The sequence below is a fragment of the Qipengyuania profundimaris genome (assembly GCF_030717945.1).
Taxonomy (GTDB): Bacteria; Pseudomonadota; Alphaproteobacteria; order Sphingomonadales; family Sphingomonadaceae; genus Qipengyuania; species Qipengyuania profundimaris.
This window is the reverse complement of record NZ_JAVAIM010000001.1, coordinates 283692-339014: the sequence shown is the minus strand read 5'-3', so window position 1 is coordinate 339014 and position 55323 is coordinate 283692. Positions and strand designations below refer to the sequence as shown.

59 protein-coding genes, 1 tRNA gene and 1 pseudogene (1 of these 61 cut by a window edge) are annotated in these 55323 nt (G+C 62.4%); 34 read left to right on the top strand and 27 right to left on the bottom strand.

The genetic code is table 11. From position 1 onward, the window contains the following. From Q9K02_RS01735 to Q9K02_RS01715, 5 genes are all read right to left on the bottom strand, one after another. Positions 1-1615, bottom strand: the 5' portion of a protein-coding gene (locus tag Q9K02_RS01735) for a MobA/MobL family protein (protein WP_305931323.1). Its footprint begins 740 nt before the window's first position; the window shows 1615 of its 2355 coding nt (coding positions 1-1615); it begins with the start codon at positions 1613-1615; its stop codon lies off the left edge, out of view. A gap of 1097 nt (positions 1616-2712) precedes the next feature. Further along, positions 2713-3216 (bottom strand): hypothetical protein, encoded by a 504-nt coding sequence (locus tag Q9K02_RS01730; RefSeq protein WP_305931322.1) that lies wholly within the window; start codon positions 3214-3216, stop codon positions 2713-2715. After that, the gene (locus tag Q9K02_RS01725) at positions 3213-3836 is read right to left on the bottom strand and encodes a hypothetical protein (protein ID WP_305931321.1); all 624 of its coding nucleotides are present in this window, start codon (positions 3834-3836) and stop codon (positions 3213-3215) included. Before Q9K02_RS01725 ends, Q9K02_RS01730 begins: the two co-directional genes overlap by 4 nt. A 2-nt stretch (positions 3837-3838) precedes the next feature. Continuing rightward, positions 3839-4363, bottom strand: coding sequence for a hypothetical protein (locus tag Q9K02_RS01720; protein WP_305931320.1), 525 nt, complete (start codon positions 4361-4363; stop codon positions 3839-3841). A gap of 104 nt (positions 4364-4467) precedes the next feature. Further along, the gene (locus tag Q9K02_RS01715; RefSeq protein WP_305931319.1) at positions 4468-4992 is read right to left on the bottom strand and encodes a hypothetical protein; all 525 of its coding nucleotides are present in this window, start codon (positions 4990-4992) and stop codon (positions 4468-4470) included. Positions 4993-5145: 153 nt separating this feature from the next. On the opposite strand from Q9K02_RS01715, the gene Q9K02_RS01710 reads away from it, so the two are divergent. From Q9K02_RS01710 to Q9K02_RS01675, 8 genes are all read left to right on the top strand, one after another. Continuing rightward, positions 5146-5760 carry a restriction endonuclease subunit S gene (locus Q9K02_RS01710; protein ID WP_305931318.1) on the top strand — a complete coding sequence of 205 codons (615 nt, stop codon included), beginning with the start codon at positions 5146-5148 and terminating at the stop codon, positions 5758-5760. Beyond that, on the top strand, positions 5757-7265 hold the full coding sequence (locus Q9K02_RS01705; protein WP_305931317.1) for a type I restriction-modification system subunit M: 1509 nt from the start codon (positions 5757-5759) through the stop codon (positions 7263-7265). The genes Q9K02_RS01710 and Q9K02_RS01705 overlap by 4 nt, the downstream gene beginning before the upstream one ends. After that, entirely contained in the window at positions 7265-7405 is a 141-nt protein-coding gene (locus tag Q9K02_RS01700; protein WP_305931316.1) for a hypothetical protein, read from the top strand. Before Q9K02_RS01705 ends, Q9K02_RS01700 begins: the two co-directional genes overlap by 1 nt. Then, on the top strand, positions 7402-8625 hold the full coding sequence (locus Q9K02_RS01695; RefSeq protein ID WP_305931315.1) for a restriction endonuclease subunit S: 1224 nt from the start codon (positions 7402-7404) through the stop codon (positions 8623-8625). The genes Q9K02_RS01700 and Q9K02_RS01695 overlap by 4 nt, the downstream gene beginning before the upstream one ends. Further along, on the top strand, positions 8625-8993 hold the full coding sequence (locus tag Q9K02_RS01690) for a hypothetical protein (protein ID WP_305931314.1): 369 nt from the start codon (positions 8625-8627) through the stop codon (positions 8991-8993). The genes Q9K02_RS01695 and Q9K02_RS01690 overlap by 1 nt, the downstream gene beginning before the upstream one ends. Before the next feature lie 208 nt (positions 8994-9201). Beyond that, positions 9202-10140, top strand: a complete 939-nt coding sequence (locus Q9K02_RS01685; protein WP_305931313.1) for an Abi family protein — start codon at positions 9202-9204, stop codon at positions 10138-10140. Continuing rightward, a complete protein-coding gene (locus Q9K02_RS01680; RefSeq protein WP_305933424.1) occupies positions 10137-13421 on the top strand; it encodes a type I restriction endonuclease subunit R in 3285 nt (1094 codons plus the stop codon). The genes Q9K02_RS01685 and Q9K02_RS01680 overlap by 4 nt, the downstream gene beginning before the upstream one ends. After that, complete coding sequence (locus Q9K02_RS01675) at positions 13418-14143, top strand: M48 family metallopeptidase (protein ID WP_305931312.1); 726 nt, start codon at positions 13418-13420, stop codon at positions 14141-14143. The genes Q9K02_RS01680 and Q9K02_RS01675 overlap by 4 nt, the downstream gene beginning before the upstream one ends. 81 nt (positions 14144-14224) lie before the next feature. Here the strand turns inward: Q9K02_RS01675 and Q9K02_RS01670 are convergent, their stop codons facing one another. Together Q9K02_RS01670 and Q9K02_RS01665 are read right to left on the bottom strand one after the other, a co-directional pair. Then, on the bottom strand, positions 14225-14506 hold the full coding sequence (locus Q9K02_RS01670) for a hypothetical protein (RefSeq protein WP_305931311.1): 282 nt from the start codon (positions 14504-14506) through the stop codon (positions 14225-14227). Between the two features lie 208 nt (positions 14507-14714). After that, positions 14715-14791 (bottom strand) — tRNA-Arg (locus tag Q9K02_RS01665). Between the two features lie 136 nt (positions 14792-14927). On the opposite strand from Q9K02_RS01665, the gene Q9K02_RS01660 reads away from it, so the two are divergent. The 9 genes and pseudogenes from Q9K02_RS01660 (at position 14928) to Q9K02_RS01620 (ending at position 23410) form a co-directional block, all read left to right on the top strand. Next, positions 14928-15326, top strand: a complete 399-nt coding sequence (locus tag Q9K02_RS01660; RefSeq protein WP_305931310.1) for a hypothetical protein — start codon at positions 14928-14930, stop codon at positions 15324-15326. Positions 15327-15392: 66 nt separating this feature from the next. Further along, positions 15393-15875: an MmcB family DNA repair protein gene (locus tag Q9K02_RS01655; RefSeq protein WP_305931309.1), complete on the top strand. Its 483-nt coding sequence runs from the start codon at positions 15393-15395 to the stop codon at positions 15873-15875. A gap of 49 nt (positions 15876-15924) precedes the next feature. Then, positions 15925-16641, top strand: a complete 717-nt coding sequence (locus Q9K02_RS01650; RefSeq protein WP_305931308.1) for a sterol desaturase family protein — start codon at positions 15925-15927, stop codon at positions 16639-16641. Then, the gene (locus Q9K02_RS01645; protein WP_305931307.1) at positions 16638-17102 is read left to right on the top strand and encodes a DUF2141 domain-containing protein; all 465 of its coding nucleotides are present in this window, start codon (positions 16638-16640) and stop codon (positions 17100-17102) included. The genes Q9K02_RS01650 and Q9K02_RS01645 overlap by 4 nt, the downstream gene beginning before the upstream one ends. Before the next feature lie 114 nt (positions 17103-17216). Beyond that, a pseudogene (locus Q9K02_RS14575) lies at positions 17217-17804 on the top strand (PAS domain-containing protein); the annotation flags it as partial. Positions 17805-19294: 1490 nt separating this feature from the next. Further along, positions 19295-20398 carry an App1 family protein gene (locus Q9K02_RS01635; protein WP_305931306.1) on the top strand — a complete coding sequence of 368 codons (1104 nt, stop codon included), beginning with the start codon at positions 19295-19297 and terminating at the stop codon, positions 20396-20398. A gap of 5 nt (positions 20399-20403) precedes the next feature. Further along, a complete protein-coding gene (locus Q9K02_RS01630) occupies positions 20404-21318 on the top strand; it encodes an alpha/beta hydrolase (protein ID WP_305931305.1) in 915 nt (304 codons plus the stop codon). A 9-nt stretch (positions 21319-21327) separates the two neighbouring features. After that, positions 21328-22710: a M48 family metalloprotease gene (locus Q9K02_RS01625; protein ID WP_305931304.1), complete on the top strand. Its 1383-nt coding sequence runs from the start codon at positions 21328-21330 to the stop codon at positions 22708-22710. Positions 22711-22723: 13 nt separating this feature from the next. Continuing rightward, positions 22724-23410 carry a DsbA family protein gene (locus Q9K02_RS01620; protein WP_305931303.1) on the top strand — a complete coding sequence of 229 codons (687 nt, stop codon included), beginning with the start codon at positions 22724-22726 and terminating at the stop codon, positions 23408-23410. Between the two features lie 3 nt (positions 23411-23413). Here Q9K02_RS01620 and Q9K02_RS01615 read toward each other — a convergent pair whose 3' ends face one another. After that, complete coding sequence (locus tag Q9K02_RS01615) at positions 23414-24022, bottom strand: HD domain-containing protein (protein ID WP_305931302.1); 609 nt, start codon at positions 24020-24022, stop codon at positions 23414-23416. A gap of 81 nt (positions 24023-24103) precedes the next feature. On the opposite strand from Q9K02_RS01615, the gene Q9K02_RS01610 reads away from it, so the two are divergent. The 6 genes from Q9K02_RS01610 (at position 24104) to Q9K02_RS01585 (ending at position 28804) form a co-directional block, all read left to right on the top strand. After that, positions 24104-25336 (top strand): sensor histidine kinase, encoded by a 1233-nt coding sequence (locus Q9K02_RS01610; protein WP_305931301.1) that lies wholly within the window; start codon positions 24104-24106, stop codon positions 25334-25336. Continuing rightward, the gene (locus tag Q9K02_RS01605; RefSeq protein WP_305931300.1) at positions 25333-26133 is read left to right on the top strand and encodes a LytR/AlgR family response regulator transcription factor; all 801 of its coding nucleotides are present in this window, start codon (positions 25333-25335) and stop codon (positions 26131-26133) included. Before Q9K02_RS01610 ends, Q9K02_RS01605 begins: the two co-directional genes overlap by 4 nt. A 117-nt stretch (positions 26134-26250) precedes the next feature. Beyond that, positions 26251-27108 (top strand): carboxylating nicotinate-nucleotide diphosphorylase, encoded by an 858-nt coding sequence (gene nadC / locus Q9K02_RS01600; protein ID WP_305931299.1) that lies wholly within the window; start codon positions 26251-26253, stop codon positions 27106-27108. Positions 27109-27157: 49 nt separating this feature from the next. Then, the gene (locus tag Q9K02_RS01595) at positions 27158-27571 is read left to right on the top strand and encodes a hypothetical protein (protein WP_305931298.1); all 414 of its coding nucleotides are present in this window, start codon (positions 27158-27160) and stop codon (positions 27569-27571) included. Between the two features lie 92 nt (positions 27572-27663). Beyond that, the gene (locus Q9K02_RS01590) at positions 27664-28101 is read left to right on the top strand and encodes a hypothetical protein (protein WP_305931297.1); all 438 of its coding nucleotides are present in this window, start codon (positions 27664-27666) and stop codon (positions 28099-28101) included. Further along, positions 28073-28804 (top strand): ribonuclease T2 family protein, encoded by a 732-nt coding sequence (locus Q9K02_RS01585; RefSeq protein ID WP_305931296.1) that lies wholly within the window; start codon positions 28073-28075, stop codon positions 28802-28804. Before Q9K02_RS01590 ends, Q9K02_RS01585 begins: the two co-directional genes overlap by 29 nt. A gap of 268 nt (positions 28805-29072) precedes the next feature. Here Q9K02_RS01585 and Q9K02_RS01580 read toward each other — a convergent pair whose 3' ends face one another. Next, on the bottom strand, positions 29073-29528 hold the full coding sequence (locus Q9K02_RS01580; RefSeq protein WP_305931295.1) for a nucleoside deaminase: 456 nt from the start codon (positions 29526-29528) through the stop codon (positions 29073-29075). Positions 29529-29689: 161 nt separating this feature from the next. Between Q9K02_RS01580 and rpmB the strand changes: the two genes are divergently transcribed. Further along, positions 29690-29980 (top strand): 50S ribosomal protein L28, encoded by a 291-nt coding sequence (rpmB, locus tag Q9K02_RS01575; RefSeq protein WP_278329355.1) that lies wholly within the window; start codon positions 29690-29692, stop codon positions 29978-29980. Between the two features lie 52 nt (positions 29981-30032). Here the strand turns inward: rpmB and Q9K02_RS01570 are convergent, their stop codons facing one another. Genes Q9K02_RS01570 through xseA form a run of 4 tightly spaced genes read right to left on the bottom strand, consistent with a single transcriptional unit; the run spans position 30033 to position 33641 of the window. Continuing rightward, positions 30033-31034, bottom strand: a complete 1002-nt coding sequence (locus tag Q9K02_RS01570; protein WP_305931294.1) for an esterase-like activity of phytase family protein — start codon at positions 31032-31034, stop codon at positions 30033-30035. A 4-nt stretch (positions 31035-31038) separates the two neighbouring features. Further along, a complete protein-coding gene (locus Q9K02_RS01565) occupies positions 31039-31956 on the bottom strand; it encodes a M23 family metallopeptidase (protein WP_305931293.1) in 918 nt (305 codons plus the stop codon). Further along, positions 31953-32156, bottom strand: coding sequence for a DUF2093 domain-containing protein (locus Q9K02_RS01560; RefSeq protein WP_422785400.1), 204 nt, complete (start codon positions 32154-32156; stop codon positions 31953-31955). The genes Q9K02_RS01565 and Q9K02_RS01560 overlap by 4 nt, the downstream gene beginning before the upstream one ends. A gap of 30 nt (positions 32157-32186) precedes the next feature. Then, on the bottom strand, positions 32187-33641 hold the full coding sequence (gene xseA / locus Q9K02_RS01555; protein WP_305931291.1) for an exodeoxyribonuclease VII large subunit: 1455 nt from the start codon (positions 33639-33641) through the stop codon (positions 32187-32189). Between xseA and purD the strand changes: the two genes are divergently transcribed. After that, positions 33640-34914 carry a phosphoribosylamine--glycine ligase gene (gene purD / locus Q9K02_RS01550; RefSeq protein WP_305931290.1) on the top strand — a complete coding sequence of 425 codons (1275 nt, stop codon included), beginning with the start codon at positions 33640-33642 and terminating at the stop codon, positions 34912-34914. The two genes, xseA and purD, sit on opposite strands and share 2 nt — an antisense overlap. A 20-nt stretch (positions 34915-34934) precedes the next feature. Beyond that, complete coding sequence (locus tag Q9K02_RS01545) at positions 34935-35513, top strand: hypothetical protein (protein WP_305931289.1); 579 nt, start codon at positions 34935-34937, stop codon at positions 35511-35513. Positions 35514-35525: 12 nt separating this feature from the next. On the opposite strand, the gene Q9K02_RS01540 is transcribed toward Q9K02_RS01545, so the two are convergent. Next, positions 35526-36521, bottom strand: coding sequence for an adenosine kinase (locus Q9K02_RS01540; protein ID WP_305931288.1), 996 nt, complete (start codon positions 36519-36521; stop codon positions 35526-35528). A 112-nt stretch (positions 36522-36633) separates the two neighbouring features. Between Q9K02_RS01540 and Q9K02_RS01535 the strand changes: the two genes are divergently transcribed. The 3 genes from Q9K02_RS01535 (at position 36634) to Q9K02_RS01525 (ending at position 38726) form a co-directional block, all read left to right on the top strand. Further along, complete coding sequence (locus Q9K02_RS01535) at positions 36634-37329, top strand: EI24 domain-containing protein (RefSeq protein WP_305931287.1); 696 nt, start codon at positions 36634-36636, stop codon at positions 37327-37329. After that, positions 37319-37732, top strand: coding sequence for a hypothetical protein (locus Q9K02_RS01530; protein ID WP_305931286.1), 414 nt, complete (start codon positions 37319-37321; stop codon positions 37730-37732). The genes Q9K02_RS01535 and Q9K02_RS01530 overlap by 11 nt, the downstream gene beginning before the upstream one ends. A 64-nt stretch (positions 37733-37796) precedes the next feature. After that, on the top strand, positions 37797-38726 hold the full coding sequence (locus Q9K02_RS01525) for a hypothetical protein (RefSeq protein WP_305931285.1): 930 nt from the start codon (positions 37797-37799) through the stop codon (positions 38724-38726). 46 nt (positions 38727-38772) lie between these two features. On the opposite strand, the gene Q9K02_RS01520 is transcribed toward Q9K02_RS01525, so the two are convergent. From Q9K02_RS01520 to Q9K02_RS01475, 10 genes are all read right to left on the bottom strand, one after another. Then, positions 38773-39132 carry a HesB/IscA family protein gene (locus Q9K02_RS01520; RefSeq protein WP_278329365.1) on the bottom strand — a complete coding sequence of 120 codons (360 nt, stop codon included), beginning with the start codon at positions 39130-39132 and terminating at the stop codon, positions 38773-38775. Further along, positions 39132-39650 carry an SUF system Fe-S cluster assembly protein gene (locus tag Q9K02_RS01515; protein ID WP_278329366.1) on the bottom strand — a complete coding sequence of 173 codons (519 nt, stop codon included), beginning with the start codon at positions 39648-39650 and terminating at the stop codon, positions 39132-39134. The genes Q9K02_RS01520 and Q9K02_RS01515 overlap by 1 nt, the downstream gene beginning before the upstream one ends. Next, positions 39647-40864 carry a cysteine desulfurase gene (locus tag Q9K02_RS01510; protein WP_305931284.1) on the bottom strand — a complete coding sequence of 406 codons (1218 nt, stop codon included), beginning with the start codon at positions 40862-40864 and terminating at the stop codon, positions 39647-39649. Before Q9K02_RS01510 ends, Q9K02_RS01515 begins: the two co-directional genes overlap by 4 nt. After that, positions 40861-41619 (bottom strand): SufD family Fe-S cluster assembly protein, encoded by a 759-nt coding sequence (locus Q9K02_RS01505; protein ID WP_305931283.1) that lies wholly within the window; start codon positions 41617-41619, stop codon positions 40861-40863. Before Q9K02_RS01505 ends, Q9K02_RS01510 begins: the two co-directional genes overlap by 4 nt. Then, positions 41616-42017, bottom strand: a complete 402-nt coding sequence (locus Q9K02_RS01500; protein WP_305931282.1) for a hypothetical protein — start codon at positions 42015-42017, stop codon at positions 41616-41618. Before Q9K02_RS01500 ends, Q9K02_RS01505 begins: the two co-directional genes overlap by 4 nt. Continuing rightward, a complete protein-coding gene (gene sufC, locus Q9K02_RS01495) occupies positions 42014-42760 on the bottom strand; it encodes a Fe-S cluster assembly ATPase SufC (protein WP_305931281.1) in 747 nt (248 codons plus the stop codon). The genes Q9K02_RS01500 and sufC overlap by 4 nt, the downstream gene beginning before the upstream one ends. Continuing rightward, positions 42761-43300 (bottom strand): endonuclease domain-containing protein, encoded by a 540-nt coding sequence (locus tag Q9K02_RS01490; RefSeq protein WP_305931280.1) that lies wholly within the window; start codon positions 43298-43300, stop codon positions 42761-42763. After that, positions 43297-44778, bottom strand: coding sequence for a Fe-S cluster assembly protein SufB (sufB, locus tag Q9K02_RS01485; RefSeq protein ID WP_305931279.1), 1482 nt, complete (start codon positions 44776-44778; stop codon positions 43297-43299). Before sufB ends, Q9K02_RS01490 begins: the two co-directional genes overlap by 4 nt. Further along, positions 44775-45185 (bottom strand): SUF system Fe-S cluster assembly regulator, encoded by a 411-nt coding sequence (locus Q9K02_RS01480; RefSeq protein WP_305931278.1) that lies wholly within the window; start codon positions 45183-45185, stop codon positions 44775-44777. Before Q9K02_RS01480 ends, sufB begins: the two co-directional genes overlap by 4 nt. A 101-nt stretch (positions 45186-45286) precedes the next feature. After that, positions 45287-46201, bottom strand: a complete 915-nt coding sequence (locus Q9K02_RS01475) for a helix-turn-helix transcriptional regulator (protein WP_305931277.1) — start codon at positions 46199-46201, stop codon at positions 45287-45289. Positions 46202-46540: 339 nt separating this feature from the next. Between Q9K02_RS01475 and Q9K02_RS01470 the strand changes: the two genes are divergently transcribed. From Q9K02_RS01470 to Q9K02_RS01460, 3 genes are all read left to right on the top strand, one after another. After that, complete coding sequence (locus tag Q9K02_RS01470; protein WP_305931276.1) at positions 46541-47578, top strand: quinone-dependent dihydroorotate dehydrogenase; 1038 nt, start codon at positions 46541-46543, stop codon at positions 47576-47578. Positions 47579-47589: 11 nt separating this feature from the next. Beyond that, the gene (ggt, locus tag Q9K02_RS01465) at positions 47590-49308 is read left to right on the top strand and encodes a gamma-glutamyltransferase (RefSeq protein WP_305931275.1); all 1719 of its coding nucleotides are present in this window, start codon (positions 47590-47592) and stop codon (positions 49306-49308) included. An 89-nt stretch (positions 49309-49397) separates the two neighbouring features. Beyond that, positions 49398-51200 carry an AMP-dependent synthetase/ligase gene (locus Q9K02_RS01460; RefSeq protein ID WP_305931274.1) on the top strand — a complete coding sequence of 601 codons (1803 nt, stop codon included), beginning with the start codon at positions 49398-49400 and terminating at the stop codon, positions 51198-51200. Between the two features lie 525 nt (positions 51201-51725). Here Q9K02_RS01460 and Q9K02_RS01455 read toward each other — a convergent pair. The 3 genes from Q9K02_RS01455 to Q9K02_RS01445 all read right to left on the bottom strand — a co-directional run bounded on the left by Q9K02_RS01455 (position 51726) and on the right by Q9K02_RS01445 (position 53707). Continuing rightward, positions 51726-52253 carry a hypothetical protein gene (locus tag Q9K02_RS01455; protein WP_305931273.1) on the bottom strand — a complete coding sequence of 176 codons (528 nt, stop codon included), beginning with the start codon at positions 52251-52253 and terminating at the stop codon, positions 51726-51728. Between the two features lie 64 nt (positions 52254-52317). Then, positions 52318-53292, bottom strand: a complete 975-nt coding sequence (thiS, locus tag Q9K02_RS01450) for a sulfur carrier protein ThiS (protein ID WP_305931272.1) — start codon at positions 53290-53292, stop codon at positions 52318-52320. A gap of 10 nt (positions 53293-53302) precedes the next feature. Then, positions 53303-53707, bottom strand: a complete 405-nt coding sequence (locus Q9K02_RS01445; protein ID WP_305931271.1) for a MerC domain-containing protein — start codon at positions 53705-53707, stop codon at positions 53303-53305. A gap of 143 nt (positions 53708-53850) precedes the next feature. Between Q9K02_RS01445 and Q9K02_RS01440 the strand changes: the two genes are divergently transcribed. Together Q9K02_RS01440 and cutA are read left to right on the top strand one after the other, a co-directional pair. Next, on the top strand, positions 53851-54876 hold the full coding sequence (locus Q9K02_RS01440) for a COX15/CtaA family protein (protein WP_305931270.1): 1026 nt from the start codon (positions 53851-53853) through the stop codon (positions 54874-54876). Beyond that, the gene (gene cutA, locus Q9K02_RS01435) at positions 54873-55193 is read left to right on the top strand and encodes a divalent-cation tolerance protein CutA (RefSeq protein WP_305931269.1); all 321 of its coding nucleotides are present in this window, start codon (positions 54873-54875) and stop codon (positions 55191-55193) included. Before Q9K02_RS01440 ends, cutA begins: the two co-directional genes overlap by 4 nt. Positions 55194-55323 lie beyond the last annotated feature (130 nt).

Sequence of the window (55323 nt, the reverse complement as noted above, 5' to 3'; positions counted from 1 at the left end):
TCGGCTCTTGCATGCTCGCGCATGACCGTTTGAGAAGCGGATGATCCGCATAAACCTTCAAATGCAGCAAAGCGCGCCGGGCATTCGACTCTGTTTCGGCCAGATCCGCTAGGGTCTGGTGACCGTGCTCTTCAAGCAATCGAATGGCCTGGGCGACGCGCTCATGCTGAATCGATGCGATCTTCTTCAGCCGCGCCTGAGCGAGGGGTGCGAAGCCTGATGAGCTCAGCATCAGATATTCGTCTTTGCTGATACCCCGCACGGTAAAGTGCTTCTGACTCTCAGTGGGGGGCAGAACCACGAGTTCCCTAAGAATGCGATCCATGAGATTGTCGAACTTGGCCCGGGATTGGTCTTCACCTTTGGGCCCAATATCCATCGCCGAGGATATCGGCTGATCCTGCATAATCATTTTTTTCGCAACCGAACTGTCAGCTATGAGGTAGGGCTCTACCTCAGTGCTGAGCGCACGAATTTTCTTCCGGGCGGTATGCACTTGATCGACGATTGGATTGATTTCGCCGAGGCTTCGCTCCTGAATGGCGAGGATCTGGTCGAAAAAGCCATCCGCTTCTTCCAATCGAGCCTCGATAAGGGCTCGGTCCTTCCGGTCCCTCGCTGATCCCTTGCCCGCATCCAGTGTTGCCAGAATTCTTGAGCAGGTGTCGGAAACCTTCTCAGGTCTTGCATATGCCATTTCGAGAATGGTTCGAAAAAACGCAATCTCATGCTCGTTATCGTCGAGGACCTTACTCGCTTCTGCCAGTTCGCGCTCAAACTTCAGCAAAGCACTTTTCTCGTTACTCGGTTCGAGAGGAGCGGCGGCGCTCGCAATTTTTTTACGAAGGTTCTGCCTTTCGCACCGCGACGCCTCACATTCCTTCCGCTCTTGCTCTAATCGAAATGACCACAGGATTTCAGCGTTGCTCATGCCAACAGTTGTGGCGATGCCGGCAGCTTCGAGCGGGGCAGCTCTCGGGCCCAATGGCTGCGTAGGTTCCTGTTCGATTCCCATCTGCGTATATCGACCAGGGTCAAACTGCCGCTGGACGCCGACCTTCGTCAGTTCTGCATTGCAGATGTCGGCGAAGTGCTCCCGCATTCGGGTGACGACCAGTGCGCGGTGATCGCGGTAATTTGCCGCTCCATCGGTACGCGCCAATTCGGAAATCTTGGGCTGGCGATGCGGGTAACGATAACGGTTGTGCTGGCCCTCGACCTTCTCTCGCACCTCGAAGTCCCAGCGGCCGTCGGGCAGTTGCGAACACGGACGATCATAATAGGTGATGTGGAGGTGATGATTCCTCTCATCATTGTGTTCGTCGGGCGCGTGAATCGCTGCCGTGTACATAACCCCGAACTCTGCGAGGTACTGGCAATATGCCTGCGTAATTCTCACCCGGGCCGCTGCGTCAATTCCGTCAGGAAATTCTGCCGTCAGCCGGAACTGGGTTCGACCGCCACGCCCCTTTGATAGACGGATAGGCAGCCGCTTACGGTCCCAGGGACCGACTATTGATGCAGCAGCTTTCTTAACCCTGGCACCTTCGACTAGGTCGACCTCCAAGATCGCATCGCCTTTAACCTTCGAGGTTCCGGCAGGGATTTCAGCCATGCGAGCCGCAATGTCCCGCACTTCAGCCCCGAGGCCTTCCGAGCTGGCCAATCTTCGCCAGTCAGATGGCTTGAGGAAGTTCGCTTTAAAGACCAGACGGTCCGGGTTGGCTTCTCTCTCATGCAGATGAGCCTTTAGCCATAAATCTCGCCGTTTTTCTGGATCGTCCGAAATATTGCTGAAGATTGCTGCGGTTCGGCCATCTAGCCCTCCGACTGCGCAAGGACCTGCGGCATATTCTTCAAAGTCGGCAGCAGAGATTGTGGGTACGGCCTCCGGTCTCGTTATGTATGCCTCGTGTTCAGCTGCGGCTCCGGCAGCGAGGTAACGCCGCCTTGACCCGGAACTGAGGATAGAGACTCCGCCTGGTCCCTTTGTGACTGTCTCGTGTGAGAAATGGAATGACACTTTCCCATCTGCGGAAACCGGTCGACTGCTGAAGGGACCAGGCACTCCGAGGCTGGCTGGCAGCAACCATCGCCGCCCTGAACTATGTTGGTTTCTCTCTGGGGCAATGATTTTGACTCTCCATTGAAGAGCCATCTCTTCCTCGATCTCGAGTAAGCGCCGCAGCCGTGCCGAGCATCTGCCAATCGGACTTTTTGGGTTCAGCACCATAGCGACCTCTGTTCTTGCTATGTGCTTATTCTGAGGCACACGAGACTCATGCCGCAAGACATGAACGCGATTTATTTTCTTAGGTCTTCCCGATCCGAGACATCGGCGAACGGGCCCATGCTTGCATGCCAAAAAGGATGAGGTAGACCCCGACCTCATGTTCTGCCAAGCCATTGGCAGGCCTACGCAACTAAACTGAGTTTGCTGCTGAAAATCAGTTTAGCGCTATTGCGCCTCCCTTTCCTCAACCCAACGCAAAATTATTCCCGTGTGCGTGATCAGCAACAAGTTTCTGCTCTCAACGTGATCGCATTCAGTATTGAGCCAAGGCCGACGGGGGAGGCTTTGATCGCCAACGAGAGGGCTGGCTCGGTGGATCATTGACAAGGCTCCCCTGCCTTAATGCACAGGGTCTATTCTCCACGGCTAGCTGGCTCATGAGATTACGATCGCCAGCGCCTACGATAGGAAACAACTCGTTAGGATCGGTTCTCATGCCACCGGGCGAGGTAGAGAAACCCGGCGGGAGCATCCTCTCCGCCGTCGAACCTTTGCAGCGTCTCACGCACCGGTTGAGAAATGAAGGTTTGGGAAAAAGGAAACTCTCCCAAGCCTTTGTTTACCTCGGCGCCATTGGCGAGAGTATGCCCAATGCGAGCAGTTAACTGCCTCCGAAATTCATCTTCGTCCCTCGCCAGGCCGGCAGCGAACCAGACCGTGTGTCCCTGACCCGTGGCCAGATCACTCACCGTCCCAAGGAAGATGCGCCGCGGAGCATCGGCGAGTGGCTTGCTCGTCTCCCACGGATAGGGAGCTAGTTCGAACGGGTTGTCCCCCTCCGCGTATGGCCGGGCTTTCCCGCCCGCCAATAGCTGGCGGGCGAGATTCAGGGTTGCCTGTACTTTTTCGAGTTCACCGGGGCCCTTTTTAGCCCAGTGCTCTGCTAGGGCATGGATGGGCTCATTGTTCTCTTCTCCACTCATGTCGTGACGTCCCAGGTATCCTTGTGCTCCTGCCAAGCAGCGACCGCTGCGTGATAGCCGCGATCGCTGCACAGGCTCGTACAGGCGCCGCCAAAGCCGTTGATGTTGATAGTCCTGGAGAGAACGACACAGTGGATGTGATTGCCCTGGCCCTTCAGGCCGGCCGTCCCCGGGATATGCGCGATCATTATGACCACGTACCGGTGAGCGAAGTGGGACCGAGCGAAGCTGCGAACCCGCTCATAGCCGATGTGCCAGGCCTCATCGTCGTCTAGCAAGAACTTGGCTTGGACCAGCGCATGCTTCTCAAAGGGAGGCAAAGTTTGATCGAACCGCTTGGTCAGGAACTCGAGGTTCGTGTAATCAGCCGGCGCACTGGGCGGCAGCAGGACCTCGATACGCGCTGCCCGACCGAACTTCGGATCGTCTCCGGGTGAGCACTTCTTCGCGATCCAGTCGGTCACGGTCGGCCGGTCAAACTCGGTCTCGTACCAATAGCGAAACCAGCCTAGGTCAGGATGTTCGTCGCACGGATCGTGCGTGAAGACCTTCAACTTCACCTTGGACAGCGCTGCCGTCGCTTCATCGAGTTCAGCTTTCTTGGATTTTGCCTTCGCCACAATCAGAACCTCCCTTCGAACGAGGGGGCTTCGACAGCACGAATAATGCCGGCGTAGCGCTGATAGCCGTTTTCGTAAGGAGCGCCCTGAAAGGTCTCGAGCCCATTCTCGCTCAGCCGGAAGAAGGGACCTTCGGTGTGTGCGGGAACGAGCCAGAGATCGTCACCTTCGCGGCGCCAGGCGAGATAGTTGCACTGCCAGGCCTGGCCACCTTCGAGGAGGACGTCGAAGGTAACCCCTTCGAGCGGATCGAAGCGCAGCAGGATGAGATCCTTCCGGGAGAACCGTGCGAGAACTTCACACTCGTGATAGAGCAGCGGACGATCGCAGCTGGTAGCGGTCACCACCACTCCGGCCTCTTCGCTCTCGAACAAGCCGCCGCCGATACGTTCGTCGAACCGGGCGGTCTCAACGGTGACAAGACCGCAAGACATCAGCAGCGAGGCGAAGCGGCTACCTGTGCGATGGGTAATAGGCCGCAGCATAGGTTCGCCCTCGAGAGGGCGTTGCAAAGAAATAGCGTTCATTGAAATTTTCCTTTGAGGGAGGCCGCTCTGGCCGAGCTCGCCCTCCCCCATCTATTTTCATAACTCACTCGGCCTACGCGCCGAGCCTTCACTTCATTCCGGGATCAGTCGGCCCGGCTATCAGGCCCTTCAGCCAGGAGCAGGGCCATCGCTTCTGCGAGACCGCGTTGCCGGTCGGCCTCGTCAGCCCAAGGTTGATCGACCTTTCGAAGTCCCCGATCGAACTTGAAGGATGCCCCTCCCGCTTCGTCCTCGTCCTCGTCGGGTATGAGGTAGAGGCTGCGATCTTGATCGACCCATGCGAGCATTGCTGCAAAGCGCTCGGCGCCGCCGTTCTCTGCAAACAGCACGGTGAAGTCGCCGATGCGTCCGCCGTCAGGATAATGCAGGCATCTCACGCCAAGGGCACTCGTCCCCAGCATCGCGATGCCTCTTGCCATCTCGGTGGAGGCCAGCCTCACCCCAGGCATGAGGATCAGCGATTGCGAGATGTCGGATGGACTACCGATACCGTCGGGGATCAGGAACTGGTCACCTGCGACTTCGTAGGCGGTCAGTTCGGCGAGGTTCTGGCACATGAGCAGAGCGCCTTCATAGGACGCTGTGCCCTTCACTAGTTTCTTTGTCATGCGAGTCTCTAGGCGGCGCGCAGCTGGCTGCAGTCTGCGCACCTGTGGTGGAATTTTCACCTTTCGGCGTCAGCCACCAATCCCTATTTGCATGAAAGTCTTTCACGCAATATTTCCCTTGACCGCCCCGTCATTCGCCGCTATCCGGTTTGCATGAAGCTCATTGATGCAAAAATTTTGTCCAATGTGGCATTGATCTCGGCGGGCTACCCTTTCCGCGGGAAGATCGATGATCTGGCTGCTGGCGAAGTCTCAGTCATTCAAATGCGGAACGTAGACCCAAATACCGGCATCGATTGGAGTGAACTTTCGCGCGTCGAATTGCCGAGAGCTTCCACCAAGGCGATGCTTCAACGTCGTGACGTAATCTTGTCGACAAGGGGTGGACGCTTCTACCCGTATCATATTGGGGGATTTGAGGGCGAAGCTGTGTGCTCCCCGCATTTCTTTGTCCTTCGCGTAACGACGGACGCGATCCTGCCCCAGTTCCTGGCTTGGCAGATGAGGCAGAAGCCAGCTCAAGATTATTTCGCAGCGGGTGCTACTGGTTCCTACATCCTCAATCTGAAGCGCGAGGTAGTGGAGAACTTGCCGATCGCTCTGCCCCCGTTGGAGCAGCAGCGAAAAATCGTCGAGTTGGATGCCGCGATGCAAAACGAGCGCGCCATCCTGACCCAGCTTATTAACAACAGATCCACCGAAATGTCGGCTATTGCCCGGCAGTTACTTGCAACTGCCTTTGAGAGTTCGGAACAGAGAGCATCATGAACGACCAAATCAAACAGGACGAAGTGAACAAGGCCGTCTGGGCCGCTTGCGACACTTTTCGCGGGACAGTCTCCGCAGATGTTTACAAGGACTACGTCCTCACCATGCTGTTCCTGAAGTACCTGTCGGACGTGTGGCAGGACCATTACGATAAATACAAGGCGCAGTATGGCGACACGCCCGAGCTGATTGCGGAGTTGATGACGAATGAGCGCTTCGTCCTGCCGGACTCCGCCAACTTCACCACGCTCTACAAGGCGCGGCACGAGCCGGGCAATGGCGAGCGGATCGATAAGGCGCTGCACGCCATTGAAGAGGCCAATGTCGGCAAACTCCGCGATGTATTCCAAGACATCAGCTTCAACTCCAATAAGCTCGGGGAGGAAAAGCAGAAGAACGACATCCTGCGTCATCTGCTGGAGGATTTCTCGCGCCCCGAGCTGAATATGCGGCCCTCACGCATCGGCAATCTTGACGTTATCGGCAACGCCTACGAGTTCCTGATCAAGAACTTCGCAGCTGATGCAGGCCGCAAGGCAGGAGAATTCTACACCCCGCCCGAAGTGTCCGAACTGATGGCCGAGATCATGGACATGGCCGAGGGGGAGGAAGCCTGCGATCCCACCTGTGGTTCCGGCTCGCTGCTGATGAAGTGCGGTCGCCGGGTGCAGGCCAAGTTTGGCGGATCGAAGAAATACGCGCTCTACGGCCAGGAATCGATTGGTAGCACCTGGGCGCTCGCAAAGATGAACATGTTCCTCCACGGCGAGGACAATCACCGGATTGAATGGGGCGACACCATTCGCAACCCAAAGCTGCTCGACGCGGAGGACCGGCTAAAGCACTTCGATGTCGTAGTCGCCAACCCGCCCTTCAGCCTCGATAAGTGGGGCGTCGATACGGCGGAAAACGACCGGTTCGGTCGGTTCCGGCGTGGCGTGCCTCCCAAGACCAAGGGCGACTACGCCTTCATCCTCCACATGATTGAGACGATGAAGCCGAAGACCGGGCGCATGGCCGTGGTCGCGCCGCACGGCGTACTGTTCCGGGGATCGAGCGAGGGCAAGATCAGGCAGAAGCTGATCGAGGAGAACCTGCTCGAGGCGGTGATCGGCCTGCCTGAAAAGCTGTTTTACGGCACCGGCATTCCGGCCTGCATCCTGATCTTCCGCAAGACCAAAGCGGACGACAAGGTGCTGTTCATCGACGCCAGCCGCGAATTCAAATCGGGCAAGAACCAGAACCAGCTCGAAGAAGGCCACATCGCGAAGATCGTCGAGACCTACCGAGCGCGCGAGACGGTCGACAAATACGCCTTTCTCGCCACGCCCGAGGAGCTGGCCGAGAACGACTACAACCTCAACATCCCGCGCTACGTCGATACCTTTGAGGAAGAGGACGAGATCGACCTGGTCGCTGTCCGCGCCGAGCGGCTGAAGCTCAAGGCCGAGTTGGCCGCGCTGGAGGACAAGATGGACGGCTATTTCAAGGAGCTTGGCTACTGATGTCCGGCGAGATCATCCTTTGTCACACCCGCACGATCAAAGCGCAGAGCGCGGTCGAGCAGCATTTCATCGAGTCTACTACCAAGCTGACGAAGCTCGCTGCTGACAAGTCCGCCAAGAGCAAGGGCGATGCGAAATGATTCCCGAGGGATGGGAGCACACAGACCTCGGATCGCTGAGTTCGGCACCGATCACTTATGGCGTGGTTAAGCCCGGTCCAAGTGATGACGAGGATGGCGTACTCTTCGTTCGTGGCGGAGATTTTCCGGACGGCAGGATCAATCCGGCGAGACTGCGAACCATCACCAAAGAGGTTTCAGACCAATATCGTAGGACCAAACTCAAGGGTGGTGAGGTTCTAATCAGCCTTGTAGGTTACCCTGGAGCTTGCGCCGTGGTGCCGTCCGAGCTGGCTGGCGCAAACATCGCACGACAGACAGCGATCATTCGCCCGAAGAAAGATGTCTCGACAAGCTTTCTAGTTACCTATCTGCGCTCGCCACTTGGGCAGGCGAAGCTGCTGTCGAATGTTATCGGGTCAGCGCAGCAGGTCATAAACCTCAAAGACCTGCGGAATGTTAGCGTACCACTTCCCCCAGTGGGCGAACGGAGAGCGATCGCCGACGTCTCCGAAACATGGGACGGCGCTATCGAGACGGTCGAGGCGCTGATCGCCAACGCCCGCGCGCAGAAGCAAGCGTTGATGCAGCAACTGCTCTGCGGGAAACACCGGTTGCCTGGGTTCAGTGGTGAGTGGCAGCGTAAGTCGATCGACGAAATCTCTACCCGCGTAACGCGACGCAATGATGGCACGGAGCTACCAATCCTGACGATATCTTCTATGTCGGGCTTCGTCAGGCAAGACGAGAAGTACAGTCGCTACATGGCCGGAAAGAGCGTCGAGACCTACATCATGCTGAATGAGGGCGAATTTGCCTACAACAAGGGCAACTCGAAGACCTACGAATTCGGCTGCATCTTTGATCTTGAGGGGTACGCACGTGCACTCGTTCCGCACGTATATGTCTGCTTTAAGCTTAAGAAGGGGTATAGCCACCGCTTCTACAAGGCCTTGTTTGAGGCGGACTATCTCGCTCCGCAGCTGGGTCGCCTCGTTAACACCGGCGTGCGCAACAACGGCTTGTTGAACATCAAACCCAGCGAATTTCTCGGCACAAAGGTTCCCGTCCCGCCGATCGACGAACAAGATGCAATCGCAGCCGTCATGGAGGCGGCTTCCCGCACGGTGGTCGAGCACGAAACCCAACTGGCGGCCCTCCGCCAGGAAAAGGCCGCGCTCATGCAGCAACTGCTCACCGGCAAACGGCGGGTCAAACTTCCGGAAAACGAGGTGGCCTGATGGCAATCGCACCCTACGGTTACGCGCATGAAAAGCTGGTCGGGGCCATGGACATCATGGTGACGGGCAAGGGCTCCCGCCGCCAACGCCTAGCCCGCGCGGGACGAGATTATCTTTTTCGCCTCAGCAATCCCAGACAGCACCGGCTTCCATCTGATCTCGCAGACTCACTGGCAAGTTTGCTCGCCGAATTAACCAGTACTAGGCCCCAAACACGTTGGGACGACACATTCGAAGCAACGGCGCGGAATATGTCATGGCAAAAGGCCGAGCGCCTCGCCCAACAACTGTTCAGCCTGTTCCTCGCGGTCGTCGAACTGCGGAGGCAAGCGGCTGCCAAATTGGATTATGAGAGGCAGACATGCTAAGCACAATTTTACTGGGCAAATTGGCATGTGATCCAGCGCACGACAAAGCGCTGGAGCGCTTTGTCGTGCGCTGGACCAAAAGTCAAGTTTCGATTGACATTATGGAGTCTAGCGCTTACCTAGATATCAACAGAGCCCGCCACGCCTCTCAACGATGCGCACCTGGCGGGACTTTTTTTGCCCAAAATCCTTGCGAGGCGGTGCGGTCATGAGCTTGCCGCCTGTCCCCGCCAACAAGGCCCCCTACACCAAGCCAGCGCTGACCATCCCCCAGCAGATTGCCAGGCTGCAAGGCGAAGGCATGGCGATTGCCGATCAGGCGCTAGCGCAGCACTGCCTCCAGCATATCAGCTATTACCGCCTGAGTGCATACTGGCTTTTTTTCGAACATCCCAAAGGCCACGCAGGTCCACGCTTCAAGCCCGGTACAACCTTCGAAGAGGTTCTGGCACTTTATGAGTTCGACCGAACCTTGCGGTTGCTTGTACTCGATGCGGTTGAACGTATCGAGGTCGCGTTTCGGGGGAGTTGGGCGTATGTGCTCGCTCACAAAGGTAGTGGGCACGGTTACCTTGATTGGCAGCTATATACCGAACCGCAAAAATACAGTGAGAACGTCGGCGCGCTCAATCGCGAAGTCAGCCGCTCAAAAGACACGTTTATCAAGCACTACTGGTTCAAATACGCTGGACCGCCTCAGCCACCCGTCTGGATGGCATCCGAACTTATGTCCTTCGGTTTGCTGTCGCGCTGGTACGCGTTGCTAAAAGATAGGGCCGACCGTCAGGCGGTTTCAGCGCCTTTTACGCTTGATGAAAAAATCTTCGTGCCAATGGTCCAGCACATATCGACCGTTCGCAACATCTGCGCGCATCATAGCCGGCTGTGGAATCGGAAGCTGAAAGCAACACTCAAACTGCCGAAGAGCAATCCATCCGAACTAGCGAATGCGCTGAACCGGACGGCGAACGACAAGCTCTACAACACGCTCGCCTTTCTCAAGTACCTGCTCGACCAGTGCGATCCCACAAACTCTTGGGGCCAGCGCCTGATTACCCACATGGGAACACTGGCTGCAGGACGCGAAACGGCCATGGGCTTCCCGGCCGATTGGAAGGACTACAAACTTTGGGGGGGCACAAAATGACTATAACCCCCAACACTGCCGAGCTCTACAGTTCCCATATTCCGGCCCTCGCAACGCTGGTTTCGCTAGGCTGGGATTATCTCCCGCCAGAGGATTGCCTCATTGCCCGCGGCGGCAATCAAGGAGTGGTGTTGCGCGATGTGCTGGTCGAGCAGCTACGGCGGCGGACGTTCGACTACAAGGGGCGGACCTATCCGCTCTCGACCAACGCGATCGACCAGATCGTCCGCGAGCTGACTTCGCCCGCGCTCAACGAAGGGCTGATCACCGCCAACGAGAAGCTCTACAATGCCATCACGCTGGGCATCACCGTCACCGAGTTCGTCGAGGGCAAGAAGCACAGCGTCACCGTGGCCATCATTGACTGGGCGCATCCGCTGGCGAACAGCTTTGTCGCAAGCGAAGAAATGGAAGTGCTCGCTGTGCCGGGCACCCATACCCGGCGGCCCGATATCGTCGGCTTCGTCAACGGAATTCCGCTGCTGGTGATCGAAGCCAAGCGGCCTGACAGTGGCAATCCCAACAAGTCGATGGTGGACGAAGGGGTCAGCCAGACGATCCGCAATCAGGGGCAGGAGGAAATTCCACACCTGTTCGCCTATGCCCATCTGCTGCTGTCCATCGGCATGACCGATGGCCGCTATGGCACCACCAAGACCCCCCGCAAGTTCTGGGCGCAATGGCGCGAGGAGGAGTTTTCCGAAGACCACTTCCGCCAGATCAAGAACGCCGCAAAGGAAATTGATCCGCGGGCGGCGATCCTGAAGAACCATGTGCGCGAGGTGCGCGACCACTTCCAGCACCTGTGGAGCGACGAGCAAGCGGTGACCGCGCAGGACCGCCTGCTGATCGGCCTGTGCACGCCCGAGCGCCTGTTGGAATTCATCCGCTCCTACGTCCTGTTTGACCGCAAGGTGGACAAGATCGTCGCGCGCCATCAGCAATTCTTTGGCATCCGCGCGCTGCTCGACCAGATCAGCCGGATCAAGCCCGATGGCGCGCGCGAAGGCGGGGTGATCTGGCACACCACCGGTTCGGGCAAGAGCTTCACGATGGTGATGCTGTGCAAGGCGCTGCTGCTGCATGAGAAGCTGAAGGCCTGCCGCCTGGTCGTCGTGACCGACCGGCGCGACCTGGAGAAACAACTGGCAGGCAACTTCCTGACCGGCGGCGCTTTCGGCTCGGACATCGGCTCCAAGGATGCAGGAAAGGCCAAGGCGCAATCGGGCCGCGATCTTGCCAAGCGCATCGGCAAGGGCACCGAGCGGATCATCTTCACGATCATCAACAAGTTCGGCAGCGCAGCGCGTCATGCTGAATGCCGTAACGACAGCGCGGACATGATCGTGCTGGTCGATGAAGGCCACCGCAGCCAGGGCGGCGAAAACCACGAGCGAATGCGCAAGGCGCTGCCGAATGCCGCCTATGTCGCGTTCACCGGCACTCCATTGCTGAAAGACGACAAGACGGCCATCAAGTTTGGTCGGATCGTTCACGCCTACACGATGAAGGACGCCGTTTCGGACGGCACGGTGACGCCGTTGCTCTACGAGGAACGCAAGCCGATCCTCGACGTGAACGAGCGCGCGATCGACAACTGGTTCGAAAAAGTCACCGCTGGCCTTTCCGATGAGCAAAGGGGCGATCTAAAGAAGAAGTTCGGCACCAAGGGCGCGGTCTATGGCTCTGGCGACCGAATCAATCTGATTGCACTCGATATCGCGACCCACTTCAAGGAGAACTTCAAGGATCTTGATCTCGGCCTCAAGGGGCAGCTGGCTACCGATTCCAAGCGCTCAGCCATCCGCTACAAGAAGGCCCTGGATGCAACCGGACTGGTCAGCAGCGCCATCGTCATTTCGGCCCCAGATACCCGTGAAGGGCATTCGGAAGTGGATGAGGCGGAGCTGCCAGAGGTGCTGCAATGGTGGAAGGAAAACGTCAAAGGCGACGCCGAAGATTACGAGCGCCAGGTGATCGAGGATTTCTCGACTGAGGGTCGACCTGACATTCTGATTGTGGTCGACAAGTTGCTCACCGGATTTGATGAGCCGCGCAACGGTGTCCTCTACATCGACAAGAAGCTCGAACAGCACAATCTGATCCAGGCAATTGCTCGCGTGAACCGGCTGCATGAGCAGAAGAAGTATGGTTTGCTCATCGACTATCGGGGCATTCTGAAGGCGCTGGATACCGCGCTCACCGAATATCAGGACCTCGCCGAACGGACGCAGGGCGGCTTCGATCTCGACGACATTGAAGAACTCTATGCCGATGTCAGCACCGAGTATAAGCGATTGCCCAGCCTCCACGCCGACCTCTGGGCAATCTTCACGCCGGTCAAGAACAAGGCCGATATCGAGCAGTACCGGCAGCTGCTGGTTCCGCAGACTCGCGAAAGTGAGGATGGGACGCCGATCGACCTAAACCAGAAGCTCAGGGAGGATTTCTACGAGGCCCTGACAGCCTACGGCATGTGTCTGAAGATCGCTCTGGGATCGCGTTCGTTCTTCGAAGACACATCAATCACCGAAGGACAGATTGCGGAATACAAACGAGACCTCAAGTTCTTCACTAACCTGCGCAAGATCGTGAAGCAGGACGCACAGGAAACCGTCGATTACAGCGCCTACGAGGATCAGATCAGGAGACTGGTCGATCGCTACGTCGTGGGCGAGGACGTGGAGAACGTGGACGGCGTTCTGATCGTCAACGAGCTTGGAAATCAGCAGGCCGCCCAAACCTGGTCCCCTGAGAAAACACGCAACGAAACTGACATCATCCGCTCCAGAGTCCGCAAGACGATCAAGCAGGAACTGGCCGACGATCCCTATGCGCAGCTGTTCTTTTCCGATCTGCTCAAGCGGGCCATTGCGGAAGCATCTGCGCTTTTCGACCACCCTTACAAGCAATACATCCTGTTCAAGGATTTGGAGGAGAAACTCGCCGCCAAGAAGATTGATGACCTGCCCAAACGCCTCGAAGGTCACCGCCATGCGAGCGCCTATTTCGGGATTTTCCGGTTGGAGATTGGCAATGCGATCGCGAACGGAAATGATCAGGATGAGTTCATTCGAGCAGCGCTGGATATGGAAAAATCCGTCGAGAGTGCCATTGCAGAGAACTCGCTGAACCCGGCAAACATTGAAGCGGCTATCCGAAAAGCTTTGTTGCCGCGCCTATTTGGCCTGATCGGCTTGGACAAGGCAAAGGTTGTTACCGAGAAGGTAGTCGAGATAACCCGCATTGGCCTTGCTCGCGGAAGTGGCGCAAAGACATGATTGTCCGATATGGCGATCAAGAGGTCTCGTGCCTCGTTCGACAAACCGCCGCTGTCACGGGACGTATCCGCATCCACGTTTATCCCAACGGGGATGTCGAAATTGAAGCTCCTGCAAACAAGCAATCGAATGAGATCAGGGCGGCCGCTCAGCGCCGTGCCAGGTGGATATTTCAGCATCGAAACGCGGCCATCTCCGCGCGACAGTTGGCGACGCCTCGTGAATATGTGAGCGGGGAAACTCACTTCTATCTTGGCCGGCGGTACAAGCTCCTGGTCTATGAAAGCAGCACCAAGCCTTCCGAAGTCAAATTGTTGCGGGGCAAGCTTGAGATAACCGTGCCTGTGGCGGATCGCGCCGCCATCAAACGAAGATTGAACTCTTGGTACAGCGTACGGGCCGCCGAATACCTAAACACAAGATTTTCGGAGGTTACGGAGCGCGTGAGCTGGCTTGACCGGCGCCCACCTCTCAAACTTATGCGCATGAAAACACAGTGGGGGAGTTGCTCGCCCAATGGGGTGATCTACCTCAACCCTGCGTTGGTTCGAGCTCCTCGTCATTGCATCGAATACGTTATGGTGCATGAGCTATGTCATATGGTTGAACACAACCACAGCCGTCGTTTTTTCGACCTGCTTGATGCCCAATTACCCGGATGGCAGACAACCAAACGTGAGCTGGACTCGCTTGCCGAGCTTATTCTTGCTGGAAACGATTGATTGGGTAGGTTGGCGCCCTCGTATGACCTAGCTACCGGGCTGCTCACGGTCACGTGGGACAAAACAGCTCGGTAAGAGGTGTCACTCGAAGGGAGAGGGAAGTAGGGTACCCTCGGGTAACTTCGCGATCGCGTTCATGGCTTTCGAGAGACGGTTTAGAGTACTATCCTGCTCGTCAATCCAACTTGGCACTTCGGACTCGGATTGGGGATAGAGAGCCGGAATTTGGCCGAGTTCCTCCCGCATGATCTGAAGATTGTCGCACACAGCCTTGATGCGATCTGCCCGGCTCGCCTCGTATTCCGACGGAAGGGGCGTCAGGCGGCCACCGCATCGTTGGCGGATCGTCACCAGCTTTGTCATATTCACCTCCGATTGCGAGAACGGCTGTCCGCGCTTCTTTTATTATAGGACATTTTCTTCAAGATTCGGATTGTGAGCCACCAAGTTGAATCGCGCCTTGGACCAGCGAGGGCTAGCAGACACCAACTGCCGAGGGAGCGGGTGTGGGAACTAACTCGGAGAATTGCCAAGAAAGTTCTTAACTTCCAACAGGTTATGTGGAGATGTGTGGCGCACCCGACAGGATTCGAACCTGTGGCCTCTGCCTTCGGAGGGCAGCGCTCTATCCAGCTGAGCTACGGGTGCTTGCGGGGCCGGTAAGCCCTTAGGCGAGCGGGCCGCTTAGCAAAGCGGGCAGGGGCTCGCCAGTGCTAATCGCATTCTCGCGGATCGGCGCGCCGCGTTAGCCATTTGGCAAGGAGCGGGGCGTAATTCTTGCCGAATGAGCGCGATCTCCCACGAATTCGACCTGAGTGAAGCCACCATGCTGCCGCCGGCCGATCCGGGCCCGCGCGCCGTGCCCGAGATAGAGGCGCTTGCTGCCCGTTGGGAGGCGGTGCACGAAGCAGCCGCAGCGGTCGGAAAGCTGGCGCAGCTGGGGCGCGAGACCCTGACCGAAGACATCGCCTCGCTCCCGCTTCGCGCCGCTGCGAGGGGCGGATGGCATTATGAGATGGTCGCCCGCGGAATCGACGATCTGGCGGCCGTCATGCAGCCGGGCCTGCGCGCGCTGCTGTCGCTGACGGCCGGCGGGCAAGATACGACTGCCGCCGCGCTGACATTGTGGCGCGAATTCCATATGGCTCGCACGGCCATTCTGGGCTTGGTCCCGGTCGAATAGTCTCTGCAAATTGAATTAACGGTCGCGACGCTTGACTGCGTTCGCGCTCTGTTCCAATTGGGGGCGATGACCGAACCGGCTCTCGCCCAAACAGATACGGCTGCCAGCGTGGCGCGCGGGATCGCGCGGCTTTTCGCGCGCAACGACATCTGGTGCATTCCCGAGATGCCGCTGCGCAACGGGCGGCGGGCGGACCTCATGGGCATCGATCCCAAGGGGCAGGTGATCATCGTCGAGATCAAGGTCCAGCGCGGCGATTTGCTTGGCGACGGCAAATGGCCCGACTATCTCGACCATTGCGACCGATTTTACTGGGGCGTGCCGCCGGGGCTCGATCGCGCACCGCTGGAAGGTCTGGACTACCAGCCGGACTGCTGCGGCATCATCGTGGCCGATGGCTACGACGGCGAGATTCTGCGCCCCGCGCCGCTCCGTCCGCTCGCCGCGGCGCGGCGCAAGGTCGAGGTCGAGCGGCTGGCGCGTGCCGCCATGCGGCGCACGACCGTTGCCTATGATCCACACTGCGCGCCCTGGGGCGGCGGGGACTGACACAGGACCTGTTAACCGGCTTCGGGTTAGGGCATGGTCCGATCAAGCCATGTGGACCGCCATCATCCTTTCCGCCGTTTCGATGACGCTGATCGTCGCTGCGCGCTATGCCGCCACGAGCGGGCTGTTTGCGGCGATCACCGGGCGTGTAAAACCGGGCTATCATGCCAAGCTCGGCCCGCAGATTAGGCGAGAGATCGGCTGGTCGCTAGCCTCGGCGGCGATCTACGGGATTCCGGCAGGCGTGGTCGCCTGGGGCTGGCAGGAACGTGGCTGGACGCAGATCTATACCGGCTGGAACGACTACCCGCTATGGCATCTCGCCCTCGCTCCGCTGCTCTACCTGTTCGCGCACGACACCTGGTTTTACTGGACCCACCGCTGGATGCACGAGCCGCGCCTGTTCCGCATCGCCCATGCCGTCCACCATGCCAGCCGCCCGCCTACGGCCTGGGCGGCGATGAGCTTTCACCCGTGGGAAGCGCTGACCGGGGCGATCGTCATCCCACTGCTGGTCTTCGTGATCCCGATCCATGTCGCCATGCTGGGTGTCGTCCTGCTCGTGATGACGGTGATGGGCGTCACCAATCACATGGGTTGGGAGATGTTCCCCCGTCGGCTGGTTCATTCGCGGTTAGGCGGGTGGCTGATAACCGCCAGCCATCACCAGCGTCACCACGAAGAATACAAATGCAATTACGGCCTCTACTTTCGCTTCTGGGACCGGCTGTGCGGAACCGACCGCGGCCTGAGCGAACGCATATGAAGCGGGAACACAAAACCAGAGCCGTCGCCCTGCTGGCGCTGCCCTTCGGCCTGGCGCTGGCCGGCACGTCGCCGCACATCGAACAGGCCAAGGTCACGGTGACCGTGACCGACCTGCGCAATGCCGAAGGCGTGGTGCGCGCCTGCATGACGAAAGACGAGACCAAGTTCCCCAAATGCCGCGGCGTTCCGGGTGCTTACGCCACCACGGCGGATGCGCGCGAGGGGACCGTCACCTTCACCTTCTCCGACGTGAAACCGGGCCGCTATGCCATCGCGCTACTGCATGACGAGAACGGCAACGGAAAGGCCGACCGCGCGCTGGGCATGATGCCGAAAGAGGGCTTCGGATTCTCGCGCGATGCCCAGGTCCGTATGGGCCCGCCTAGCTTCGAGGATGCGGTCTTCCCGGTCGGTGCCGCGAACGAGAAACTGACGATCCGCATGCGCTACATGCTTTAGCGGTGCGATGCCGCTCGCGCGGCAAAGGTTGGCAAACGTATTTAACCATATGTTTACCACGCACCCCCATACCTCCCTGTGAACGAGCACAACTCTTCGGGGGCGTAGGAATCCATGGACAGGCTAGGCGGCTATTTCGGCGCGCATGAACCGGACGATCCGGTCGACGATTACGTCGACGAGGACGATGCCGATATCCAGCCCCCGCCGTCTCCCGTCGGCCAGGACGAGCGGCGCATGCAGGTGCGCGCCTACAACCACTGGGCCAGCCTGCTCGGCGATCGCAACTATCCCGACATCGAGGATCTGGAGCCCGACCGGCTCGACGACTTCGGCCCCTATTCCGTGCTGCTTGACTTCAGCGACGGAATCGAGGACCCGGCCGTGCAATATGTCGGCGCGGACCTGGCCGAGGAATGCGGCCATGACGAGCTGATTATCCGCCTGTCGGACGTGCCGAGCCGCTCCGTTCTCAGCCGCATCACCGACCATTACATGCAGATCCTCGCCAACCAGGCACCGATCGGCTTCGAGGCGGAATTCGTCAACGATCGCGGATCGACCGTGCTCTATCGCGGGATCCTGCTGCCCTATTCGAGCGACAACGAGACGATCGACTTCATCTACGGCGTCATCAACTGGAAAGAGATGGCCGACCAATCGACTGCAGACGAGCTGCTGCTTGAAATCGGCCAGTCGCTGGGCGAGCACGAGGAAGAAGCGGCCAGCGCCGCGGAGCCAGACATGCTCGAAACCGCCGAGATGCTGACAGCCGCCGAAGTTGCTGAAGAAGCTGTTGAGGGCGAGGACGTCAGCGACGACATTCTCGACCTCGGCAGCGCGGAGATGGTCGTGGAAGGAAGCGAAGACGCCCTGCCGCTGCCCGCCTTCGGAGCAAGCACCCCTAACGATCAGGACATCGGCTCGAGCCGGATCGACGCGCTCGGCAATCCGATCGGCGCGCACCCCGGCCAGGACGACACCGACTATGTCGATGATGACGGCGGGTTCGACGATTTCGACAACAGCATAAAGACGGCGGCCGACTACGGCCTGCCCGATTGGGACGAAGATCCCGAAGCCGACGATGTGGACGACCTGGTCGATCCGCTCGACGACGAGGAAGCCTCGAGCAGCCTGATGTCGCTCGTCAGCCGCGGGGAGCGGAGGAAGAAGGCCGTCGATCTCTCGGCCAGCGAAGCCTCGCCTGCCGTACCGCAAGCCTATGAAGGCGAAGAGCCCGAAGCGGCTTTTGCGATGCCCGAGGCCTACACGCCACCGGTGGAGGACGAAGCCGAGGCGGACGCAGCCTCCGAGTGGGCGGATTGGGATGGCACAGACGAGGCGATCGAAGACCTCGAACCGGAACTCGCGCCCGAAGAAACAACAGAGCCCGAACCGGTCGCCGAAATCGTGCTGGAACCCGAACAGGAAACGGCGGTCGAGGCGGAACCCGAATCCGACTCGGACCCAAGCGAACCGGACTACCAGCCTGCCGTCGTCGTCGATCCCGAAGATGCGCCGGAAGGCCTCTACGATTGCCTCGCCGCCGCGCGCGAGCAGGCGCAGGCTGCACAGAACACCGAGGATCGCAGCCGCAAGGCCCTCTATGCGGCGGTCGCACTGGCATACGATTTCAGTCTCGAATCGCAGGACGATCCCGACGGCTTCGAAGAACTGCTGTCTGACAACGGGCTGACCGTTCAGGACCGCGCGCCGATGACGCCGGTGGTCAAGCTGGTGTTCGGCGCGGATTACGACAAGACGCGCCTCACCGAATATGCCGCCGTTCTGTCCCACGCCCATCGCCTGAACGTCGAGCGCGGCGCGCTGGCAGGCTTCCTCCATGAAGCCGAAGGGGGGCTCAAGGGCGTGGTCCAGGCCGAACGCCGGGCGCGCAAGGAAGAGCAGGGCAAGCAGGTCGATGACCATAAGGCGGTCAAGCCCGCGCTCGCGCGCAAGCTGCGCAAGCTCGACGAACTGGCGCTGGCCGATCTCGACGAGCACGGTCCGGAATTCGCGCTGGTCATGGTCCGCCGGACACCTACGGGCGAGCTGGTGGTGCTGGGCGAACTGCCGGAAGACGTGCCCGCACTCGAACGCGCGGCGCGCAAGCTGCTCGGCTGATGCCGCTCACGCGTTCCATGTTTACGGTTGCTTAGGGGGCCTGCGCTTCGCTAGCCCCGGCGGCGATGCCATTCCTTCCGACTGCCCCGGTTCGTATCCAGCCCTATTTCGGCTATCGCAACGAGACCCGCCTGTTCATCACGGGCCGCGCCCTGCGCTCGCGTGTGGGCGCCTTCGAGAAGCGCAGCAAATGGCGCGCCGCGAAAACCATGCTGGCGCAATTCGCCAGCCACGAGGTGCCCGAACTGCCGGTTCAGCTGGAGATCGTCAGTCCTTCCGGCGAAAGCAGGCGGCATCAGGGCCTGACCGACAAGGAAGGCTTCGTGCGCTTCGACATTCCGCTCGACGGCGACTGGCCGCTGGCCGAAACGCCGGAATGGGAAACGGTCGTTTTCCACTGGAGCAATGGCGAGGGCGAGCATTGCGTGGACGGGCATGTCCTGGCTCCCGGCCGGACCACCGGCCTCGGCGTCATCTCCGACATCGACGACACGATCATCGAAACCGGCATCACCGGCGATTTTCGCGCGGTGCTGCGCAACTGGCGGCGCGTGTTGCTGCAAATGCCGGAAGAGCGCATTCTCGTGCCGGGTGCGGATATTTTCTACAACGCACTCGGTAGCGGTGAGCCCCTGTCCGAAGGGCAGGGTCACGCGGGCGAGCATCTCAGAGCAAGCGACCGGCCGTTCTTCTACGTTTCCTCGAGCCCGTGGAACCTCTTCAGCTATCTCGTTACCTATATCCGAAGCCGCGGGCTGCCGCTGGGCCCGATCATGCTACGCGACTGGGGTCTCAATCGCGACACCTTCGGATCGGGCAGCCACGGAGCGCACAAACGCGCCGCCATCGATGGCATCCTGGCGACCTATCCCGATCTGAAATTCGCCATGATCGGCGACGACAGCCAGGGCGATCTGACTGCATTCGGCGCCATCGCAGTCGATAATCCCGGCCGCATCCGGGCCATCTTCATTCGGAAGGTCGGCGAAGCGATGAGCCCCGAAGAAACCGCCGCCAAGGCCGCGATCGAAGCGGCAAACATCCCGCTGTGGCTGGGCGACAGTTATGAGACAGGGCACGAATTTCTCGCCTCGATCGGCCTGCTCGGCGACCAGGAAACGCGCGCGATCGTCGATACGATCGAGGAAACGGACCCGAAAGCGAAGTGAAACGCATGTTGAAGATACTCGCAGTGCTGGTCGGCATATTCGTGCTGCTGGGGATCGGCCTGTGGCTGGCGGTGCGAGCGAACGGGCCTGCCGTCCTCGACACGGTCGACCGGATCGCCGGCCCATCGAACGATGTCGAACTGGTCGAAACTGCGCGCTATGGCGACAATCCCGAGCAGAAGCTGCGCGTCTATCGCGACGAAACGGCGTCCGGACCGCTTCCGGTATTCATTTTCTATCACGGCGGCGCATGGGCGCATGGCGACCCCGACGATTACGGCTTCATCGCGCGCAATATAGCGCCTGAGGGCTATGTCGTGGTTCTTGGCGGCTATCGCATGAACGAGGCGGGGCGTTATCCCGCGATGCTGCAGGATACCGCTTCGGTCGTCGCATGGACGCGCGACAACATCGCGAAGCATGGCGGCGATCCCGACCGCATCGTTCTGTCGGGGCATTCCGCCGGCGCATACAATGCGGTGCAGGTCGCGCTGGACGGGCGATGGCTCGACAATGCCGGAGTGTCGGGTGGGGCGATCAGGGGCGTGGTGGGCCTGTCCGGGCCCTACGATTTCCACCCATTCGACACCGATCGCAGCAAGGCCGCCTTCGAAAGTGTTGGTGCCGGACCGGAAAGCCAGCCGGTCAATCAACCCCTCGCCGCCGCGCCTCCCATGCTGCTGGTCCATGGCGAAGCCGACACGGTCGTGAAAATCCGGAATTCGCAGGCTCTGGCGCGTGGCTTGAGAGAGGCGGGTTCTCAAGTCGACACGCTGTACCTACCCGATGCCTCGCACAACGCGCCTCTGCTCGCTCTCACCAACCCATGGCGGCGCGACCCTCAGGTGTTCGATCGTGTGACGAAATTCCTGCGCCGGGCGACCGACGTTTCAGTTCCGGTTCAGGCCGCGAAGCCTTAGCACAGCAGTATGCGCTTTCTCGCCCGCTTGCTCGCCATTCTCGCCGCCGCCATGCTGGCAGCGCAGCCGGTCGCCGCGCAAAGCATTCTGCGGGATGCGGAAACCGAGAAGTTCCTCGACGAGATTTCCGAACCGCTGATCGAAGCCGCCGGGCTGGAGCCGGCGAATGTCGACATCATTCTGGTCAATGATTCCTCCATCAACGCCTTCGTTGCGGGCGGGCAGGCAGTCTATATCCATAGCGGGCTGATCGAAGCCGCCGACAGCGCCGAAGAAGTCCAGGGTGTCATTGCGCACGAACTCGGCCACATTACCGGCGGGCACATCATTCGCTACAGCGAAGGTATCGGCACGGCCTCGAAGATTTCGTTGCTCTCCGTGCTGGCCGGCATCGGTGCAGCATTGGCGGGCGCGGGTGAAGCTGCGGCGGGGATCATGGCGCTCGGCCAGCAGGCGGCAATGGGCAAGTTCCTCGCCTTCACGCGGACGCAGGAAGCCTCCGCCGACCTTGCGGGAGCCGAATACCTCTCCGAAGCGGGCATTTCGGGTCGCGGTTCGCTGACCTTTTTCGGCAAGCTTCTGAATCGTGAGTTTCGTTACGGCTACAGCCAGTCCGACGAAGCGGGCTTCTACCGCACCCACCCGCTCTCCGGCGATCGCATCCGCACGTTGACCGAGGTCTACGAAAAAGACCCGGCCTGGGATGCGCCGCGCAATGCCGCGCAACAGGCCAGGTTCGAGCGGGTGAAGGCCAAGCTCACCGGCTACATCGCCAAGCCGAACGAGACGCTGCGCGATTATCCTGAAACGACGAACACGATCCCCGCGCTCTACGCCCGTGCCTATGCCTACCACAAGAACGCGCGTGTCGATCGCGCACTGGAAACCGCGGATGCGCTGCTGGCGAAGGACCCGGAAGATCCGTATTTCCTCGAGCTGAAGGGTCAGGTGCTGCTCGAATCGGGGAGGCCTACCGAAGCGCTCGATCCGCTTCGCCGCGCGACAACTCTCACCAATTCGCAGCCGCTGATCGCCAGCATGCTGGGCCACGCGCTGATCGCGACCGAGGACCGGGTTAATTACGAAGAGGCCGAGAAAGTGTTGCGCGCTGCCGTTGGCCGCGATCGTTACAATCCCTTCGCGTGGTACCAGCTGGGCGTGGTCTATGCCGAACGCGGAGATATGCCGCGCGCCCGCCTCGCCAGTGCGGAACAACAGGTGATGAGCGGGCAATACGGCCTCGCCATGCGCAGCGCGCAATTTGCCGAGGCGGCGCTGCCCCACGGTTCGCCCGACTGGCTGCGCGCACAGGATATCGGCATGCAGGCCCGCGCCTTGCTGGAACGACAATGCGAAATGGAAAAGGGTCGCAATTGCGGCGGACGGCGTTAGGGTCGCCAGTGACATGAAACGCAACCTCGTCACTGCGCTGCTGGCGCTCGTCTTCGGCTTCCTGGGCGCCGCCATCTGGTCGGCAAGCGGGCTCGGCAACGGGCAGACGCGCGAATACCTCGTGTCCAATCCCGACATATTGCCCGAGATGGCGGAAGCCTATCAGCGCGGGCAGGCGAGTGATCGGCTGGCACAAGTGGACGATAGCGTGCGGGAGGCCTTCCCTGGCGCGGTCCTAGGCAATCCGGACGGGTCCAAAGTGCTGGTCAAGTTCACCGATTACGGCTGCACCTATTGCCGCCAATCCATCGCGCAGATCGACGCAATGATCGCTGCCGATCCCGATCTCAAGATCGTGGTGCGCGAATGGCCTATCTTCGATGGAAGCGAGCAGGCGGCGCGCATGGCTCTCGCCGCGGCGCGGCAGGGCAAGTATCCCGCGTTCTACCACGCCATGTTCGAACTCGGCCCGCCGAGCGAGACGACGATCGCGCAGGCCGCGCGAATCGCGCAGCTCGACATGGAAGCGGCACAGCGCTTTGCAGCATCGGAAGAGGCGACTGCCGAACTCGCACGCAATATGGGCCTGGCCCGCACGCTCGGCTTCAGCGGCACGCCGAGCTGGATCGCAGGCGACGAGGCGATCGAAGGGCTGGTCCCCGCCGCGCGCCTGCAGGACGCGCTCGACAGCGAGGCCTAGAAACTACTCGTCGAGCGCCTTGGCATAGGCGGAGACAAGCGGGCGCTCCATCACCCGGCGCACCATCGGTTCGAAGAATTCCAGCGGTTCGCTGTCGTAATCCGGGTCGAACGCCGCCTGATCGTATTTCTCGCAGAATTGGCGGCATGCCTCGTAATGCGGGTTATCCTTGAACTGGTCGCGCGCGTTCTGGTCCATTCCGAGGAAATGGAAATAGTAATAGCCCTGGAAGGCGCCGTGGTTCTGGCAGATCCAGTGGATTTCCTCGGTCACGAAGGGCTTGATGATCGAGGCCGCGACCTCGGGATGGTTGTAGCTACCCAGCGTGTCCCCGATATCGTGCAGCAGCGCCATCACGACATATTGCTCACCGCGCCCGTCGCGATGCGCGCGAGTCGCGGTTTGCAGCGAATGCTCCAGCCGGCAGACCGGGAAACCGCCGAAATCGCCGTCGAGCAGCTTCAGATGGTCGAGCACGCGATCGGGCAAGCCCTTGGCAAAGGCACGGTATTCGCCGGCGATCAGAGCCCAATCTTCCTTGGTGCCTTCCTTCATCTCGCGGAATTTCGCGCGTTCCGCAACCGAATGGCCTATGTTTTCCTGAATACCCATCGCATGCCTCTCTCGCTTTGCCTGTTGCAAGCAGTGTAGCGGCTGGCGCAGTTCGTCGCAATTGGGCTAGGGAGCAGGGCAATGGCCGTGTTGCCCATCCGTCCGACGCCGTTCTTCGCCAACAAGAACCAGGCGTTCTGGAACCTCCAGTTGGCTGGCTGGGGCGGGGCAACGATGCTGCGCGCGATGTCCGCGCTCGCCAATGGCCAGCCGGCCGACCGGCTCGTCATCATCCTGATCGCGACGATCACCGGCTTCTCGATCAGCCTGATCCTCGCTGTCGTCTACAGCCAGCTCATCAAGCAGAAACCACTGGTGACCTGGGGCGTGACTGCTGTCGTGCTAGGCGGCGCGACCGGCGTCTATGCCTTCATCGACAGCTGGGTGCTGGAGGTGGCAGGCGGCGCCAATACGGGCAATTTCGCCAGCCTTTTCGTCGGCATCTTTTTCTTCGACCTCACTCTGCTCGGCGCATGGTCGGCGCTCTATTACGCGATCAATTTCTTCCTCCAGGTGGAGGAGCAGGCAGACCGGCTGGAGCGGCTGGAAGCGCAGGCCACGAGCGCGCAGCTCGCGATGCTGCGCTACCAGCTCAATCCGCATTTCCTGTTCAACACGCTGAATTCGATCAGCACGCTGGTGCTGCTGAAGCAGACCGAGACGGCCAATGCTATGCTCACGCGCCTGTCCAGCTTCCTGCGCCACACGCTGGTCACGCAGCCCGGCGGCAAGGTAACGGTGGCGCAGGAGGTGGAGACGCTGAAGCTCTATCTCGATATCGAACGCATGCGCTTCGAAGAGCGGCTCCGCACCGATTTCCGCATCGAGGAGGAGGCCGCCAAGGCCACGCTCCCTGCGATGCTGCTGCAGCCGCTGGTCGAGAACGCGATCAAATATGCCGTCAGCCCGCAGGAGGAAGGGGCCGAGATCGCAGTGATGGCGCAAGTCGTCGGCCCGCGCCTGCGCGTGACCGTGTCCGATACCGGTCCCGGCATGAATGCGCAGAACGTCGAGGACGGGCTCCCCGCCGTACGCCCCAGCCGCGCGCGCCGCGATTCGACCGGCGTGGGCCTCACCAACATCCGCGATCGCCTCGCCCAGGCGTATGGCGAAGAACATCGCTTCGAAATCCGCTCACCCGAAAGCGGGGGCTTTTCGGTTCTCATCGAACTGCCCCTAGAATCGGACGAGGAGCCGGCCGCGTTAAGCGCAGCGCCACAATCCGCCCCCCAAACCGCAGCATCCCAGAAACCCGCGGGCCCCTCACCCGTTGAACCGCTGCAACCTCCCCGGAAAGCACCGCAAACGACATGACTATTCGCACCATCCTCGTCGACGACGAAAAGCTCGCCATCCAGGGTCTCCAACTGCGCCTCGAAGCGTTCGAGGACGTCGAGATCATCGAAACCTGCCAGAACGGCCGCGAGGCGATCCGCGCGATCAAGACGCAGAAACCCGACCTCGTCTTCCTCGACATCCAGATGCCCGGGTTTGACGGTTTTTCCGTCGTCCAAGGCGTCATGGAAATCGACCCGCCGCTGTTCGTTTTCGTCACCGCCTTCCAGGAACACGCAATCCGTGCCTTCGAGGCGAATGCGGTCAATTACCTGATGAAGCCGGTGGACGAAGACAAGCTGGCCGATACGATCGAGCGCGTCCGCCAGCGCCTCGCCGAAAAGAAGAGCACCGACGATGTCGAGCGGCTCAAGAACGTCCTCTCCGAAGTTGCGCCCGAAGCGGCCGAGGAACTGGCGTCCGGCGAAGATGCCGAGGCCGCCGGTCGGTACGAGAAGCTGATCAATGTGAAGGATCGCGGCCAGATCTTCCGCGTCGAAACCGACACGATCGAGCATATCGAGGCCGCGGGCGACTATATGTGCATCTACACCGGCGACAATTCGCTGATCCTGCGCGAAACGATGAAGGACCTCGAGCGTCGCCTCGACCCGCGCAAGTTCCAGCGCGTACACCGGTCCACCATCGTGAATCTCGACCAGGTACGCCAGGTGAAGCCGCATACCAACGGCGAATGCTTCCTTGTGCTGGATTCCGGCGCGGAGGTGAAGGTGAGCCGCTCCTACAGGGATGTAGTCGCTAGGTTCGTCCACTAAAAACCTTGGATGAGTCCGTTTGCCCTGAGCTTGTCGAAGGGCCGCCCTTCTTTTCGAGACCAGCATCGGAAGTAAGAACGGTGCTTCGACAGGCTCAGCACGAACGGAGAATTTCTTTTGTTTAGACTCGCAGGCTTCGATCTCGACCAATTCGTCCGCGATACGCTGGCCGAAGATTTGGGCGAGGGCCTGCCCGGTGGCGGGGTGGACGTTACAAGTGAAAGCGTGATCGCCGCCGACGCGCGCTTCGCGGGCGTAATGGACACGCGCGATGCGATCCATGTCGCGGGGCTACCGGTGGCCGAGGCGTTCTTCCGCGCGCTCGATGCGGACATGCGGATCGATATTCTCGTCGAGGAAGGGGCTAGCGTATCCGCAGGCACCGATCTCATGCGACTGGAAGGCAATGCCCGCGCCATGCTTACCGCCGAGCGGGCTGCGCTCAACACCGTGCAGCACCTCTCCGGCATCGCGACCATGGTCGCCCAATACGTGGACGCGATGGACAACCCCGACTGCACTCTGCTCGACACGCGCAAGACCATCCCAGGCCTGCGACATCTCGAGAAATACGCCGTGCGCATGGGTGGCGGCGCTAATCACCGCATGGGCCTGTGGGATGCCGCGATGATCAAGGACAATCACGTGCTCGTCGCCGGCAGCGTGGGCGAAGCCGTGCGCCGCGCGGTCGAAGCAGGCGTGCAGGACATCATCTGCGAAGTCGACCGGATCGACCAGATCGAACCTGCGCTCGGAGCTGGCGCGACCCGCCTTCTGCTCGACAATATGGAACCAGCAGCGTTGCGCGAAGCAGTCGCGCTGGTGGCGGGCCGGGTGCCGACCGAGGCGAGCGGCGGGATCAATCTCGACACCATCAAGGCGAAGGCAGCCACGGGCGTCGATTACGTCTCCGTCGGGCGCCTCACGCAAAGCGCGCCGGCCGCCGATATCGGACTGGACTTTACGCCGCTCTGATTACGCGGCATCTGCGGTCCGATAACGCAAATCATGCGGGAGAGACCGGGTGCGCCCCCAATCCATAGTCCTTTTCGATCGCCTGTTTCTGGCATCGCTAGTGCTCGCCCTGATCAATGCCGTGCTCGCCTATTCGACGCTGGTCGAAGAGGTTGAGGCCGACCCCGCACTCGCGCAAATCGGCGGTGGGCCGATCGTCCTCGGAGTGGTGCTCGCCAGCCTGCTGATTCCGCTGGTGCTGTGGTATTTCATTGCGCGCCGCGCCAGCAACATCGCCAAGTGGCTGCTGGTCGCCCTGGTTGCGATCGGCCTGTTCTTCGGCAATTTCAGCTTCAGTGAAGGATTCAGCTTGCCGGCAGTGCTCGGCCTCGTCGTTACGCTGCTGCAGGTGGTCGCCATCGTCTTGCTGTTCCGCGCGGATGCCCGCGCCTGGCTCGAAGGCGACACTGCCGCCAGCGAATGACACCTCCAGCTTGTGTGACACTGTATTGTGCCATCTTTACGCTAAGCAAGTAATCGGCCATTCCCCGAAGGGACGGGTGGGGAGAGAATACATTGAAGCCAAGGTCGATCAGCCGGTTCGAGGGGTGGTACTTCCTCGCGGTCGCGCTCAGCCTCGTGTCGACGGCGCTGGGGTGGTCGGACATGTCTACCTATACCGACGCTGTCATCGACGAATCCGGCGCGAATTCGCGGGGCATGGGCTTAGTCCTGCTGTTCTCCTCGGTGGCGATGTTCCTCGTGCTGGCGCTGATCTTCTGGGCCGCCATCGTGCTCTCGCGCCTCGGCGCCGCCCGCTGGGTGCTTGCCGTCCTGATCGCCTATGCCGCCTATTCGGTTGGCAAGCGGATCGCCAACACCGCAATGGGGCTCGGCCTCGTCGCCGACATCGCCGCCGTGGCGAGCGCGGCCATCGCCGTGTCCTTCCTGTTCAGGGCGGATGCTAGGGCATGGTTCGGCAAGGATGATGGGCAGGTTTCCGATCAGGTCTAGCCTTGCCCGCGCTGCAATTGCTGCGCTGGGGCTGGGCAGTATCGCCAGCCCGGCACTTGCCCAATCCTACCAGTGCCGCCTCCCCGCCCAGCTTAGCGTGCCCGAAATAACGCCGGATGCGCCCCCGCGCAGACTGCCGGTGACCGGCTACACGCTGGCGGCCAGCTGGAGCCCGGAGTTCTGCAAGGGCCGCGACGGGCAGGCGCGCCATGCCCGCCAATGCTCGCACCGCGCGGGCCGCTTCGGCATGGTGGTGCACGGATTGTGGCCGGAGAGCGGACGGACATGGCCGCAATGGTGCGGATCGCAGCGGCTGCTGACCGCGCGCGATTTGCGCCCGAACATGTGCCTCTCGCCTTCCGCCAGCCTGCTCGCGCGGCAATGGGCCAAGCACGGCAGCTGCATGACGCGCCGCCCGGCGACCTATTTCAAAGTGACGCGTATCTTGTGGAGCGGCCTGCGCTGGCCCGACTACGATCGCATCAGCCGCGAGGACGATCTGACCGCCGGGACGATCCGCACGCGCTTCGTCGACGCGAACCCCGGCTGGACGCGGGAGGCGGTGGGCGTAAAGCTGAACGACCGCGGCTGGCTGCAGGAACTGCGCCTCTGCTACGACACGCGCTTCATGCCGAAGGCCTGCGATCGGGCGAGGTTCGGCGCGAGGGATGGGGCGCAGGCGAAGATCTGGCGGGGGTTGTGATGCGTCGAACGAAGCTGGACAGCGAACTGCCTGAGCATTTCCGACACATAGTCAAAGCCGTGAATGTCTTTTCTGCGATTTTTTCAATAGTCGTTCTGATAGTTTGCGTGACGTCGATCGGCCAAGAACCACTTGGTGAGATAGTCATCACCGCGCTCGCCTTCACCCTCGCCGCCGTCGGTATTGTCCGCCCGGTCGTAATAAAGTTGATCAGGTTTTTTGGCTCCAACTACGGCTGAGCGATTCTGCGGAGGGACTCGGCTGCAAACTAGCGACGCTCCCTGAAAAACTCCCGCAGCATTTCAGCCGCCCGCGCCTCTCCCATACCGGAATAAACCTCGGGCCGGTGCAAACATTGCTTCTGTTCGAAAACCCGCGCTCCGTGCTCGACTGCGCCGCCCTTGGGGTCGCTTGCGGCATAATACAGCTTGGCAATGCGCGCGTGGACGATGGCGCCGGCGCACATGGCACAGGGTTCCAGCGTGACCCATAGTTCGCAGTCGGTCAGGCGTTCGTCGCCCAGTGCCTCTGCGGCGCGGCGGATGGCGAGGATTTCCGCGTGGGCGGTAGGGTCGTGCGTCTCGCGGGGGGCATTGTGCGCCTCTGCGATTACCTCACCATGGCGCGTCACAACCGCCCCCACCGGCACCTCGCCTGCCGCCGCGCTGGCTTTGGCCAGTTCGAGCGCGCGTTGCATGGGTTGCGGGAGGGTCCAGGCGGGCATACCAGCGCCTCGCTAGCCCCCGCGCAGGGGCGGCGCAACGCGCTTGACGATTCGCACCCCCGCCGCTATGCGCGCCGCTTTCCGGGATAAACGAACCCCGCATCCGCCTCGCGCGGGCAAGGGAACGCGCCCAACCATTCGAATCGAACGAGAGACGTATCATGTCGCGCATTTGCGAACTCACCGGCAAGGGTCGCCAGGTCGGCCACAATGTGAGCCACGCCAACAACAAGACCAAGAAGGTCTTCCTGCCGAACCTGCAGAACGTCACGCTGATGAGCGAGAAGCTCGATCGCAGCTTCAAGTTCCGCGTTTCGACCCAGGGCCTGCGCTCGGTCGAACACAATGGCGGCCTCGACAACTGGCTGCTGAAGACCAAGGATGAAAAGCTTTCGGCCAACGCGCTCAAGGTGAAGCGCGAGCTGAAGAAGGCGAACGCCGAAGCCGCTTAAGGGCGGGCGCTTTGGCGCTGCTCCTGACAGGCATACGAAAAGGCGCGCGGGGTCACTCGCGCGCCTTTTGTCGTGCGCGCTCGCCATTCCAGCGCAGCTTGAGCAGATAGGTGCTCTGGTAGGACATCAGATTGTCGTCCGAAATCAGCCACAGGTGCCGCCCGTCACCATCGTCGGTCAGCGCCATTCCTTCGTAATTGTCGGCCGGAAATCCGTCCCCGAGACGCGCCACGATGGTGACATCCACCCGCACGCCCTCCGCGATCGACCGGGTGTCCAACTCCCCGATCGCCGTTGCGAAACGGGGCGGAAAGCCGAACTCAAGCTCCCGAAGGAGGACAAGGGCGCGATCTTCGTCGACCGCGATCAGGTCAACCGGGCGATAGCCGCCGGGCACACCGACCCGGAATGCGACGGGGCGCTCGCCCGCTACCGGATCGCTCGGAAATACGAGCGCTCGGTGAGAATAACCGCCGAATTCCGTCGCTCCTTCCTCGATGGCGACGAAGCGGCCATCCGGCAGGCGCGCAAAGGCCTCCGCTCCGCTGTTGTCGCCCCAGTCCCGCATCGCCGCAGGGCGGATCGCCCCGTCCTCGACCAGTTCCGGTGTGAATCGGCGAATGCTTTGCGAAAACTCGTAGGCCGCCCACAGCATCCCGCTCTCGGGATCGCGGGTCAGCGACTCGAGATCGGCGCCTATCTTGTTGACATCGGTTTCCGGGCCGAAGGGGCTGAGGACCGGCGGCGGCCCTTCCATATCGGGTCTCGTGAAGACAATTTTCTTGCCGCCGTCCGAAGCTGCGATCAGGCGATCGCCGGGCAGCGCCGTCAGAGCCGAAAAACCGCCGAACATCTTCGGGTCGCCGTCGATCCGCCAGGCACCGGTCAGCACGAACGGACCGGCGCGCGCACCGCGATGCTCAAGCGCGATGATCTCTCCGATCCGGCTTGGTTTCCCAGTCGCAGGCGGGTCGCGCAGCCACACCGGCGGCAGCAGGCCGACCGCCACTATCAAAGCAAGGACGAGGCGCGCAGGCCGCATGCCGACGGTCACTCGCTCAGGGCATCGGCCCGAGGAAGAGCAGCGGGTCGAGCCGCGCATTCTTCCACTTGATGCTCCAGTGCAGATGCGGCCCGGTGGCGCGGCCCGAGGCTCCGATGCGGCCGAGCGGCTGGCCCTGCTTCACCGCCTGACCGTCGCGCACGAACAACTCCGAAGAGTGCAGGAAGGCGCTGTTGAGGCCCTGCCCGTGATCGATGATCAGCAGCTGTCCCTCGAGGCTGAAATCGCGCTCGGCCAGCGTCACGATCCCGTCGGCCGGGGCGACATAGGTGGTGCCTGCGCCGCCCGCGATATCGAGGCCCGAGTGGTAGCTGCCCGGCTCGCCGCGATAGATGCGTTGCGAGCCGAAGCGGCCCGAGATGCGCCCTGTCACCGGCCAGATAAAATCCTGCCGCCAGCCTTCGGCGCCAGTGCGCTCCTGGCGCGCATCCCAGATCGCGGCGAGTTCGGGGCGGCGGCGCTGCATGAAGCTTTCCGAAGCGCCGCCAGCTCGCCGTGCGACATTGACGCGCTCAATATTCCAGTCGCGCGGAGCGATGGCGAGGGGACTGCGAATCGTGCGGCCGTCCGCCAGTGTCGCGACGAGTTCTGCAGACCGACCTGCGTCGCGGTCGAAAGCGGCGAAGAAACGCCCTTCCTCATCGAATGTCACCTCTTCCTCGCCGAGCAGCAATTTCGCCGCGCCGCCCGGTGCAGTGCCGCGGATCCAGCCACCTTGCGTCAGCTCTCCATCGAAGCTGAACGTGGCCGGACGGGCTGGGTCGGATGGAGTTGGACTGGGTGTAGGAGACGGCGTGCGAACAGGCTGGACGACCTCCGTCGACCCCGCGGTCTGAACGGTTTCCGACGGGTCCGGCTGCGATACACAAGCGGTGGTAATCAGGAGTAGCGGCGCGACCCGTGCAAACTTCACGGCTTCAGCCGCTCGGTGGCAAGTTGCGGAGTTGCATAGGGCTCTTGGTGCTCGACCGACCAGTAGCGCAACTCGTCCAGCGGGATCGGCACGCCGCTCATCGCGCAGATCACGTGCTGGCCGGGGCGCAGCACGCGAAACCCGCTCGGCCCGTATTGCAGCTTGGCTTCGCCGTTCGAGGGCGAGGAATTCTTGTTCATCAGCATGGTGCAAATCCTAGCAGGTCCACCTTAACCGAACAAATCATCCTGTTTGGGCGGCGTTCCGCTGGCAGGGTGCTTTCGCTTAGGTTTCGGCGCGACCGGTGTCTTGCCGGTCGTTACCTGCAGCTCGCCATCGCGGAATTTGAGCGTGAGCGCCGCCTCCTTCGCCGCCTCCGCCCGGTCGGTCACAGTGCCCTGCGATCCGATCACGCGTACGAAGCCGCGCTGCAAAACCGCATCCGGATTCAGCGATCGCATCATCCGCGCCAGCGACGCAAGGCGCTCGCGCCGCTCCGCCAGAGGCCTTTGGATCATCGCGGGTGCGAGGCGGACGCTGTCGAGCCGCCCGCGCGCCTCGCGCAGCCGCCCTGCCACCAAGGCGGGCGACAGGCGCAATTCGCCCAGCTGCTCCCGCCCCTTAGCAGCGCGATCGCGCAGCCCCTGCTGCAATCGCGCAGCCAGATCGTCGAGCTTTTGTGCCTGCGGTTGCAGCAATGCCTCGCGTTTCGGCAAGCGCTGCACGCGCGCTTCAAGCCGCTCGCGCCCAAGCTGGACCGGCCGCAGGATCGCGCGTTTCTTGCGCGCCTCGAAATCCGCCAGCACCGCGGCAAGCTCGGCGCGCACCGGCACCGCCATTTCCGCAGCTGCAGTCGGCGTCGGCGCGCGGCGGTCGGCGGCATAGTCGGCCAGCGTGGTGTCGGTCTCGTGACCCACCGCGCTGATCGTGGGGATCGGGCAGTCGGCGATGGCGCGGACCACCGCTTCTTCGTTGAAGCTCCACAGATCCTCGATCGAGCCGCCGCCGCGCGCGACGATCACGAGGTCCGGACGGTTGGGATGACCTTCCGGCATGGCCGAAAAGCCGCGCACCGCGCCCGCCACCTGCTCCGCCGCGCCCTGCCCCTGCACCAGCACCGGCCAGACGATCACGCGGCTGGGAAAGCGGTCCGCCAGCCGGTGGAGGATGTCGCGGATCACCGCGCCGGTGGGCGAGGTCACGACGCCGATCGTGCGCGGCAAGAACGGCAGCGCCTGCTTGCGCTCGCTGTCGAACAATCCCTCCGCCTGCAGCCGCGCCCGCGTCTTCTCGAGCAGCGCCAGCAGCGCGCCCTCGCCCGCCAGTTCCATCCGCTCGATCACGATCTGGTATTTGGAGCGCCCGGGATAGGTCGTCAGCTTGCCGCTCGCGACGACTTCCAGCCCGTCTTCCGGATTGAACGGCAAGCGGCCTGCATTGCCGCGCCACATCACCCCGTCGAGTACGGCTTTCTCATCTTTCAGCGTGCAATACATATGCCCGCTCGCCGCGCGCTTCACGCCCGACAGTTCGCCGCGCAGGCGCACGAAACCGAACCGGTCCTCCACCGTGCGCTTCAGCGCGTTCGATATTTCGCTCACCGTCAGCGGCTCGGCGTTGTCGCCTGCGCGGCCCTTCGCTACCAAGTTCGCATCGTCAGTATCTGGTGGGAAATCGGAAGCCATGAATATCCTGTTGCTCGGGTCGGGCGGGCGCGAACATGCGCTGGCATGGAAACTGGCGCAATCGCCGCTGTGCGACAAGCTGTGGGCGGCGCCGGGCAATCCCGGCATCGCACAGGAGGCGAGCTGCGTCACGCTGGATGCCACCGACCACGAGGCAGTCATCGTTTTCGCGCGAGAGAACGACATCGGCCTGGTCGTGATCGGCCCGGAAGCGCCCTTGGTGGATGGCCTCGCCGATTCGCTGCGCGCCGCAGGCATCGATACTTTCGGCCCTTCGCAGCAGGCGGCGCAGCTCGAGGGCAGCAAGGGTTTTACCAAGGAGCTGTGCCAGCGCGCGAACATCCCCACCGCGCGCTACGAACGCTGCACCTCGCTGGAGGCGGCGTGGGGCGCCCTCAAGCGCTTCAAGCCTCCCTTCGTGCTCAAGGCCGACGGGCTGGCCGCGGGCAAGGGCGTGGTGATCGCCGAGACCTATGAAGAAGCGCAGGAAGCGCTGAACGAGATGTTCGACGGCAAGTTCGGCAGTGCGGGCAGCGAGGTCGTGATCGAGCAGTTCCTGACTGGCGAGGAGGCGAGTTTCTTCGCCCTGACCGACGGCGAGACCATCGTCCCCATCGGCACCGCGCAGGACCACAAGCGCGTGGGCGAAGGCGATCGCGGACCCAACACCGGGGGCATGGGCGCCTATTCTCCCGCCCCGGTGCTGACCGCAGAATTGCAGGCGCAGGTCATGCGCGAGATCGTCGAGCCGACCGTGAGCACCATGGCCGCCGAGGGCATGCCCTATTCGGGAGTGCTATATGCCGGATTGATGCTGACCAGGGACGGGCCACAGCTGATCGAATACAATGCGCGCTTCGGCGACCCCGAGTGCCAGGTGCTGATGATGCGGCTGGAGAGCGACCTCGTCGAACTGATGCAAGCCTGTGCGCGCGGCACGCTGGGCGAGGTGGCCACGCCCGCGTTGTCGGACGATTTTGCGCTGACGGTGGTGATGGCGGCGCAAGGTTACCCGGGCACGCCGAAGACAGGCGGGACGATCGACCTTGGCGAGTCCGAGGCGGAGGGCGCAAAGGTTTTCCACGCGGGTACCAGGCTGGAGGGCGAGACGCTGACCAGCAGCGGCGGCCGCGTGCTCAATGTGACGGCGCGTGGTGCAAGCGCGACTCAGGCACAAAAATGCGCCTATGCGGCGGTTGACGCCATCGAATTCGCGGACGGCTTCTGCCGTCGGGATATCGGACAGCGCGAAGTGCGGCGGGAGCTGGGGTAGCGGAGCAATTGGAACCGAATTTGGCAACAATCGCGATGGGTAGCGACGAAGTAGGAGGGTTTCTCGCAGGCCTTCCCCAAGCTCTTGCTCCAATCGAAACCTATTTCCGATCCAAAGCTGAAAGCGGCGTTTGGGCCGACAAGCGGTCCGGCGCGCTCATGGCCGGTCATCGCCCGGATAAAGGCGCTGCGGCCTTTGACGCGATAGTTTTTCCGCCAGCGCCTGCGATGTCTCGCGTAGCCGAACCGCCGCCACTATCGGGCCTTTATAAAGCTTTGAATGGCGGATTCTTTGGGCGGTTGAGCATCTTTGGCCGCGTCGGCAAATTCAGCAGGACCATGCGCAATCCGCTCGATTCTGCGATGGCCGAGGTTTGGAAGGCCAACTACGCTCCGTGCAGCAGCGACTGCTCTCTGTTCGCATCTGAAAATGTCAGCGAAACAGGTCAAGTCGGCTATTTCGTTTCCGGCGCTGGTGAAATTACCGGGCGCGGAAAGCTTAAGTCGAGCGCACCGGCCGAAGCGGGTAGGTGGGAGACCATTGCCGAATGGCTTGAAGATCGCCTCCCAGTCGACGGTGGAGACCCCACAGGCTTCTGATCTGTAAACCCTTCAGCCCAGCTTCTCGCTCACCAGCGCCTTCAGATCCGCTTCGCTCCGCGCACCGTAATGCGAGATGATCTCCGCCGCGCAGATTGCGCCCATGCAAAGGCAGGTTTCGAGGTCCTCGCCGCGCGCGTGGCCGGTGAGGAAGCCCGCAGCGAAGAGATCGCCTGCGCCGGTGGTGTCGACCACCTTCTCGACCGGCTCGGCGGCCACTTCGGCGCGGGTGCCGTCGGCGATAGCTACGGCCCCCTTAGCGCTGCGGGTGGCGACGATCACCGGGACCTTGCCTTCCAAGGCAGCAAGGCCGGCATCGAAATCGCTCTCACCGGTCAGCGAGGCGAGTTCGTTTTCGTTGACGAAGAGAATGTCGATCTGCCCTTCCTCGATCAGCGCGCGGAAATCGTCGCCGTGGCGGTCGATTACGAAACTTTCGCTGGCGGTAAAGGCGACCTTGCGGCCTGCCTTGCGTGCGACGTCGATGGCGTGACGCATGGCGCTGCGCGGTTCTTCGGGATCCCAGAGGTAGCCTTCTAGGTAGAGGATGCCGGCGCTGGCGATCAGCTCGTCGTCGAGCGCTTCGGGCGGCAGGAACTGGCTCGCGCCGAGGAAGGTGTTCATCGTCCGCTCGCCATCGGGAGTCACGAAGATGAGGCAGCGCGCGGTCGGCGGCTCTTCGTCGCGGGCCGGCGTGTCGAAATCGATGCCCACGGCGCGGATGTCGTGGCTGAACACATCGCCCAGCTGGTCCTTTGCGACCTGGCCGACGAAAGCGCATTGCGCGCCCAGCGCGCTCATCCCGGCGAGCGTATTGGCAGCCGAACCGCCGGAAATCTCCTTGGCCGGACCCATGGCCGAATACAGTTCTTCGGCCCGCTCGGTATCGACCAGCGTCATCCCGCCCTTGGCGAGGCCGAGGTCCTCGATCAGTTCGTCTTCGCAGGGCGACATCACGTCGACGATCGCATTGCCTATGGCGATAACGTCGTAACGGGGCTGGGTCATGGGTACTCCGGTGGTCTGGATTTTCGATATGTCGGGCGCGGTTAGCGGTTCATCGGGGGAAGGCCAAGCGCGGCGTTGACTTGATGCCCGCCGCCGCCCAATCGGCATGGCAATGGTTTCGCTGCCCCGCGCCCTGTCACTCGCCCTCGGCCAACTTGGCGATCCGGCCATCCTGCGCGTGCTCGGCAAGAGCCTGGCAGTGACGCTGACAATCTTCGTGGCAGCGGCATTCGCGCTGAATGCGGCCCTTCCGTGGCTGCTGTCGCGCTGGATCGACCTGAGCGGCGAGGTCTATGCTGTCCTGTCGATCCTCATCTTCGTTATCGGTGCCTGGCTGCTGTTCCGCATCGTCGCGCTGGCCGTGCTCCAGTTCTTCGCCGACGAGGTCGTTCATGCGGTCGAGGCGAAGCACTACCCCGCGCACGCCGCCGGGGCGCGAAAGGTGCCCTTCGGCGAAGAGCTGGCGAACAGCCTGCGCGCCACCGGCCGCGTCATCCTGTTCAACCTGCTTGCCGCGCCCATCGCCGTGGTCCTGCTGTTCACCGCCATCGGCCCGGCGATCGTGTTCTGGTTCGTCAACGCGTTACTGCTCGGGCGCGAATTGCAGGACATGATCTGGCTACGGCACAAGCGTGACGCAGTGGAAGTCCAGCCGATCGGCGGCCTCACCCGTTTCGCGCTGGGCGGTGTTGTCGCCGGGCTGCTGGCGATACCCTTCATCAACCTTCTTGCGCCCATTATCGGCGCGGCGAGTGCGACACACCTGGTCCACCGCAGCACACGGAAATCGGTTAATCATGCGCAGTAGCGTCCTTCTCGTCCTCCCATTTCTCGCAGCCTGCGCGACCACGCCGAGCGGACCCGCGGCACCGGCGCAACAGCCGCGAGTAGCACCGCCGCCGCAGGACGTTGTCACCGCGCCCTCGACCGGCGGTTTCATCGCCCCGCGCGTCATGAACCTGCCGGGGCTGGAAGGCGTGATCGGCAAGAACGAAAACGCGCTGGCCAATCTGTTCGGCCCGCCACGGCTGACGGTGAAGGAAGGCGACGCGCGCAAGCTGCAATTCGTCGGCCCGGCCTGCGTGCTCGACATCTATCTCTACCCGCTCGAGCCGCGCGGGGAGCCGAGCGCGACCTATGTCGATGCGCGCCGGGCCAGCGACGGGCTGGACGTGGACCGCGCCGCCTGCGTGAAGGCGCTGCGCCGCTAACCCGGTCTTAAGCAAACCGCGCTAGCTTCCTCGCGACGTGAAAATTACGGGAAGTGGGCAGGCAATGAGCGTGCATTTCGGCGAATTGGCGAAGAAGGTCGGCGCGGACGGCGCGATTACCGGCGAAGAGGTACTCGCATTGCGGCGCGAGGCGTGGCCCGACGGGCGCATCTCGCAAGGCGAGGCCGAGGCGATCTTCGCTCTCAACCACGAGCTTGCAACCAAGCCTGCCGAATGGGTCGACTTTTTCGTCGAGGCGCTGGGCGAATACGTCGTCAACCAGCGCGCGCCGGCAGGCTATGTCGATGCCGAGAACGCGCAATGGCTGATGGGCCAGATCGATGCCGACGGACAGCTGGGCTCGATGGCCGAGCTGGAACTGCTGGTCCGCGTGTTCGAGCGGGCGCAGAATGTGCCGCAGTCCCTGAAGGACTATGCGCTGAAACAGATGGAAAAGGCGGTCATCGAAGGCACCGGCCCGACCCGCGATGGCGGCGCGCTGGAAGCGGGCAATGTCAATGCGCCCGAAGCGAAGCTGCTGCGCCGCGCGATCTTTGCGCCGGCTAGCGAGCGACCCGCTGCCGTTGGCCCGAACGAGGCGAGCATGCTGTTCCGCCTGAAAGATGCGACGCTTGGCGCGGACAACGATCCGGAATGGAAGCGGCTGTTCGTGCAGGGTGTCGCGAATTACCTGCAGGGCTACAGCGCCGAGAATGCGCAGATCAGCCGCGAGCGGGCGGGCGAGTTGCAGGCCTTCATGGCCGACACCTCCTCCAGCGTCGGTGGTTTTCTAGGCCGCATGGCGCAATCCGCACCGAACTCCTTCGGCGTCGTCTTCGGACGCAGGGATTACGATCCGACGCGCGAAGAGCTTGTCGCAGAGGCCGAGGAAGTCACCAGCGACGAATCGGCTTGGCTGGCGGCGAAGATCGAAGCCGACGGCAAGGTCGATGAATACGAGCAAGCGTTGCTCGACTTTCTCGCCGAGGACTGACTACGCCTTACCGAGCGGGTGCAATCGTAGCCGATACCCGGTCGATCTAGACCATGAAGCTTTCGCCGCAGCCACAAGCACCTTTGGCGTTGGGATTGTCGAACACGAAGCCGGCGGTGAAGTCGTCCTCCACCCAATCCATCGTACTGCCGATGAGGTAAAGCACGCTGGCGCTGTCGATGTAGAAAATGCCGCCCGGGGTTTCGATCTTCTCGTCGAACTTCGCCTCTTCGGTGACGTAATCGACCGAATAGGCAAGGCCCGAACAGCCACGGCGCGGGGTCGATAGCTTCACCCCGATCGCATCCTCCGGCGCCTTGGCCATCAGGTCCGCCACACGCTGCTCGGCGCGCTCGGTGAGAATGACGGCGGCCTTGGGAGCCGGACGTGTAGTGGTCTCGGTCATCAGAGCATCCCCAGTTCGAGGCGGGCCTCGTCCGTCATTTTCTCGGGTCCCCAGGGCGGATCCCAGACGAGATTGACCTCGGCATCGCGAACGCCGGGCACGCTGGCGGCGCGCAATTCGACCTCGCCCGGCATGGTCTCCGCGACCGGGCAATGCGGCGTGGTGAGCGTCATGGTGACGGTTACGTCGCTCTCGTCGTCCACGTCCACGCCATAGATCAGTCCGAGATCGTAGATGTTCACCGGGATCTCGGGGTCGTAGATCTCTTTCAGCGCGGCAACGACGGCCTCGTAAAGATCGCCGCCCGGCGCGCCTGCGGGCACGTTCTCCGGTTTCTTCTGCAGGAAACCTTCGAGATAGTCGCGCTTGCGCTCCATGCTTTCGCGGGGAGACTCCTCCGTATCGACGGCATCCTCGACGCGTGCGCGTTTCGGCTTTTCGGGCGGCTTGCCCACTACGGCATCAGCCGGCGAGGGAGCCGCAATGAAATCCTGGTCGTTGTTCGTTTCTTCGCTCATCCGAAGATCCTTTGGGTACGGTCTATGCCGCGCAACAGGGCGGCGATATCGCTTTCGTCCGAGTAGAGCCCGAAGCTTGCCCGCGCGGTCGCGGGGACGCTGAGATGCTCCATCAGCGGCTGTGCGCAGTGGTGTCCGGCACGGATCGCGACATTCTCTTCATCCAATATGGTGCCGAGATCGTGGGGATGAACCCCTTCCATCGCGAAACTGACGATCCCGGCGCTTTCGTCGGGCCCGAACAGCGTCACCGAATTGAGATTGCGGAGTTCGTCGCGCAATTGCCGCGCGAGGGCGCTCTCATGAGCAAACAGCCTGTCGGGACCCATCCCGGCGACATAGTCGATCGCCGCATGCAATGCGATCGCCTCGGTTATCATCGGCGTGCCTGCCTCGAAACGCTGCGGCGGCGGGGCATAGGTGGTTTTGTCGAATGTGACCTTGTCGATCATCGCGCCGCCGCCCTGCCATGGGGGCATGGCATCGAGGATCTCCTCGCGCGCCCACAGCACGCCGATGCCGGTGGGGCCATAGAGTTTATGGCCCGACCAGGCGTAGAAATCGCAATCCAGCGCCGCCATGTCGAGCGCCATGCGCGGTGCAGCCTGGCAGCCGTCGAGCATGATCTTTGCGCCGACCGAATGCGCAAAGTCCGCCGCCTTGCGCGCATCAAGGATGGAACCCAGAACATTCGAAACGTGCGCGAGAGAAACCAGTTTGGTTCGCGGCGTTAACAGCGCCTCGAGCGCGCCAAGGTCGATCCGGTGGTCCTCGGTCAGCGGGCAGACGTCGATCTGCGCACCGGTCCGCTCGGCGACCATCTGCCAGGGGACGATGTTGGAGTGATGCTCCAGCATGGAGAGGACGATCCGGTCGCCCTCGCCGATCTGCGTCATGCCCCAGCTGGCGGCGACGAGGTTGATTGCCTCGGTCGCGCCGCGCACGAACACGACTTCGTTCTCGCTCCGTGCGCCCATGAAGTCTGCGACCCGGCGGCGGGCGGCTTCGTACCCCAGCGTCATCTGCGCCGAACGACCATAGACCCCGCGGTGCACGGTCGCGTAATCGCGCCCGAGTGCATGGCCCATGGCCTCGATCACCGCCTGCGGCTTCTGCGCCGTCGCGGCCGTGTCAAGATAGTGCCACGGCGCGCCGTCACCCGTCACGAGGCCAGGGAAATCTGCTTTGCGCGTGAGAGTTGCCACCTCGCTCACAGGTTCCGGTCCACCTTGGCCAGCGCTACGTCCATGAGTTCGTCCCGCAGAGTCTCGTCGTCGAGATTGACCAGCGCATCGCCGAGGAAGGCCTGCGCGAGCAGGCGCTTTGTGAGCTCCGGCGAGACACCGCGCGCGGCCATGTAGAAGCGCGCGTTCTCGTCCAGCTGACCGACGCTGGCGCCGTGTGCGCATTTCACGTCGTCGGCGAAGATCTCGAGCTGCGGCACGGCGTTCACACTCGCGCCCTTTTCCAGCAGCAGGCCCTTGAAGTCCTGAGCCGCGTCTGTCTTCTGCGCATCGCGCACCACGTCGATCCGGCCGAGAAAATTGCCTGTCCCGTGACCCCAATGGACTGCGCGGACGACCTGGTTGCTAGTCGCTTCGGGTTCGGCATGGGTCACATGCGTCACGAATTCGCGCACCGTTTCGCGCCCGCCGACCGTAATGCCACCCAGCTCGAAATGTGCGCCTTTCTTCAGCACGACCTCGATCTCCAGCCGCGCGAATTCGGCGGAGGCGAGCACGGCGAAGAGCTCGCAGGTCGCGCCTTCGCCCACGGTCACGCGCCAGCGGTGCAATTCGGTCGGCTTGGTCGCCTCCCCATCGGCCACGACCAGCGTATCGCGAAAGCTCTCGCCGGCGGCCACGTCGATCGTGCGCCAGTCGTCGAGCGGCACGCCCTGCAGACGCTCGACGCGCGAATAGCGCCAAGCTTCGTCCTTGCGGGTGGGGAGATCGGCGGTTTCACTCATAGCTTGCCTGCCCGGCTCTGCGCGAGGCGCATGACGGCCGTCTTGTGATAGGCATCCATGCAGGGGACCGCGCCTTCGGCAATGGCCTGCACCTGCGTCTGCTTCTCCTTGCGGGCGATGTCGGACGCCATCACCTCGTCGATCTGCGGGGCGAGCTCGCCCATGCAGGTCAGCATCGCGCCGCAACGGATGGCATCGACCATCTCGTCGCCGCTGCTTTTCTTCGTGCGGCAGGTGAGCTTGCCGTCGACCTTGGCAAGGCCGCCGCTCCACTCGTGCATCCGCTCGCCGATGACGACGATCTGTTCTTCGACTTCGGTCTGGGGCTCAGGCGCAGCATCCTGCGCCGCAGCTGCGCCGGACTGCGCCAGCATCAGGGCAATCGCGAACGTCCTCATGCCGCCATCACCGCGTCGTAGCCCTCTTCCTCGAGGCGCACGGCCAGCTCCGGCCCGCCGGTCTGGACGATGCGGCCCCGCGACAGGATCGAAACCTTGTCCGGCTTCACCACTTCGAGCAGGCGCTGGTAGTGAGTGATGAGCAGCACGGCCTTGTCCGGAGCGCGCATGATCGAATTGATGCCCTCGCCCACGACGCGCAGAGCATCGATGTCGAGGCCGCTGTCGGTTTCGTCCAGCACGGCGAATTTCGGGTCGAGAATGCCCATCTGGACCATCTCGGCGCGCTTCTTCTCGCCGCCGGAGAAGCCGACGTTGACGTGGCGCTTGAGCATTTCAGGATCGAGCTTGAGCAGCGCGGATTTTTCCTTCGCGAGCTTGAGGAATTCGCCGCCGGTCAGCGGCTCTTCGCCGCGCGCCTTGCGCTGCGAATTCAGCGCCTCGCGCAGGAACTGCACATTGGAGACGCCGGGGATCTCGACCGGGTACTGGAAGCCGAGGAACAGCCCCGCTGCCGCGCGTTCGTGCGGCTCCATGTCGAGCAAATCCTCGCCGTTGAAGCGCACGCTGCCGCCGGTCACTTCATATCCGGGACGGCCGCCGAGCACATAGGACAGCGTGGACTTGCCCGCGCCGTTGGGGCCCATGATCGCATGGACCTCGCCCGCGGGCACGGTCAGCGTGAGGCCGTTGAGGATGGTCTTGCCGTCGATCTCGGCAGTGAGGTTTTCGATTTCGAGCATTTACCTGTCGTTCCTGCGCGGACCGCCGGTGCGGTTCGGGCGCGAATAGTGCTGGTCGGGATTGGCCTCGCGATGGGCGCGGGCCCGGGCTTTCTTGTCGGCGATCCGCTCGCGCATCACGATGGTGAGGCGCTGGAGCACATCGTCCATGTTCTCGAGGATCTCGGCGGCGGGAATGCGCATCACGCGGATGTCGACTGCTTCGAGGCTCTTGTCGCGGCGCTTGGCGAGCGTTTGGTCCGCATCGTCCTCGTCGATCATCACGGCGAGACCTAGATTGTGGCAGTTGAAATCGACGATCGCGCTGCCGACGACGGCATGGCGAGTGAATTTGTAGCGGCCCATGTCGGCCTCGGCGAACTTCTTCGCCAGCCCCTTGTGCGCCGGGGTCGAATGCCGCCGCAAGTCGCGCGCACGGTCATGCAGCGCATCGAGCCGCTTCTCCGAAATCTCCCAACCGCGACCCTTCTTCTTGAGCGCGGGCGTGTCGTCGGCGGTCTCGGACGGATCGCGGAGCTGAAGGGTCTTGCGGTCGTTCACCCCACGCTCCCCTCGAGCGAGATCGCCAGCAGCTTCTGCGCTTCGACGGCGAACTCCATCGGCAGCTCCTTCAGCACCTCTTTCGCGAAGCCGTTGACGATCAGCGCCATCGCTTCCTCGTCGTCGAGGCCGCGCTGCATGGCGTAGAACAACTGGTCGTCGCTGATCTTGCTGGTGGTCGCCTCGTGCTCGATCTGGGCGGTGGGGTTCTTCACCTCGATATAAGGCACGGTGTGCGCGCCGCACTGGTCGCCGATCAGCAGGCTGTCGCATTCGGTGCGGTTGCGCACGCCGTCGGCATTGGCCGCCACGCGCACCATGCCGCGATAGGTGTTGTCGCTCTTGCCCGCAGAAATGCCCTTGGAGATGATCGTCGAGCGGCTGCCCTTGCCGTTGTGGATCATCTTCGTGCCGGTATCGGCCTGCTGGTAATTGTTGGTCACTGCAACCGAGTAGAACTCGCCTACGCTATCCTCGCCGTTGAGGACGCAGCTGGGATATTTCCAGGTCACGGCGCTGCCGGTTTCGACCTGCGTCCAGCTGACCTTGCTGCGCGCACCCTGGCACAGCGCCCGCTTGGTGACGAAATTGTAGATCCCGCCGACGCCTTCCGAATTGCCCGGATACCAGTTCTGGACGGTCGAGTATTTGATCTCGGCATCTTCCATCGCGACCAGCTCGACCACGGCGGCGTGCAGCTGGTTCTCGTCGCGCATGGGGGCCGTGCAGCCTTCGAGGTAGCTGACGTAGCTGCCCTTTTCGGCCACGATCAGCGTGCGTTCGAACTGACCGGTATTCTCCGCATTGATGCGGAAATAGGTGCTGAGCTCCATCGGGCAGCGCACGCCTTCGGGCACGTAGACGAAGGTCCCGTCGGAAAAGACCGCGCTGTTGAGCGTGGCGAAATAATTGTCGTGCTGCGGCACCACCTTGCCGAGCCACTTCTTCACGAGGTCCGGATATTCGCGGATCGCCTCGCTGATGGAAAGAAAGATGACGCCCGCGCGCTTTAGCTCCTCGCGGAAACTGGTGGCGACGCTGACGCTGTCGAACACGGCATCGACAGCGACCTTCTTGGCGCCCTTCACTCCGGCCAGCACCTCCTGCTCGCCGAGTGGGATGCCGAGCTTGTCGTAGACCCGCTTGATCTCGGGATCGAGGTCGTCGAGCGAATCGAGTTCCACCTTCTTCTTCGGCGCAGCGTAGTAATAGGCATCCTGGTAATCGATCTCGGGATAGCCGAGCTTCGCCCAGTTCGGCTCCTCCATCTCCTGCCACAGGCGGAAAGCCTTGAGCCGCCAGTCAAGCATCCACTGGGGCTCGCCTTTCTTGGCCGAAATGAAGCGAACGGTGTCCTCGTTCAGGCCCTTTTCGGCGAATTCGGTCTCGATGTCGGACGACCAGCCATGCTCGTACTCGGCAGCCTTCTCGGCGGCCTCACGGGCTTCACGGTCCTGAATATCGATATCTTCGCTCATGCCATTTCTTCCATTCCTGCGAGCTGCGTCAGCGGGATGGCCGCCAGCGCGCCGCGCAATGCATCGTTCACGACCGGCCAGTGCGGCTTGACCGAGCACTCATGCTCGACCGAGCATTCCGTACCCTCGACGCAGGCGGTCAATGCGATCGGCCCTTCGACGGCCTCGACAATATCCGCTACGCTGATCGCCGCCGCCGGGCGCGCCAGTTGCAAGCCGCCGCCCGCTCCGCGCGTCGAGCGGATCAGCCCGGCTGCCGAGAGCTTGCTCACCAGCTTCTGCACCGTCGGCAGAGGCAATCCTGTTTCACCCGCCAGTTCCGCAGCATTCACACGCTCACCCCCGCAATGACGCGACGCGGCGCACATCGTGACGACAGCATAATCTGCAAGATTGGATAGGCGCATAGCTCAATCGTATTAAATCGGACCAAATCGTTCCGATTGCCGAGCTAATGACCGAAGTGCGGATTTTCAACGCATTTCCGCCAGTTGCGAGTCGTTAGCAGCTAGCGGATTTCCTTACCCAGCTGCTTTGCCTCGCCCGATCCGAACAGGTCGACCGAGCCATAACCTTCCGGCCCGAGCATGTCGTGGACCGGCGATTTACCTTCCGGCAACAGGCGCTTCGGCGTCCGCCCGGTGAAGAAGCGGATTTCCTTGATGAGGTGCGCCTGGTCGTAAAAGGCCTCGCGGATGTCGGCCTCCATCTCCTCCGAAAGCTCGGGGAGCGAAAGGAGCGTCGCCGCACGGACTGCGCGATAGCGCCGGACGAGCCGCACGGGGGACTGTCCGAAGAATTGCGCCACGAGTCGCTGCACCTGACGCCGCGAATAAGGCAGGCTCTCGTAGAGCTCTTCCAGATCCGGGCGGAAGGAGGCAGACAGCCATTCCAGCGTCCGGTCGATGACGTTGAGATGCGCCTCCGGCAGGCGCGAGAGGCTGTGACGCACGACATCGGCCATGGCGTCGAGAATCCCCTCATCGTCGAGTTCGCCCTTGCGCCAGCGCTGCGCCAGACCTTCGAACACCTGCGCGCGATCCTCGCTCAGCACCCGGTCCGGTTCCAGGAAGCAGTCGTGGTGGTCGTTCACCGGCAAGCCGGTCATCGCGGCCCAGCCGCGGAAATTGAGCGAAACCCCGAACATCTTGGCGGGGCCCTTGATGTGGAATTCGCGCGCCTGGCAAAGTGGGGCAAGGAAGAAGGCGTCGCTTGTCTCGCCGACCTGTCCATCATCGAACTGCATCCGGCCGACGCCTTCGACGAAGGCCGTCATCTGGCCGGAATAGGCCGGCAGGACATCGACCAAGTCGGCATCCTCACAACGCCACACGTACAGGGAGTTCAGGTACCGCGAAAGATCGTCGGGCGCGGCGACGAAATGGAAAAGATGCTGCTCTTCGTCTGGTGAATCGTCAGCCAACTGCGCCCCCGCCGCTTTGCCCCGATGATAAATTGTATAAATACGTCATTGCTGGAAGCGCAACCCGCTGTCAACAAACAATCCAGCCACACGCGTATGACAGTCGACAAAAAAAGGGCGGCCCCAATACAGAGCCGCCCCTTGAAGTCGAGAACTCGTTGCAATGCTGCTCCGAGCCCTTCGGGTCGCAGGAGTGTGATAGGCCGAGTCTGTTACATTTGATTGTATGCAAGCGACACTATCGCAAAATTCGTTACTGATGGCGCGCAATATGTGCCGACGAGGCGGGCCATTGCGCGGAATCTCGACAAGGTTGCTGGGCTTCGCCATAGGCGCGCGATGCTGTTCGATCTCGCGCGACCCGCCCTCTTCCTGCTCGATCCGGAGCGTGCCCATCGGCTGACGATCCGGACACTGGCAGCAATGCCGATCCGCGCGGCTGGCGGGCAAGAGCGGGATAGCCCGCTGGGCATACGCGTCGCCGGGATCGATTTTCCCAACCCTCTCGGCATGGCAGCCGGCTTCGACAAGGATGCCGAAGTGCCCGACCAGCTGCTGGGGCTGGGTTTCGGGTTTACCGAGGTCGGATCGATCACTCCGCGCCCGCAAGCCGGCAATCCCAAACCGCGCCTGTTCCGCCTGGTCGAGGACCGCGCGGTGATCAACCGGATGGGCTTCAACAATGCCGGGTCGGAGATCGCCCGTGGGCGACTCGAAGCCCGCCATGGGCGACCGGGAATCGTCGGCATCAATGTCGGCGCAAACAAGGATAGTTCGGATCGAACCGCCGACTATGCCGAAATGACCCGCATTATGGCGCCGCTGGCATCCTATCTCGCGGTCAATATCTCCAGCCCCAACACGCCCGGCCTGCGCGCGTTGCAGGATGAAGGCGCGCTGACCGGCCTGCTCGATGCTGTGCTGGAGGCCCGGGGCAGCAACGGCCCGCCAGTGTTCCTGAAAGTCGCGCCGGACCTCGAGCCTGCGGACATCGACGCGATCGCGCGCATCGCGATGGACAAGGGGCTCGGCGCACTAATCGTCTCCAATACGACCATCCGGCGGCCGGCGCTGCGGTCGTCCGATGCGGGCGAAACGGGCGGCTTGTCCGGGCAGCCGCTGCGCGACCTCGCACAACAGCGATTGCGTGACTTCCGCAAAGCCACGGGCGGCGTGCTTCCGCTGGTCGGGGTCGGCGGCATCGCGAGCGCCGAGGATGCCTGGGCGCGTATCCGCGCCGGGGCCAGCCTAGTGCAGCTCTACAGTGCGATGGTCTATGAAGGGCCGGGCCTGCCGCAGCGCATCCTTCGCGGGCTGGAACGGCTGATGCAGCGTGACGGCTTCGCTTCGATTGCCGAAGCGGTCGGAAGCGAATAGCAAACGGCGGCATGAACCGCCTCGTACTCGCTTCGCTCCTCGCGCTCCCGCTCGCCGGTTGCGCCACCTATCCCAACGACACCGCGCTTGACGATGTTGCAACCGCTGCTTCGCCTGTCTGGGCGGTCAGCGCCGCCGATCCCCGCGCTCAGGAGGCCGGGGAGAGCATCCTGCGCAAGGGCGGCAGCGCGACCGACGCAGCCATCGCCACCATGCTCGCACTCACTGTAGTTGAACCGCAAAGCTCCGGCATCGGGGGAGGCGGCTTCATGGTCCGTGGCACTGCCGATGGTAGCGTGACCAGTTACGACGGGCGCGAGACCGCGCCGTCCGGAGCGACGCCCGAATGGTTTCTCGGCGAGGATGGCGAATTGCCGCCGTTCATCGAGTCGGTCCGCAGCGGCCTCAGCGTCGGCGTGCCGGGCAATATCGCGCTGGCGGCAAAAGCGCATGCCGAACATGGGCGCTTGCCCTGGGCGGAACTGTTCGAACCGGCGATCGCGCTGGCCCGCGACGGCTTCGAGATCAATCCGCGCATGTATAACTCTCTGACCAGCGCCAAGAACCGCGCGGCATTCAGCGAGAGCGGCCGGGCGCTGTTCTACGATGCAGCTGGCGAGCCGCTGGCCGTCGGCACGCGGGTGGTGAACGAGCCGCTTGCCCAGACCTTCGAGGCGATCGCCGCAGGGGGCAGGTCGGCATTCTACTCCGGCGACCTCGCCGCAGAGATCGCCGCGACCGTCGCCGCGGACACGCCGCGAGCTGGCGCGATGACCGCCGCGGACGTCGCCGCATATGAAGCGAAAGAGCGCGACGCGCTGTGCGGCGATTATCGCGGCTATCGGGTGTGCTCGATGGGCCCACCGACATCGGGCGGCATCGCCGTGCTGCAAATCCTCGGCCAACTAGAGCGGTTCGACCTGACTGCGCTCGGCGTCGACAACCCGGTGACCTGGCACCTGTTCCTCGAATCGCAGCGTCTCGCCTACGCCGATCGCGAGCTTTACGCGGCCGACAGCGATTTCGTATCCGTTCCGGTGCGCGGCCTCGTCGATCCGGACTACCTCGCCGCGCGCTCGGCGCTGATTTCCGCCGACAGCACCATGGGCGAAGTTACAGCCGGTACGCCGCCGGGTGCACCGCAAGCGCTTGCCGACGGCGACGAGCCCGAAGAGCAGGGCACCACCCATTTCGCTGTAGTCGACGATGCCGGAACCATGGTCAGCTATACCTCGACCGTCGAGGGGCCGTTCGGTTCGGGCCTGATGGTCGGCGGCTTCTTCCTCAATAACGAGCTCACCGATTTCAGCCGCGCACCGGAGGTGGACGGGCGGCTGGTCGCCAATCGCGTCGAACCGGGCAAGCGACCGCGCAGCTCAATGTCCCCCAGCCTCGTCTACGATCCCTCCGGCCAGCCCTTCATGGTGGTCGGCGCAGCGGGCGGGGGCACGATCCCGGTGCAAACCGCGCGCAGCATCATCGGGGCGATCGATTTCGGCCTGGACGCGGAAGAGGCGCTCGGCCTGCCGTTCCTGATGGCCTTCGGGGACCGTGTGCTGCTGGAAGAGGGCACCTGGCTCGAAGAGCAGGCCGATGCCTTTCGCGCGCTGGGCCATGGCGACATCATGCTCCGCGAGGCGCCGGTCAAGGCAGGCGCGATCCTGCGCGGAGCTAGCGGTTGGAATGCCGCCCGCGATCCGCGGCTCGAAGGCCAGCTGGAAACGCCGTGATCGCGCCGCCGCTTGCCGTGACGATGCCGGACGCTTAAGCCCCGCGCTCAACGGGGCGCAGACCCTACCCTACTTCGAGGAGCGGAGCCGTGCTGGCCGACATCGATACAGCGAACAATCTCGTCGAGCTTTTCCTGAAGCGCGCCGACGAAAAGGGCGACAGCGCTTTCCTCGGCGCCAAGATCGACGGAAGCTGGCAGACGATCAGCTGGGCCGAAGCCGCCAACCGGGTCTGCCTGCTGGCCGAGAACCTGCGCGCGCTCGGATTGCGCGATGGGGACCGGGTGTGCCTCGTTTCGGAAAACCGTCCCGAATGGTGCATCGCCGACCTCGCGATCATGGCGGCGGGCTGCATCACCGTGCCGACCTACGTCACCAATACCGAGCGCGATCACGTCCACATCCTCGACAATTCGGGCGCCAAGGCGGTCATCGTATCGACCGAAAAGCTGCTTCGTCCCTTGCATGGCGCGCTGCAGGCATCCGGTGTGGCAGAGCACGTCATTGGCATCGAGGACCTCCACCGCCAGCAATCGGGCAGTTTCGAATTCCATACCTGGGCGAAGATGACTGCCGGAGATGCCGCTGCGGCGCGCAAGGCTGTCGACCAGCGGATCGCGTCCATCGGTCGCGGCGACACCGCTTGCATCATCTACACCAGCGGCACCGGCGGCGCGCCGCGCGGGGTCAAGCAGCATCACGGCGCGATCCTGTGCAATGCGGCCGGGGCGGCGGAAATCCTGAGTGAGGATTTCGGCATCGACGACGACGAGCGTTTCCTCTCCTTCCTGCCGCTCAGCCACGCCTATGAGCACACCGGTGGCCAATACCTGCCGATCGGTGTCGGCGCGCAGATCTATTATGCGGAAGGGCTGGAAAAGCTCGCCAGCAATATCGAGGAAACCAGGCCAACCATCATGGTCGTCGTCCCGCGCCTGTTCGAAGTGTTGCGCACGCGGATCATGAAGCAAGTCCAGAAGCAGGGCGGGTTGGCCGAGAAACTGATGAACACCGCGCTCGAGGTCGGCGAGCGGCGTGCCGAAGGCCGCAAGCAGTTCGGCGACGGCGCGAAGGACTTCGTGGTCGGCAAGCTGCTCAGGCCGAAGATCCGCCAGCGGTTCGGCGGACGGATGAAGGCGATGGTGTCGGGCGGCGCTCCGCTCAATCCCGAAGTCGGCGTGTTCTTCGAATCGATGGGCCTCACCATGCTGCAGGGCTACGGCCAGACCGAGGCCGGGCCGGTGATCAGCTGCAATCGCCCCGCCGCCGGCATCAAGATGGACACGGTCGGTCCGCCGATGCGCGGCGTCGACATCAAGATCGCCGAGGATGGCGAGATCCTGTGCCGCGGCGAACTGGTGATGCATGGCTACTGGCAGAACCAGGGCGAGACCGAGCGCACGATCAGGGACGGCTGGCTGCACACCGGCGATATCGGCCATCTCGACGACAAGGGCCGGATCGTCATCACCGATCGCAAGAAGGACATGATCGTCAACGACAAGGGCGACAATATCGCCCCGCAAAAGGTCGAAGGCATGCTCACCCTGCAGCCCGAGATCGGCCAGGCCATGGTCGCGGGCGACAAGCGGCCCTATATCGTCGGCCTGATCGTACCCGATCCCGAATGGCAGCTCGAGTGGTGCCAGGCGCAGGGCAAGAAGTTCGACTGCAAACAGCTGCAGGACCTGCCCGAGTTCAAGGCCGCCGTTCGCGCCGCGGTCGACCGGGTGAACAAAGATCTGTCGGTGACCGAGAAGGTCCGCCAGTTCGCCATCGCCGACGAGCCCTTCACCATCGAGAACGAGGAAATGACCCCCTCGATGAAAATCCGCCGCCACAAGATCAAGGAACGCTACGGCGACCGGCTGGACGGGCTGTATCGGGGTTAGATTTCACCCCGTTTGCAAGCAGCATGGATTTGCCCGAACTGGACGACCATGAAGTGATGTATTGTACATAGCCTATTTAGAAGCTCGCGCATTTGCGCTCGCTCGTAACGTTTGACTCCCATGTCTTTCCGCTCACCGCTGAGATAGGTGAAAAGCCGAAAGTCTGCTGCCGGCCCAGCGATTGTCATCACTCCGTGAGCAAGCCAAAGTCTATGTTCGTCGTGGAGGTGCCGCCAATCGTCAAGTCTAGCCGCAGCGACTTTTGAATGCCCTGCGAACTCGTGTGTCGTGAATGCCGAAGATAGCGCTCTCATACGAGCGGCATGTCCGGGATGCGCACCTTCCGGGTCAAGTGAGACTTTCGCGTCACGCATAACCTCGAGACAATTTGCGACTGCAAGCTCGCCCATGGCGAAAAAATTCAGACATTCCGCTCGCCAAAAAGATGGTAGCGGATTGAAAGTCTCAAAGTCGGTTGGCTCTTCAGCGAGCCGAATCGCGGTCATCTGAAAAACATCGGCATATCTAACCCACCGATTCCTCGATGAATTCCGGATAGAAACTCGGCGCGCGGTCGCTCCAGCCGGGGGCGGTTGCGGCAGCTTCGCTGAGGCTTTGCAGCAGCATCTTGCGGCGTTCCGGGCGGATATGCGGCAGGGCGGCGGCGGCGCAGAAGGCGCTCGGCAACCAGGGCCGCGCTTCGGCGGAGATCAGGCGCTCGTAGAGGAAACGAAAGGCGGAGAAGCTGTCGATCCGCTCCTGCGCCAGGTCGAAGGCGGCCACGCGGGTCAGCTTGCCGACGAAGGGTTCGATCGCATCGAAGCCCGATGCCGCCGGGATCGACTGGCGCAGCGCCTTCAGCTCCTGATAGGCGACATACTGGCTGCGGATGGCGGCGTTCTCCACCGCGTCGCGGCCCCAGATGCGAAACGCATCGCAGCGCCCCAGCCCGATATCGAGGCTGCGACGAATATAGCGCTGCTCGGCGGCGGTGAAGCCGGCGAACTCGCGCATTTCGGCAATGGTCAGCGAAGCGGTATTGGTAACGGCCATGATCGGTGCCCCCGTTGTGTCAGGGCGAATGTCACCGAAGATGGTTAACAAGCGGTAAGCGGGATTAAATTAGCCCTGCGAGCGGGCTGCTCGGGTCGGCATATTTGCGCGTCGCCATGCGGCCGGACAGATAAGCATCGCGGCCTGCCTCGACCGCCAGCTTCATCGCGCGGGCCATGCGGATCGGGTCCTTTGCCTCGGCGATGGCGGTGTTCATCAGCACGCCGTCGCAGCCGAGTTCCATGGCGACTGCGGCGTCCGAGGCCGTGCCGACGCCGGCATCGACCAGCACGGGCACATTCGCGCCTTCCTTGATCAGGCGGATGGTCACGCGGTTCTGGATGCCGAGGCCCGAGCCGATCGGCGCGCCCAGCGGCATCACCGCGACGGCTCCCGCTTCCTCCAGCTGTTTCGCGGCGATGGGATCGTCGACGCAATACACCATCGGCAGAAAACCTTCCTTCGCCAGAGTCTCGGTCGCCGTCAGCGTCTCGCGCATGTCGGGATAGAGCGTGCGCGCCTCGCCCAGAACCTCCAGCTTGACGAGGTCCCAGCCGCCCGCCTCGCGTGCCAGCCGGAGCGTGCGGATTGCATCGTCAGCCGTGAAGCAGCCCGCGGTGTTCGGCAGGTAGGTGATTTTCTTCGGGTCGATATAGTCGGTCAGCATCGGGGCCTTGGGATCGCTGACATTCACCCGCCGCACGGCCACGGTGACGATTTCAGCTCCGCTGGCTTCGAGTGCAGCAGCGTTCTGTTCGAAATCCTTGTACTTGCCCGTGCCGACGATCAGCCGACTTTTGAAAGTGCGCCCGGCCACGCTCCACGTGTCGTCGTCATTTTGCCCACCGCCGACGAAATGGACGATCTCCAGCGTATCGCCTTCGCTCAGAGCATGCTTGTCCAGCTCGCTGCGCGGCGCGATCGTGCCATTGTGCTCGACCGCGACCTTCTCGGGCGCAAGGTCGAGTTCGCGGACCAGCTCGGCGATGGTGGTGGCGGAGGTGCGGCGGCTTTCGCCGTTGACGGTGAGGGCAATCATGCCGCCCGACTTAGTCGCCGCAACGCTCCTTGCAAGCGCTGGAATGCACATGGCGCAGGTTGAGGATGTGCCCCAGCGACACGAGCGCGACGCCGATGATCGTCAAGATCGCTTCCTTGTAACCATGCGGAACGGCCAACGCGGCACCCATGAAGGTGAGGCCGGTCATGGCGATCACGAAAGGTGCGGCCATTCGGTGACGCAGTGCTCCCCAGCCGATAGCGACGCCCGCGATCAACGTTGCGAGCAACAGGCCGTAGCGGTGGATATCGGGCGACAGGAAGAATTCCCCGCCGATACCCAGCCCGGACACGATGACGATCGAGAGCAGGCAATGCAGCGCGCAGGCCCCGGACAGGAAGATCCCGAGCCGGTCGAGCCGTCGTCGAATCGGAAGGGTGGCGCGCTCGAACATTGCGATTTGCCACTTATGTGACGATGTAACATAATTCAAGCGGAACCGCGCGCCAAAGCGATAGCCGGTGCTTTCACGGCGAGCGACAGCGGTTGCCTGCTTTGCACTTGCGAAAGCCCGGGGGTCGCAGCACATGGGCGCGCATGACGGTAGATACCGAATCCTCGCGCCCGCGGGCTATTGCGATATGGCTCTTCGTCGTGGCGGCGCTGGTCGTGCTGATGGTATCGGTCGGCGGGATAACCCGACTGACCGAGAGCGGGCTGTCGATCACCCAGTGGAAGCCGATCAGCGGGGCGATACCGCCGCTGAACGAGGCGGCATGGCAGGCCGAATTCGACCTCTACAAGGCGACCGGGGAATACAAGAACGTGACCGGCCCGGCAGGCATGGACCTCGCCGCGTTCAAGTTCATCTATTTCTGGGAATGGTTCCACCGTCTGCTCGGTCGCGTGATCGGGCTGGCCTACGCGCTTCCGCTCGTCTGGTTCTGGGTGCGCGGCGCCATCCCACAGGGCTACAAATGGCGGCTGGTTGCACTCCTCGCGCTGGGCGGCCTACAAGGTGTTTTCGGCTGGTTCATGGTGCGGAGCGGCCTGGCCGGGACGATGACAGATGTCAGCCATTTCTGGCTGTCGATCCACCTGCTCACCGCACTGTTCACCCTCGGCGGCCTGATCTGGACGGCGCTGGACCTCCTGCGGCTCAAAGCGAGCGGCGCTGCGCCCGCCCGCTGGACCAAGACCGCGAGCTGGGTCGGCCTCATCCTCTTCATCCAGCTTTTGCTCGGCGCGTGGGTGGCGGGCCTCAATGCCGGGCTGGCAAGCGACACCTGGCCACTGATGCAGGGTCGCTTCCTGCCGGAATACGACACTAGCCGTGGGCCCTTCTGGGCGCTGACCCATGACCCCTACCTGCTCCACTTCCTGCATCGCTGGTGGGCATGGGTCGCCGTGATCGCGCTCGTGATCATGGCGCGCAAGGCGAAACCGGTGCAGCGGGGGGCCTCGATTGCGATCCACACAGCCTTCGGAACGCAGATCCTGCTAGGCATCGCGACCGTAATGACAGGGGTCGCCTTATGGATCGCTGTGGCGCACCAGGTCGTGGGGGCGCTGCTCGTCGCCGCATTCGCGTGGGGCGCACACGCGCTGGGCAGGGAGCGATGACGGCGCTGATCTATTGCCCTTTTCCAGACCAGGAAACGGCAGAAAAGATCGGGGCGACCTTGCTCGACGAAGAGCTGATCGGCTGCATCAATATCGGCGCGCCGATCCGCTCGCTCTTTGCATGGGACGGCGAGCGTGGGGAGGGAACGGAAGTTCCGGCGCTGCTCAAGACCAATGCCCGGTTGCTCGATAGGGTAGTCGCACGCCTTGAAAGCTTGCACCCTTACGATACCCCGGCAATACTGGGCTGGAATTGCGATGCCGCAGGAGCGGGAACGCAGCCGTGGCTCGATGGGATCGGGGCATTACACGAATAGCCAGCGGCCAGAGGGTGGCAATCTACGCATAATCCTTCTGGGGTACTATTTTACCACCCCGAGGATCCGCGGAATTGCTTGACTTGGAGGCCCTTCGCCGCCATTTGGCCTCCGCTTCGCGAATGCGGTC

Excerpts from the sequence above, each read along its gene's own strand:
- Q9K02_RS01730 (WP_305931322.1), bottom strand. The coding sequence starts at position 3,216 with ATGAGTGGAGAAGAGAACAATGAGCCCATCCATGCCCTAGCAGAGCAC.
- Q9K02_RS01720 (WP_305931320.1), bottom strand. The coding sequence starts at position 4,363 with ATGAACGCTATTTCTTTGCAACGCCCTCTCGAGGGCGAACCTATGCTG.
- Q9K02_RS01715 (WP_305931319.1), bottom strand. The coding sequence starts at position 4,992 with ATGACAAAGAAACTAGTGAAGGGCACAGCGTCCTATGAAGGCGCTCTG.
- Q9K02_RS01710 (WP_305931318.1), top strand. The coding sequence starts at position 5,146 with ATGAAGCTCATTGATGCAAAAATTTTGTCCAATGTGGCATTGATCTCG.
- Q9K02_RS01705 (WP_305931317.1), top strand. The coding sequence starts at position 5,757 with ATGAACGACCAAATCAAACAGGACGAAGTGAACAAGGCCGTCTGGGCC.
- Q9K02_RS01700 (WP_305931316.1), top strand. The coding sequence starts at position 7,265 with ATGTCCGGCGAGATCATCCTTTGTCACACCCGCACGATCAAAGCGCAG.
- Q9K02_RS01695 (WP_305931315.1), top strand. The coding sequence starts at position 7,402 with ATGATTCCCGAGGGATGGGAGCACACAGACCTCGGATCGCTGAGTTCG.
- Q9K02_RS01690 (WP_305931314.1), top strand. The coding sequence starts at position 8,625 with ATGGCAATCGCACCCTACGGTTACGCGCATGAAAAGCTGGTCGGGGCC.
- Q9K02_RS01685 (WP_305931313.1), top strand. The coding sequence starts at position 9,202 with ATGAGCTTGCCGCCTGTCCCCGCCAACAAGGCCCCCTACACCAAGCCA.
- Q9K02_RS01680 (WP_305933424.1), top strand. The coding sequence starts at position 10,137 with ATGACTATAACCCCCAACACTGCCGAGCTCTACAGTTCCCATATTCCG.
- Q9K02_RS01675 (WP_305931312.1), top strand. The coding sequence starts at position 13,418 with ATGATTGTCCGATATGGCGATCAAGAGGTCTCGTGCCTCGTTCGACAA.
- Q9K02_RS01670 (WP_305931311.1), bottom strand. The coding sequence starts at position 14,506 with ATGACAAAGCTGGTGACGATCCGCCAACGATGCGGTGGCCGCCTGACG.
- Q9K02_RS01660 (WP_305931310.1), top strand. The coding sequence starts at position 14,928 with ATGAGCGCGATCTCCCACGAATTCGACCTGAGTGAAGCCACCATGCTG.
- Q9K02_RS01655 (WP_305931309.1), top strand. The coding sequence starts at position 15,393 with ATGACCGAACCGGCTCTCGCCCAAACAGATACGGCTGCCAGCGTGGCG.
- Q9K02_RS01650 (WP_305931308.1), top strand. The coding sequence starts at position 15,925 with ATGTGGACCGCCATCATCCTTTCCGCCGTTTCGATGACGCTGATCGTC.
- Q9K02_RS01645 (WP_305931307.1), top strand. The coding sequence starts at position 16,638 with ATGAAGCGGGAACACAAAACCAGAGCCGTCGCCCTGCTGGCGCTGCCC.
- Q9K02_RS01635 (WP_305931306.1), top strand. The coding sequence starts at position 19,295 with ATGCCATTCCTTCCGACTGCCCCGGTTCGTATCCAGCCCTATTTCGGC.
- Q9K02_RS01630 (WP_305931305.1), top strand. The coding sequence starts at position 20,404 with ATGTTGAAGATACTCGCAGTGCTGGTCGGCATATTCGTGCTGCTGGGG.
- Q9K02_RS01625 (WP_305931304.1), top strand. The coding sequence starts at position 21,328 with ATGCGCTTTCTCGCCCGCTTGCTCGCCATTCTCGCCGCCGCCATGCTG.
- Q9K02_RS01620 (WP_305931303.1), top strand. The coding sequence starts at position 22,724 with ATGAAACGCAACCTCGTCACTGCGCTGCTGGCGCTCGTCTTCGGCTTC.
- Q9K02_RS01615 (WP_305931302.1), bottom strand. The coding sequence starts at position 24,022 with ATGGGTATTCAGGAAAACATAGGCCATTCGGTTGCGGAACGCGCGAAA.
- Q9K02_RS01610 (WP_305931301.1), top strand. The coding sequence starts at position 24,104 with ATGGCCGTGTTGCCCATCCGTCCGACGCCGTTCTTCGCCAACAAGAAC.
- Q9K02_RS01605 (WP_305931300.1), top strand. The coding sequence starts at position 25,333 with ATGACTATTCGCACCATCCTCGTCGACGACGAAAAGCTCGCCATCCAG.
- Q9K02_RS01585 (WP_305931296.1), top strand. The coding sequence starts at position 28,073 with ATGATGGGCAGGTTTCCGATCAGGTCTAGCCTTGCCCGCGCTGCAATT.
- Q9K02_RS01580 (WP_305931295.1), bottom strand. The coding sequence starts at position 29,528 with ATGCCCGCCTGGACCCTCCCGCAACCCATGCAACGCGCGCTCGAACTG.
- rpmB (WP_278329355.1), top strand. The coding sequence starts at position 29,690 with ATGTCGCGCATTTGCGAACTCACCGGCAAGGGTCGCCAGGTCGGCCAC.
- Q9K02_RS01560 (WP_422785400.1), bottom strand. The coding sequence starts at position 32,156 with ATGAACAAGAATTCCTCGCCCTCGAACGGCGAAGCCAAGCTGCAATAC.
- purD (WP_305931290.1), top strand. The coding sequence starts at position 33,640 with ATGAATATCCTGTTGCTCGGGTCGGGCGGGCGCGAACATGCGCTGGCA.
- xseA (WP_305931291.1), bottom strand. The coding sequence starts at position 33,641 with ATGGCTTCCGATTTCCCACCAGATACTGACGATGCGAACTTGGTAGCG.
- Q9K02_RS01540 (WP_305931288.1), bottom strand. The coding sequence starts at position 36,521 with ATGACCCAGCCCCGTTACGACGTTATCGCCATAGGCAATGCGATCGTC.
- Q9K02_RS01535 (WP_305931287.1), top strand. The coding sequence starts at position 36,634 with ATGGTTTCGCTGCCCCGCGCCCTGTCACTCGCCCTCGGCCAACTTGGC.
- Q9K02_RS01530 (WP_305931286.1), top strand. The coding sequence starts at position 37,319 with ATGCGCAGTAGCGTCCTTCTCGTCCTCCCATTTCTCGCAGCCTGCGCG.
- Q9K02_RS01525 (WP_305931285.1), top strand. The coding sequence starts at position 37,797 with ATGAGCGTGCATTTCGGCGAATTGGCGAAGAAGGTCGGCGCGGACGGC.
- Q9K02_RS01520 (WP_278329365.1), bottom strand. The coding sequence starts at position 39,132 with ATGACCGAGACCACTACACGTCCGGCTCCCAAGGCCGCCGTCATTCTC.
- Q9K02_RS01515 (WP_278329366.1), bottom strand. The coding sequence starts at position 39,650 with ATGAGCGAAGAAACGAACAACGACCAGGATTTCATTGCGGCTCCCTCG.
- Q9K02_RS01505 (WP_305931283.1), bottom strand. The coding sequence starts at position 41,619 with ATGAGTGAAACCGCCGATCTCCCCACCCGCAAGGACGAAGCTTGGCGC.
- Q9K02_RS01500 (WP_305931282.1), bottom strand. The coding sequence starts at position 42,017 with ATGAGGACGTTCGCGATTGCCCTGATGCTGGCGCAGTCCGGCGCAGCT.
- sufC (WP_305931281.1), bottom strand. The coding sequence starts at position 42,760 with ATGCTCGAAATCGAAAACCTCACTGCCGAGATCGACGGCAAGACCATC.
- sufB (WP_305931279.1), bottom strand. The coding sequence starts at position 44,778 with ATGAGCGAAGATATCGATATTCAGGACCGTGAAGCCCGTGAGGCCGCC.
- Q9K02_RS01480 (WP_305931278.1), bottom strand. The coding sequence starts at position 45,185 with ATGCGCCTATCCAATCTTGCAGATTATGCTGTCGTCACGATGTGCGCC.
- Q9K02_RS01470 (WP_305931276.1), top strand. The coding sequence starts at position 46,541 with ATGCTGTTCGATCTCGCGCGACCCGCCCTCTTCCTGCTCGATCCGGAG.
- ggt (WP_305931275.1), top strand. The coding sequence starts at position 47,590 with ATGAACCGCCTCGTACTCGCTTCGCTCCTCGCGCTCCCGCTCGCCGGT.
- Q9K02_RS01455 (WP_305931273.1), bottom strand. The coding sequence starts at position 52,253 with ATGGCCGTTACCAATACCGCTTCGCTGACCATTGCCGAAATGCGCGAG.
- thiS (WP_305931272.1), bottom strand. The coding sequence starts at position 53,292 with ATGATTGCCCTCACCGTCAACGGCGAAAGCCGCCGCACCTCCGCCACC.
- Q9K02_RS01445 (WP_305931271.1), bottom strand. The coding sequence starts at position 53,707 with ATGTTCGAGCGCGCCACCCTTCCGATTCGACGACGGCTCGACCGGCTC.
- Q9K02_RS01440 (WP_305931270.1), top strand. The coding sequence starts at position 53,851 with ATGACGGTAGATACCGAATCCTCGCGCCCGCGGGCTATTGCGATATGG.
- cutA (WP_305931269.1), top strand. The coding sequence starts at position 54,873 with ATGACGGCGCTGATCTATTGCCCTTTTCCAGACCAGGAAACGGCAGAA.